At 68.8% G+C, this 57,034-nt stretch carries 54 protein-coding genes, 2 pseudogenes and 1 riboswitch (1 of these 57 cut by a window edge); of the genes and pseudogenes, 39 read left to right on the forward strand and 17 right to left on the reverse strand.

Annotated features, from left to right (window positions below; all coding sequences use genetic code 11):
• Both NVU01S_RS16305 and recG read left to right on the forward strand, forming a co-directional pair.
• Positions 1-756: pseudogene (locus tag NVU01S_RS16305) on the forward strand (DAK2 domain-containing protein); the annotation flags it as partial.
• Positions 757-3,042, forward strand: a complete 2,286-nt coding sequence (gene recG / locus NVU01S_RS16310; protein ID WP_043676493.1) for an ATP-dependent DNA helicase RecG — start codon at positions 757-759, stop codon at positions 3,040-3,042.
• 10 nt (positions 3,043-3,052) lie between these two features.
• Here the strand turns inward: recG and NVU01S_RS16315 are convergent, their stop codons facing one another.
• Together NVU01S_RS16315 and NVU01S_RS42475 are read right to left on the reverse strand one after the other, a co-directional pair.
• Positions 3,053-4,474, reverse strand: coding sequence for a short-chain fatty acyl-CoA regulator family protein (locus tag NVU01S_RS16315; protein WP_043676596.1), 1,422 nt, complete (start codon positions 4,472-4,474; stop codon positions 3,053-3,055).
• A gap of 119 nt (positions 4,475-4,593) precedes the next feature.
• Entirely contained in the window at positions 4,594-4,770 is a 177-nt protein-coding gene (locus tag NVU01S_RS42475; protein ID WP_082032240.1) for a DUF1737 domain-containing protein, read from the reverse strand.
• A gap of 159 nt (positions 4,771-4,929) precedes the next feature.
• Between NVU01S_RS42475 and NVU01S_RS16320 the strand changes: the two genes are divergently transcribed.
• A complete protein-coding gene (locus NVU01S_RS16320) occupies positions 4,930-5,301 on the forward strand; it encodes a nuclear transport factor 2 family protein (protein WP_029892999.1) in 372 nt (123 codons plus the stop codon).
• A 79-nt stretch (positions 5,302-5,380) separates the two neighbouring features.
• On the opposite strand, the gene metE is transcribed toward NVU01S_RS16320, so the two are convergent.
• Positions 5,381-7,648, reverse strand: coding sequence for a 5-methyltetrahydropteroyltriglutamate--homocysteine S-methyltransferase (gene metE / locus NVU01S_RS16325; RefSeq protein ID WP_373864205.1), 2,268 nt, complete (start codon positions 7,646-7,648; stop codon positions 5,381-5,383).
• Positions 7,649-7,797: 149 nt separating this feature from the next.
• Positions 7,798-8,005: riboswitch (cobalamin riboswitch) on the reverse strand.
• Between the two features lie 235 nt (positions 8,006-8,240).
• On the opposite strand from metE, the gene NVU01S_RS16330 reads away from it, so the two are divergent.
• The 4 genes from NVU01S_RS16330 (at position 8,241) to NVU01S_RS16345 (ending at position 13,235) form a co-directional block, all read left to right on the forward strand.
• Complete coding sequence (locus NVU01S_RS16330; protein ID WP_043676496.1) at positions 8,241-11,645, forward strand: pyruvate carboxylase; 3,405 nt, start codon at positions 8,241-8,243, stop codon at positions 11,643-11,645.
• Positions 11,642-12,193 carry a 16S rRNA (guanine(966)-N(2))-methyltransferase RsmD gene (rsmD, locus tag NVU01S_RS16335; RefSeq protein ID WP_043676498.1) on the forward strand — a complete coding sequence of 184 codons (552 nt, stop codon included), beginning with the start codon at positions 11,642-11,644 and terminating at the stop codon, positions 12,191-12,193. Before NVU01S_RS16330 ends, rsmD begins: the two co-directional genes overlap by 4 nt.
• A 62-nt stretch (positions 12,194-12,255) precedes the next feature.
• A complete protein-coding gene (coaD, locus tag NVU01S_RS16340) occupies positions 12,256-12,741 on the forward strand; it encodes a pantetheine-phosphate adenylyltransferase (RefSeq protein WP_042254122.1) in 486 nt (161 codons plus the stop codon).
• A 56-nt stretch (positions 12,742-12,797) separates the two neighbouring features.
• Positions 12,798-13,235: a hypothetical protein gene (locus NVU01S_RS16345; protein WP_156161767.1), complete on the forward strand. Its 438-nt coding sequence runs from the start codon at positions 12,798-12,800 to the stop codon at positions 13,233-13,235.
• A 55-nt stretch (positions 13,236-13,290) separates the two neighbouring features.
• Here NVU01S_RS16345 and NVU01S_RS16350 read toward each other — a convergent pair whose 3' ends face one another.
• The gene (locus NVU01S_RS16350; RefSeq protein ID WP_014987108.1) at positions 13,291-13,809 is read right to left on the reverse strand and encodes a GtrA family protein; all 519 of its coding nucleotides are present in this window, start codon (positions 13,807-13,809) and stop codon (positions 13,291-13,293) included.
• Between the two features lie 363 nt (positions 13,810-14,172).
• Between NVU01S_RS16350 and NVU01S_RS16355 the strand changes: the two genes are divergently transcribed.
• The 8 genes from NVU01S_RS16355 to NVU01S_RS16390 all read left to right on the forward strand — a co-directional run bounded on the left by NVU01S_RS16355 (position 14,173) and on the right by NVU01S_RS16390 (position 19,728).
• The gene (locus tag NVU01S_RS16355) at positions 14,173-14,919 is read left to right on the forward strand and encodes a DivIVA domain-containing protein (RefSeq protein ID WP_042254125.1); all 747 of its coding nucleotides are present in this window, start codon (positions 14,173-14,175) and stop codon (positions 14,917-14,919) included.
• 103 nt (positions 14,920-15,022) lie between these two features.
• Complete coding sequence (locus tag NVU01S_RS16360; protein WP_043676502.1) at positions 15,023-15,691, forward strand: YceD family protein; 669 nt, start codon at positions 15,023-15,025, stop codon at positions 15,689-15,691.
• 2 nt (positions 15,692-15,693) lie between these two features.
• On the forward strand, positions 15,694-15,876 hold the full coding sequence (rpmF, locus tag NVU01S_RS16365; protein ID WP_014987105.1) for a 50S ribosomal protein L32: 183 nt from the start codon (positions 15,694-15,696) through the stop codon (positions 15,874-15,876).
• Positions 15,877-15,898: 22 nt separating this feature from the next.
• Entirely contained in the window at positions 15,899-16,612 is a 714-nt protein-coding gene (rnc, locus tag NVU01S_RS16370) for a ribonuclease III (RefSeq protein ID WP_043676504.1), read from the forward strand.
• Between the two features lie 2 nt (positions 16,613-16,614).
• Positions 16,615-17,475, forward strand: coding sequence for a bifunctional DNA-formamidopyrimidine glycosylase/DNA-(apurinic or apyrimidinic site) lyase (mutM, locus tag NVU01S_RS16375; protein ID WP_043676506.1), 861 nt, complete (start codon positions 16,615-16,617; stop codon positions 17,473-17,475).
• A gap of 60 nt (positions 17,476-17,535) precedes the next feature.
• Complete coding sequence (locus NVU01S_RS16380; RefSeq protein ID WP_014987102.1) at positions 17,536-18,117, forward strand: dihydrofolate reductase family protein; 582 nt, start codon at positions 17,536-17,538, stop codon at positions 18,115-18,117.
• A gap of 5 nt (positions 18,118-18,122) precedes the next feature.
• Positions 18,123-19,184, forward strand: a complete 1,062-nt coding sequence (locus NVU01S_RS16385) for a PHP domain-containing protein (RefSeq protein ID WP_052280988.1) — start codon at positions 18,123-18,125, stop codon at positions 19,182-19,184.
• Between the two features lie 112 nt (positions 19,185-19,296).
• Positions 19,297-19,728 (forward strand): carboxymuconolactone decarboxylase family protein, encoded by a 432-nt coding sequence (locus tag NVU01S_RS16390; protein WP_014987099.1) that lies wholly within the window; start codon positions 19,297-19,299, stop codon positions 19,726-19,728.
• A gap of 40 nt (positions 19,729-19,768) precedes the next feature.
• Here NVU01S_RS16390 and NVU01S_RS16395 read toward each other — a convergent pair whose 3' ends face one another.
• Complete coding sequence (locus tag NVU01S_RS16395) at positions 19,769-20,056, reverse strand: hypothetical protein (RefSeq protein ID WP_063776014.1); 288 nt, start codon at positions 20,054-20,056, stop codon at positions 19,769-19,771.
• 74 nt (positions 20,057-20,130) lie between these two features.
• Here NVU01S_RS16395 and NVU01S_RS16400 point away from each other — a divergent pair, with 74 nt between their 5' ends.
• On the forward strand, positions 20,131-21,219 hold the full coding sequence (locus NVU01S_RS16400; protein WP_043676509.1) for a winged helix DNA-binding domain-containing protein: 1,089 nt from the start codon (positions 20,131-20,133) through the stop codon (positions 21,217-21,219).
• Between the two features lie 25 nt (positions 21,220-21,244).
• Here NVU01S_RS16400 and NVU01S_RS16405 read toward each other — a convergent pair whose 3' ends face one another.
• Positions 21,245-21,472: a helix-hairpin-helix domain-containing protein gene (locus NVU01S_RS16405; protein ID WP_043676602.1), complete on the reverse strand. Its 228-nt coding sequence runs from the start codon at positions 21,470-21,472 to the stop codon at positions 21,245-21,247.
• Between the two features lie 180 nt (positions 21,473-21,652).
• On the opposite strand from NVU01S_RS16405, the gene NVU01S_RS16410 reads away from it, so the two are divergent.
• On the forward strand, positions 21,653-22,720 hold the full coding sequence (locus NVU01S_RS16410) for an NAD-dependent epimerase/dehydratase family protein (RefSeq protein ID WP_043676604.1): 1,068 nt from the start codon (positions 21,653-21,655) through the stop codon (positions 22,718-22,720).
• A 4-nt stretch (positions 22,721-22,724) separates the two neighbouring features.
• Here the strand turns inward: NVU01S_RS16410 and NVU01S_RS16415 are convergent, their stop codons facing one another.
• The 3 genes from NVU01S_RS16415 to NVU01S_RS16425 are packed head-to-tail and all read right to left on the reverse strand — an operon-like array spanning position 22,725 to position 25,789.
• The gene (locus NVU01S_RS16415) at positions 22,725-23,750 is read right to left on the reverse strand and encodes a sensor histidine kinase (protein WP_043676511.1); all 1,026 of its coding nucleotides are present in this window, start codon (positions 23,748-23,750) and stop codon (positions 22,725-22,727) included.
• A complete protein-coding gene (locus NVU01S_RS16420) occupies positions 23,743-24,441 on the reverse strand; it encodes a response regulator transcription factor (RefSeq protein ID WP_043676513.1) in 699 nt (232 codons plus the stop codon). Before NVU01S_RS16420 ends, NVU01S_RS16415 begins: the two co-directional genes overlap by 8 nt.
• 4 nt (positions 24,442-24,445) lie before the next feature.
• Positions 24,446-25,789 (reverse strand): hypothetical protein, encoded by a 1,344-nt coding sequence (locus NVU01S_RS16425; RefSeq protein ID WP_156161768.1) that lies wholly within the window; start codon positions 25,787-25,789, stop codon positions 24,446-24,448.
• A 124-nt stretch (positions 25,790-25,913) separates the two neighbouring features.
• On the opposite strand from NVU01S_RS16425, the gene NVU01S_RS16430 reads away from it, so the two are divergent.
• From NVU01S_RS16430 to NVU01S_RS16455, 6 genes are all read left to right on the forward strand, one after another.
• Positions 25,914-26,585, forward strand: a complete 672-nt coding sequence (locus tag NVU01S_RS16430; RefSeq protein WP_043676515.1) for a glycosyltransferase family 2 protein — start codon at positions 25,914-25,916, stop codon at positions 26,583-26,585.
• Entirely contained in the window at positions 26,582-27,262 is a 681-nt protein-coding gene (locus NVU01S_RS16435) for a TIGR04282 family arsenosugar biosynthesis glycosyltransferase (protein ID WP_043676517.1), read from the forward strand. Before NVU01S_RS16430 ends, NVU01S_RS16435 begins: the two co-directional genes overlap by 4 nt.
• A gap of 166 nt (positions 27,263-27,428) precedes the next feature.
• Positions 27,429-28,127, forward strand: coding sequence for a methyltransferase domain-containing protein (locus tag NVU01S_RS16440; protein WP_043676520.1), 699 nt, complete (start codon positions 27,429-27,431; stop codon positions 28,125-28,127).
• Positions 28,128-28,293: 166 nt separating this feature from the next.
• Positions 28,294-29,472 carry a molybdopterin-dependent oxidoreductase gene (locus NVU01S_RS16445; RefSeq protein ID WP_043676522.1) on the forward strand — a complete coding sequence of 393 codons (1,179 nt, stop codon included), beginning with the start codon at positions 28,294-28,296 and terminating at the stop codon, positions 29,470-29,472.
• Positions 29,469-29,909, forward strand: coding sequence for a hypothetical protein (locus tag NVU01S_RS16450; RefSeq protein WP_043676524.1), 441 nt, complete (start codon positions 29,469-29,471; stop codon positions 29,907-29,909). Before NVU01S_RS16445 ends, NVU01S_RS16450 begins: the two co-directional genes overlap by 4 nt.
• A complete protein-coding gene (locus NVU01S_RS16455) occupies positions 29,906-30,610 on the forward strand; it encodes a flavodoxin family protein (RefSeq protein WP_043676526.1) in 705 nt (234 codons plus the stop codon). The genes NVU01S_RS16450 and NVU01S_RS16455 overlap by 4 nt, the downstream gene beginning before the upstream one ends.
• Positions 30,611-30,672: 62 nt before the next feature.
• Here the strand turns inward: NVU01S_RS16455 and NVU01S_RS16460 are convergent, their stop codons facing one another.
• The 4 genes from NVU01S_RS16460 to NVU01S_RS45460 are packed head-to-tail and all read right to left on the reverse strand — an operon-like array spanning position 30,673 to position 35,495.
• On the reverse strand, positions 30,673-31,563 hold the full coding sequence (locus NVU01S_RS16460; protein ID WP_043676528.1) for a potassium-transporting ATPase subunit C: 891 nt from the start codon (positions 31,561-31,563) through the stop codon (positions 30,673-30,675).
• 1 nt (position 31,564) lies between these two features.
• Complete coding sequence (gene kdpB, locus NVU01S_RS16465; RefSeq protein ID WP_043676530.1) at positions 31,565-33,736, reverse strand: potassium-transporting ATPase subunit KdpB; 2,172 nt, start codon at positions 33,734-33,736, stop codon at positions 31,565-31,567.
• A gap of 1 nt (position 33,737) precedes the next feature.
• A complete protein-coding gene (kdpA, locus tag NVU01S_RS16470; protein WP_043676532.1) occupies positions 33,738-35,408 on the reverse strand; it encodes a potassium-transporting ATPase subunit KdpA in 1,671 nt (556 codons plus the stop codon).
• Positions 35,409-35,495 (reverse strand): potassium-transporting ATPase subunit F, encoded by an 87-nt coding sequence (locus tag NVU01S_RS45460; protein WP_226887541.1) that lies wholly within the window; start codon positions 35,493-35,495, stop codon positions 35,409-35,411.
• 379 nt (positions 35,496-35,874) lie between these two features.
• On the opposite strand from NVU01S_RS45460, the gene NVU01S_RS43395 reads away from it, so the two are divergent.
• The 8 genes from NVU01S_RS43395 to NVU01S_RS42485 all read left to right on the forward strand — a co-directional run bounded on the left by NVU01S_RS43395 (position 35,875) and on the right by NVU01S_RS42485 (position 42,792).
• Positions 35,875-36,030, forward strand: coding sequence for a hypothetical protein (locus tag NVU01S_RS43395; protein WP_156161769.1), 156 nt, complete (start codon positions 35,875-35,877; stop codon positions 36,028-36,030).
• 72 nt (positions 36,031-36,102) lie between these two features.
• Positions 36,103-38,649: an ATP-binding protein gene (locus NVU01S_RS16475; protein ID WP_043676534.1), complete on the forward strand. Its 2,547-nt coding sequence runs from the start codon at positions 36,103-36,105 to the stop codon at positions 38,647-38,649.
• Between the two features lie 35 nt (positions 38,650-38,684).
• Positions 38,685-39,392, forward strand: a complete 708-nt coding sequence (locus NVU01S_RS16480; RefSeq protein ID WP_029893027.1) for a response regulator — start codon at positions 38,685-38,687, stop codon at positions 39,390-39,392.
• A 163-nt stretch (positions 39,393-39,555) separates the two neighbouring features.
• Positions 39,556-40,008, forward strand: coding sequence for an OsmC family protein (locus tag NVU01S_RS16485; RefSeq protein WP_014987079.1), 453 nt, complete (start codon positions 39,556-39,558; stop codon positions 40,006-40,008).
• Entirely contained in the window at positions 40,008-40,295 is a 288-nt protein-coding gene (locus NVU01S_RS16490) for an acylphosphatase (protein ID WP_043676536.1), read from the forward strand. The genes NVU01S_RS16485 and NVU01S_RS16490 overlap by 1 nt, the downstream gene beginning before the upstream one ends.
• A 31-nt stretch (positions 40,296-40,326) precedes the next feature.
• The gene (locus tag NVU01S_RS16495) at positions 40,327-41,130 is read left to right on the forward strand and encodes a hypothetical protein (RefSeq protein ID WP_052280990.1); all 804 of its coding nucleotides are present in this window, start codon (positions 40,327-40,329) and stop codon (positions 41,128-41,130) included.
• A complete protein-coding gene (locus NVU01S_RS16500; protein ID WP_014987076.1) occupies positions 41,130-42,296 on the forward strand; it encodes a glutathionylspermidine synthase family protein in 1,167 nt (388 codons plus the stop codon). Before NVU01S_RS16495 ends, NVU01S_RS16500 begins: the two co-directional genes overlap by 1 nt.
• A 40-nt stretch (positions 42,297-42,336) precedes the next feature.
• The gene (locus NVU01S_RS42485) at positions 42,337-42,792 is read left to right on the forward strand and encodes a DUF350 domain-containing protein (RefSeq protein ID WP_082032247.1); all 456 of its coding nucleotides are present in this window, start codon (positions 42,337-42,339) and stop codon (positions 42,790-42,792) included.
• Between the two features lie 81 nt (positions 42,793-42,873).
• On the opposite strand, the pseudogene NVU01S_RS16505 reads toward NVU01S_RS42485, so the two are convergent.
• Positions 42,874-43,542: pseudogene (locus NVU01S_RS16505) on the reverse strand (TetR/AcrR family transcriptional regulator); the annotation flags it as partial.
• Positions 43,543-43,755: 213 nt separating this feature from the next.
• Between NVU01S_RS16505 and NVU01S_RS16510 the strand changes: the two are divergent.
• Entirely contained in the window at positions 43,756-44,859 is a 1,104-nt protein-coding gene (locus NVU01S_RS16510; protein ID WP_043676538.1) for an FAD-dependent monooxygenase, read from the forward strand.
• 35 nt (positions 44,860-44,894) lie between these two features.
• The gene (locus NVU01S_RS16515) at positions 44,895-45,326 is read left to right on the forward strand and encodes a DUF6640 family protein (RefSeq protein WP_043676612.1); all 432 of its coding nucleotides are present in this window, start codon (positions 44,895-44,897) and stop codon (positions 45,324-45,326) included.
• Here the strand turns inward: NVU01S_RS16515 and NVU01S_RS16520 are convergent.
• A complete protein-coding gene (locus NVU01S_RS16520) occupies positions 45,274-46,536 on the reverse strand; it encodes a Cmx/CmrA family chloramphenicol efflux MFS transporter (RefSeq protein ID WP_307682327.1) in 1,263 nt (420 codons plus the stop codon). The genes NVU01S_RS16515 and NVU01S_RS16520 overlap by 53 nt on opposite strands.
• A 279-nt stretch (positions 46,537-46,815) precedes the next feature.
• Here NVU01S_RS16520 and NVU01S_RS16525 point away from each other — a divergent pair, with 279 nt between their 5' ends.
• Positions 46,816-47,193, forward strand: coding sequence for a type II toxin-antitoxin system RelE/ParE family toxin (locus tag NVU01S_RS16525; RefSeq protein WP_043676543.1), 378 nt, complete (start codon positions 46,816-46,818; stop codon positions 47,191-47,193).
• Complete coding sequence (locus NVU01S_RS16530) at positions 47,190-47,510, forward strand: helix-turn-helix domain-containing protein (protein ID WP_043676545.1); 321 nt, start codon at positions 47,190-47,192, stop codon at positions 47,508-47,510. The genes NVU01S_RS16525 and NVU01S_RS16530 overlap by 4 nt, the downstream gene beginning before the upstream one ends.
• Positions 47,511-47,513: 3 nt before the next feature.
• On the opposite strand, the gene NVU01S_RS16535 is transcribed toward NVU01S_RS16530, so the two are convergent.
• Positions 47,514-48,131 carry an MBL fold metallo-hydrolase gene (locus NVU01S_RS16535; protein ID WP_043676547.1) on the reverse strand — a complete coding sequence of 206 codons (618 nt, stop codon included), beginning with the start codon at positions 48,129-48,131 and terminating at the stop codon, positions 47,514-47,516.
• Positions 48,128-49,213 carry an S-(hydroxymethyl)mycothiol dehydrogenase gene (locus NVU01S_RS16540; RefSeq protein ID WP_043676549.1) on the reverse strand — a complete coding sequence of 362 codons (1,086 nt, stop codon included), beginning with the start codon at positions 49,211-49,213 and terminating at the stop codon, positions 48,128-48,130. Before NVU01S_RS16540 ends, NVU01S_RS16535 begins: the two co-directional genes overlap by 4 nt.
• A gap of 185 nt (positions 49,214-49,398) precedes the next feature.
• Here NVU01S_RS16540 and NVU01S_RS16545 point away from each other — a divergent pair, with 185 nt between their 5' ends.
• From NVU01S_RS16545 to NVU01S_RS16560, 4 genes are all read left to right on the forward strand, one after another.
• The gene (locus NVU01S_RS16545; RefSeq protein WP_043676551.1) at positions 49,399-49,818 is read left to right on the forward strand and encodes a DUF1707 SHOCT-like domain-containing protein; all 420 of its coding nucleotides are present in this window, start codon (positions 49,399-49,401) and stop codon (positions 49,816-49,818) included.
• A 1,622-nt stretch (positions 49,819-51,440) separates the two neighbouring features.
• Positions 51,441-52,292: a hypothetical protein gene (locus tag NVU01S_RS43400; protein WP_043676553.1), complete on the forward strand. Its 852-nt coding sequence runs from the start codon at positions 51,441-51,443 to the stop codon at positions 52,290-52,292.
• Positions 52,293-52,625: 333 nt separating this feature from the next.
• Complete coding sequence (gene smc, locus NVU01S_RS16555) at positions 52,626-56,240, forward strand: chromosome segregation protein SMC (protein ID WP_043676555.1); 3,615 nt, start codon at positions 52,626-52,628, stop codon at positions 56,238-56,240.
• 317 nt (positions 56,241-56,557) lie between these two features.
• Positions 56,558-57,034: the 5' end (the start) of a hypothetical protein gene (locus NVU01S_RS16560; protein WP_052280992.1), read on the forward strand. 1,044 nt of this gene lie beyond the right edge of the window; only the first 477 of its 1,521 coding nucleotides appear in the window; its start codon is at positions 56,558-56,560; its stop codon lies beyond the right edge, outside the window.

The raw sequence follows: 57,034 nt of genomic DNA on the forward strand, positions 1-57,034 counted from the left end.
ATCCGGATCGAGAGCTTCGCCCTGGCCCGGCACGAGCCGTTGCACGACGCCGCCGAACAGCTCGTCTCCGGTGACGAGCTGCCCGTCCCTGAAGGGCCCACCGATCGCGGCATCCTCGCGGTGGCCGCGGGCGACGGCGCGGCCGCCCTGTTCGAGGACGCGGGCGCGGTGGTGCTGGACGGCGACGGCCCGGTGACCGCGGCCGCCCTGCTCGACGCGATCCGCGCGATGCCGAATCGGGAAGTGCTGGTGCTGCCCAACGGCGCACTGCCCGCGCACGACCTGGTCGCGGTCGGTGTTGCCGCCCGCGACGCGCACCGCGACGTGCTGCTGCTGCCGAGCGCGTCGGTGGTGCAGGGGCTCGCGGCGCTGGCGGTGCACGACCGCGGCCGGATCGCCGTCGACGACGCCTTCGCCATGTCGGAGGCGGCCGCGACCACGCGCTGGGGTGCGCTGCGGGCTGCCGCGGAGCGGGCGCTCACCATGGTCGGCACCTGCGAGGCGGGCGATGGACTCGGTCTGGTCGGCCACGATGTCGTCGTGATCGACCACGACGTGCGGGCGGCCGGACTGACGCTGCTCGACCGGATGCTCGCCTTCGGCGGCGAGCTGGTCACGTTGCTCATGGGCGCGGCGGCGCCGGACGGCCTCGCCGACGCGCTGGCCGCACATATCGGCGAGGGGTTTCCCGGCGTGGAGGTCACCGTGTATTCCGGTGGGCAGCACGGGGATCTGGTGCAGATCGGAGTGGAGTAGATGGCGACCCTGAGCGATCGGCTCGACCATATCCTCGGCGTGAAGGCGGCCGGTTCCCTGGTCGACGCCTTCGACATGCACACGGTGGAGGACCTGCTCCGGCACTATCCGCTGCGCTACGCCACCCAGGGGCAACCGCTCACCGAGGAGGCGCCCGAGGAGGGCGCGCACATCACCGTGATCGGCCGGATCACCAAGGCCGAGCTGCGGCCGATGCGCAACCGGCGCGGTTCGCTGCTGAAGGTGGTGCTGGACACCGGTTCCGGCACCGGTCGCGGTGTCGACGTCACCTTCTTCAACGGTGACAAGGTTAAATACGTTGTCAAAGAAGGCCTTAGGGCGATGATGTCGGGCACCGTCACCTACTGGCGGCCCGGCCAGTGGAACCTGAGCCACCCCGGCTACCTCATCCTGCCCGAGGCCGACGACGAGGAGAAGGTCGGCTCGCTCACCACCGTGCGCGGCGGCGGCAATCTGCGTGGGCTGGCACAGAGCGCGAAAGGCGCCGAGGGCGTGGACACCTCGTTCATGGAGCGCGAGTTCATCCCGGTGTATCCGGCCACCGCGAAGGTGCAGAGCTGGGACGTGCTCGCGTGTATCCGGCAGGTGCTCGACCAGTTGGACCCGATCGACGATCCGGTGCCCGACGACATCCGGGCCGATCGTTCGCTGATGAAGATCTCCGACGCCCTGCGCCTGATCCACCTGCCGGAGCGCAAGACCGATATCGACCAGGCCAGAGAGCGTCTGCGGTTCGACGAGGCGCTGGCGCTGCAGCTGGTGCTGGCCGAGCGCAGGCACGAGGTGTCCGGCCGGTCCGCGCGCCCGTGCCCGCCGCGACCGGACGGGATCGCCGCCGAGTTCCAGACCCGGCTGCCCTTCGAGCTGACCGCCGGTCAGCAGCAGGTGATCGCGGAGATCTCCGCGGACATGTCCCGCAGCCAGCCGATGCACCGGCTGCTGCAGGGCGAGGTGGGTTCCGGTAAGACGATCGTCGCGTTGAACGCGATGTTGCAGATCGTCGACGCGGGACAGCAGTGCGCCTTGCTCGCGCCGACGGAAGTCCTTGCCGCCCAGCATTATCGGTCGATGCGCGGGATGCTCGGCGATCTCGGCAGCGGCGGCGAACTCGGCGCGGCCGAGCACGCGACCAAGGTGGTGCTGGTCACCGGCTCGATGTCGGCCTCGGCGAAGAAGGCGGCGCTGCTGGAGGCGGTGACCGGGGAGGCCGGCATCGTGATCGGCACGCACGCGCTCATCCAGGACAACGTCGAGTTCTTCGACCTGGGCATGGTGGTGGTCGACGAGCAGCACCGCTTCGGCGTCGAACAGCGGGATGCGTTGCGCGCCAAAGCGAAAGCCGGAGCCAGCCCGCACCTGCTGGTGATGACCGCGACGCCGATTCCGCGCACCATCGCGATGACCACCCTCGGTGACCTGGAGACCTCGACGCTGACCGAGCTGCCGCGCGGCCGCTCGCCGATCACGTCCAAAGTCGTACCCCGCAGGCAACATCCGAACTGGGTCGACCGCGCGTGGGAGCGGATCCTGGAGGAGGTCGACGCCGGTCGGCAGGCCTACGTGGTGTGCTCGCGGATCGGCGACGACGAAGAGGCCGGCGGTAAGTCGAAGAACGGCAAGGCCAAAGCCAAGGATGCCGAGAAGGAAGGCCCCACCACCGCGGCCGCGCTCGATGTGTTCGATCAGCTGCGGGCAGGGCCGCTGTCCCGGGTCCGGGTCGGCCTGCTGCACGGCAGGCTGCCCGCGGACGAAAAAGACCAGGTGATGCGTGCTTTCAACGACGGCTCGGTCGATGTGCTCGTCTGCACGACGGTCGTCGAGGTCGGCGTCGACGTGCCGAACGCGACCGTGATGGTGATCGTCGACGCGGACCGTTTCGGCGTCAGTCAGCTACATCAGCTGCGCGGCCGTATCGGTCGCGGTAAGCATGCCGGGTTGTGCCTGCTGATCACCGATTCCGCGCCGGGCGGCTCGGCGATGGCGCGGCTGGACGCGGTCGCGAGCACCACCGACGGCTTCGAGCTCGCGGTGCTCGACCTGCGCACCCGGCGCGAAGGCGATGTGCTCGGCGCGGCCCAGTCCGGGACGGCCCGCTCCCTGAAACTGCTCTCGCTGCTCGACGATCTCGAAGTCATCACCGCCGCACAGGAACTCGCGCGCGAGGTGGTGGAAGCCGATCCCGGGCTGCGGAAGCATCCTGGTCTGGCGGGCATGATGCACGCGGCCGTCGACTCCGAACGCCTGGAGTACCTGGCCAAGTCGTGAACCGGCCAGGTCACTGCCCGATGCGGGGGTAGGGGAGGTCGGTGCTGGTGTTCTCGTCGACGGCCAGCGGGCTGCCGATGTTCGGGAAGGCGCGCTGGGCGCAGGCGGGGCGTTCGCACACCTTGCAGCCCGCGCCGATCGGCACCGCCGTCGCCGGGTCGTCGAGTTGCAGTCCGGACGAATACACCAGGCGGTCGGCGTATTCGATATCGCAGCCCAGTCCGATCGCGAAATTCTTTGTCGCGGTACCGAATCCCTGCGGCGCGGTCATCGCGGTGCGCGCGATCCACAGATACCGCCTGCCGTCCGGCATCTCGGCGATCTGGGTCAGGATGCGGCCCGGATAGGCGAACGCCTCGTGCACCACCCACAGCGGGCAGCTACCGCCGACCCGGGAGAAGTGAAAAGCGGTGGCGGACTGTCGTTTCGAGATATTGCCGGCCCGGTCGGTGCGGACGAAGAAGAACGGCACGCCCCGCTGACCCTGCCGTTGCAGGGTGCTGAGCCGGTGGCAGATGGTCTCGAAGCCGACCTCGAAACGCAGGCCGAGCAGGTCGATGTCGTAGTGCAGCTCCTCGGCCGAGCGCAGGAAGCGGCCGTAGGGCAGCACCAGTGCGCCCGCGAAGTAGTTGGCCAGTCCGATGCGCGCGAGCGTGCGGGATTCGCCGGTGAGCGAAGGGGTTTCGGCGAGCACCCCGTCCAGTTCGGTGCCGTACAGCAGCAGGGCGAGGGTGGTCGCGATCTGGAAGGCGCGCTGGCCGGGGCGCAGGCGCCGCGCCAGGGTCAGCGTGCGGGTCTCGGGATCGTAGTGGCGCTTCGGGATGGTGGGATCGGCGCCGTCGCCGCGGACCAGCACCGTGACCCCGGCGCGTTCCTCGGCGACCCGGGCGAGCTGGCGATCGAGCGAGCCGATGGTCAGCCCGGACTGTTCGAAGAGCTGCTCGGCGGCGATGTCCAGCTGCGGGATGTGGTTGTGGTGGTCGTAGAAGAAGTCCCGCACGTCCTCGTAGGGCATGGGCACGCCGGGCGTGCCGGCGGGGGTGTCCACCCGCGCGGAGAGCAGGTCCAGCTGGTCGGTGGCGGCGCGCAGCCGCCGGTGCATCGCGACGACGATGCGCGCGACGTCGGGCTGTCTGGTCGCCAGCTCCTCCACCTCGGTGAGCGGCGCGGTGTGCCCGCCCGCGGCATCGATCAGCACCTCGTGCAGATCCGAGACGAGCCGGGCGTCGGAGTCGGCGGCGAAGAACTGCACGTCCAGGTCGAAGGTGGAGTTGAGTTTCAGCAGCACCGGGATGGTGAGCGGGCGCTGGTCGCGTTCGAGCTGGTTGAGGTAGCTGGGGGAGAGATCCAGCGATTTCGCGAGCGCCGCCTGGGTGAGCCGGCGTTCCTCGCGCAACCGCCGCAGCCGCGCACCGGCGTACATCTTCCGCACCTGCAAGATGGTAGCCCTACGCCTTCGCAAACATCGCATATCCACGCTTGTTCGTTGCGAAAATATGTCACTGCGAGGTGTTTTTGTCCGAGATGCCAGCTGCGTAGCGTGCGAAGAGGCTACTGGTCGCTACCCCAGATCAGGGCTTGGGCCGCGATCACGTCGGTGCCGTTGAAGGTCACCGCGGGTGAGCCGTGCAGGTGGTAGCCCTGATCGAGCAGGGCGCTGATCCGTTCGCAGAACGTCGCGTCGTCGACGCCGGTGATCAATCGGTAGCGCAGGGGTTGATCGGTCATCCGGTCAGCCTAGGCGGTGCCACGGACAAGTCGATATCCGTGTGCGACACCGAGACTGGTGCCCGGCCAGTGGGCCCGGGGGTTCCCAACCGAGCACTTGCTTGGTTGAATCGGGGGTGCGCGACGCGTGCCGTTCTCGAACGAAAGTGAGCAAAGTCGATGCCGAGCCCCGATGAACTCGTCCGTGCCATGTGCCGCAGCTGGTCGGACCCCGATCCGGACCGCATCGCGTCCTTCTTCGCCGAAGACGCCGTCTACCACAACATTCCGATGGAGCCGGTGGTCGGCCGGGCCGCGATCCGCGACTTCCTCGCCGGATTCCTGGCCACCTTCCAGGGCGTCGATTTCGATATCCACCACCAGGTCGCGGCGGGCAACCTGGTCATGAACGAGCGCACCGACACCCTGCGCACCGCCGACCGAGCGATTCCGCTCCCGGTGACCGGCGTCTTCGAGGTAGCCGACGGCGCGATCACCGCCTGGCGCGACTATTTCGACATGGGCGCCATCAACAAGGCCTTCGACCTCTGACCGGGCGAGCGGCCCAGGCACAGCGCCTCCTCCCCGAACCGGGAGGAGGCGCTGCGCTTTCAGCGCGTGATCGCGGTGCTCAGCGCACCGCGGCCGCGGCGGCGACCATATTGCGCAGTGACGCTGCCACCTCGGCCTGGCCGCGGGTCTTCAATCCGCAATCCGGGTTGACCCAGAGCCGCTCGGCGGGAACGGCTTTCAGGGCGGCCCGCAACGAGGTGGTGATCTCCTCGACACTGGGCACCCGCGGCGAGTGGATGTCGTAGACACCCGGGCCCACCCCGAGATCGAAGCCCGCCGCGTTGAGATCGTCGAGCACCTCCATCCGGGAGCGTGCCGCCTCGATCGAGGTCACGTCGGCGTCCAATCCGGCGATCGCGTCGATCACCTCGCCGAACTCCGAATAGCACAGGTGCGTGTGCACCTGGGTGGCGTCGGAGACGCCCGAGGTCGCCAGCCGGAACGACTGCACCGACCAGTCGAGGTAGGCCTGCTGATCCGTTTCGCGCAACGGCAGCAGTTCGCGCAGTGCGGGCTCGTCGACCTGGATGATCCGGATGCCCGCACTCTGCAGGTCCACCGTCTCGTCCCGGATGGCCAGCGCCACCTGACGCGCCGAATCCCCGAGCGGCTGGTCGTCCCGGACGAAGGACCAGGCCAGGATGGTCACCGGACCGGTGAGCATGCCCTTGACCGGCTTGTCGGTGAGCGATTGCGCGTAGCTGATCCAGTCGACGGTCATCGGCGTGCGGCGCGCCACATCGCCGAACAGGATCGGCGGCCGCACGCAGCGGGTGCCGTAGGACTGCACCCAGCCCAGCTCGGTGGCCGCGAAGCCGTCGAGCTGTTCGGCGAAGTACTGCACCATGTCGTTGCGCTCCGGCTCGCCGTGCACCAGCACGTCCAAGCCCAGCTGTTCTTGCAGCGCAATGACATCGGCGACTTCGGCCCGCATCCGGCGCACGTACTCGTCCTGATCGATCTCGCCCTTGCGCAGCTCGGCCCGGGCCACCCGGATCGCCGAGGTCTGCGGGTAGGAGCCGATCGTGGTGGTCGGCAGCGGCGGCAACTGCAGCCGATCCTGTTGCAGCACACGGCGTTCCTCGGCGGGCGCGCGGGTGACGGCGTCCGGGCCGAGCGCGGCCAGCCGGGCCCGGACCTGTGCGTCGTTCAGCCGCGGGTCGGCGTGCCGCGAGGCCAGTGCCGCGCGGGTGTCGGCCAGTTCGGCGCTGATCGCCTCCGGGCCCTGGGTCAAGGCGGTCGCGAGCAGCCGCACCTCGGCGACCTTCTCGGTGCCGAACGCCAGCCACGACCGCAGCGCGTCGTCCAGCCCGGTCTCGACGGCCAGGGTGTAGGGCACGTGCAGCAGCGAGCTCGACGTCGAAACCGCCACCGACCCGGCCGAACCCAGCAGGGTGCCCAGGGTGGCCAGCGACTTGTCGAGGTCTGCGCGCCACACGTTGCGCCCGTCGACCACGCCCGCGACCAGCAGCTTGCTCGCCAGCGCGGGCACCGCCGCGACGTCGGAAACGTCGGTGCCGGAGGTGAAGTCGAGCGCGATGCCCTCGACGTCGGTGCTCGCGAGCGCGGTCAGCGCGGCGTCGGGATGACCGAAGTAGGTCGCCACCAGGATCGCGGGACGCTCCGCCGCGGCGGTGAGTTCGGCGTAAGTGCTACGCACCAGCTCGATTTCGGCCGCGCTGAGATCGGTGACCAGGATCGGCTCATCGAGCTGCACCCAGCCGAGGCCGGCCGCGGCGAGCTGTGCGAGCAGGTCGCGATAGAGCGGCACGAGTTCGGCGAGCCGGTCCAGCGCCGCGCCGCCGGTGGCCTTGGCCAGCTTCAGGAAGGTGACCGGACCGATCACCACCGGCCGGGCCGCGACGCCCAGGTCCAGTGCCTCGCGCACCTCGGCCAGCAGCTTCTCCGGGTGCAGCGAGAACACGGTGTCCGCGCCGATTTCCGGCACCAGGTAGTGGTAGTTGGTGTCGAACCACTTGGTCATCTCCAGGGGTTCGATGGTTTCGTTGCCGCGCGCGGCCGCGAAGTACCGATCCAGCGGGTCGGCGATGCCGGCGACCCGCGGCGGCAGCGCGCCGAGCAGGACGGCCGTGTCGAGCACCTGGTCGTAATACGAGAAGGTGCCGACGGGGATCGAATCCAGGCCTGCCGCTTGAAGTTCGGCGAGCTGGGCGTGCCGCAGCTCGCGCGCGACGGCGTGCAGCTGCTCGGCGTCGATCTTGCCTGCCCAGTAGGATTCGGTGGCCCGCTTGAGTTCACGTCGCGGCCCCACCCGTGGTAGCCCGAGAACCGTTGCGGTGAACGGTGTCTGATGTACAACAGTCACGATGTCTCTCCAGTGCTGAGTCGTGGACCATCGCCATACGGGCGGAGCGGCCACCGGCTGACGAGCCGGCGAACCACGATGGGAGCCCGACACTTCAGCACTGGTGCAACCGCACGCCCAAATCCACGAGGCGGTGGTCGCCGGATACGGCGTATCCGGCACGGCTGGCAGGTCTTCGGACTCACAGGCACCGGCCGTTGTCGGCCGACCTACTAACCGTCGCTTCCCGGGTTGGTGTACCCAGTGCTTGTGACGGCATTCGTTCCTGTTTACCGCTGCGGGACAGTCCCGGATTCCCACCGGGTTCCCTCTCGCCCGGCCGCCCGTCTCCGGGTGGCCGAACTCGGCTCCGTGCGCGTCGGCGGGGCTCCATCTCGCGCGCATCGGTGAACCAGCTGCACGTACCAGCATAGGCGGGGCGTCCGCGGTGGTGTGCGGCACCGGACCCCTTGCTGGGCACAGCTCGGCGTGCGCCGAGTCTGTGACGGTGCGATGAACGCAACTTCGCAGCGTTGCCGGGTGCCGTTGTGAAGATCCCTGCGAAGGCCGCATCAGTGTCTGTGAGATGCGCGCAGCCGGGTACCTTAGGCCAATGTTCACCAAAGTCTTGGTCGCCAACCGCGGCGAGATCGCCATCAGGGCCTTTCGTGCGGCCTACGAGCTCGGCGTGGGGACGGTAGCCGTCTTCCCGTACGAGGACCGCAACTCGGTCCATCGGATGAAGGCGGCCGAGTCCTACCAGATCGGTGAGCAAGGGCACCCGGTCCGGGCCTATCTCTCGATCGACGCGATCATCGACGCGGCGAAGTCGGCGGGCGCCGACGCGGTGTACCCCGGCTACGGCTTCCTGTCCGAGAACCCGGACCTCGCGGCGGCCTGCGCCCGCGAGGGCATCACCTTCATCGGCCCCTCCGCGGAGGTGCTCGAGCTCGCGGGTAACAAGGCGCGCGCCATCGCCGCCGCCAAGGCCGCGGGCCTGCCGGTGCTGCGCTCCAGCGCGCCGAGTGCGGACGTGGACGAACTGCTCGCCGCCGCGCAGGAGCTGGAGTACCCGATCTTCGTCAAGGCGGTCGCCGGTGGTGGCGGGCGCGGCATGCGCCGGGTCGCCGAGCCCGCGCTGCTGCGTGAGTCGATCGAGGCCGCCTCGCGCGAGGCCGAATCGGCCTTCGGCGACCCGACGGTGTTCCTCGAGCAGGCGGTGGTGAACCCCCGCCACATCGAGGTGCAGATCCTGGCCGACCAGCACGGCAACGTGATGCACCTGTTCGAACGCGACTGTTCGGTGCAGCGCAGGCACCAGAAGGTGATCGAGCTCGCACCGGCCCCGAACCTGGATCCCGCGCTGCGCGACCGCATCTGCGCCGACGCGGTGGCTTTCGCGAAGGAGATCGGCTACAGCTGCGCGGGCACGGTGGAGTTCCTGCTCGACGAGCGAGGCAACCACGTCTTCATCGAGATGAACCCGCGCATCCAGGTCGAGCACACGGTGACCGAGGAGATCACCGACGTCGACCTGGTGCAGTCGCAGCTGCGCATCGCGGCGGGCGAGACACTCGCGGATCTCGGCCTGAGTCAGGACAAGGTCACCATCCGCGGCGCGGCGCTGCAGTGCCGGATCACCACCGAGGACCCGGCCAACGGCTTCCGCCCGGACACCGGGCGCATCACCGCGTACCGCACGCCGGGCGGCGCGGGCATCCGGCTCGACGGCGGCGCGAACCTCGGCGCGGAGATCGGTGCCTACTTCGACTCGATGCTGGTGAAGCTCACCTGCCGCGGTCGCGATTTCCCGGCCGCGGTCGCGCGGGCCGGGCGGGCGCTGGCCGAGTTCCGCATCCGCGGCGTCACCACCAACATTCCGTTCCTGCAGGCGGTGCTCGACGATCCGGACTTCAAGGCGGGCCGGGTCACCACCTCGTTCATCGATGAGCGGCCGCAACTGCTGACGCTGCGCGGCTCGGCCGACCGCGGCACCAAGATCCTGAACTATCTGGCCGACATCACCGTGAACAAGCCGCACGGTGAACGGCCGACGACGGTCTACCCGCACGACAAGCTGCCCGCCATCGATCTGTCCGTGCCGCCGCCGGACGGCTCGCGGCAGCGGCTGTTGCGTTTGGGCCCTGAGGGTTTCGCGCGGGATCTGCGCGCGCAGGCGGCGGTCGGCGTCACCGACACGACCTTCCGGGACGCGCATCAGTCCCTGCTCGCCACCCGGGTACGCACCAACGGCTTGCTCGGCGTCGCCGGGCATGTCGCGCGGTTGACGCCGGAGCTGCTGTCCATCGAGGCGTGGGGCGGCGCGACTTACGATGTGGCGCTGCGGTTCCTGTACGAGGACCCGTGGGAGCGCCTGGCCCTGCTGCGCGAAGCGGTGCCCAATATCTGCCTGCAGATGCTGCTGCGCGGGCGCAACACGGTCGGCTACACGCCCTACCCGGAGCAGGTGACCCGCTCGTTCGTCGCCGAGGCGACCGCGACCGGCATCGACATCTTCCGCATCTTCGACGCGCTCAACAACGTCGACCAGATGCGCCCGGCCATCGACGCGGTGCGCGAAACCGGTACGGCCGTCGCCGAAGTCGCGCTCAGCTACACCGGTGATCTGTCCAACCCGGACGAAACCCTGTACACCCTGGACTATTACCTGAAGCTGGCCGAGCAGATCGTGGACGCGGGCGCGCACGTACTCGCGATCAAGGACATGGCCGGACTGCTGCGCGCTCCTGCCGCGGCGACCTTGGTCAAGGCGCTGCGGAGCAACTTCGATCTGCCGGTGCACGTGCACACGCACGACACCCCCGGCGGTCAGCTGGCCACCTACCTCGCCGCCTGGCAGGCCGGCGCCGACGCGGTCGACGGCGCCAGCGCCGCGATGGCCGGAACCACCAGTCAGCCCGCGCTTTCCGCGATCGTCGCGGCCGCGGCGCACAGCGCGCACGACACCGGGCTGAACCTGCAGAACGTGTGCGACCTCGAGCCGTACTGGGAGGCGCTGCGAAAGGTGTACGCGCCGTTCGAATCCGGGCTGCCGGCCCCGACCGGCCGGGTGTACACCCACGAGATCCCCGGCGGTCAGCTGTCGAACCTGCGTCAGCAGGCCATCGCGCTCGGCCTCGGCGACCGGTTCGAAGAAGTGGAAGCCAAATACGCTGCGGCCGACCGGCTGCTGGGCCGTTTGGTGAAGGTGACGCCGTCGTCGAAGGTGGTCGGCGACCTGGCCCTGTCCCTGGTCGGCACCGGCGTGGACATCGAGGATTTCGCCGCCGACCCCGGTCGCTTCGATATCCCCGATTCCGTGATCGGTTTCCTGCGTGGCGAACTCGGCACCCCGGCGGGTGGCTGGCCGGAACCGTTCCGTAGCCGCGCGCTGGAGGGCCGCGGCCCGGCCAAGCCCGAAACCCCACTCACCGCGGCGGACGAGGCCGGACTGGCGGGCACCTCCGAGGAGCGCCGGGCCACCCTCAACCGGCTGCTGTTCCCCGCGCCCACCGCGGAATTCCTCGCGCACCGGGAGAAGTACGGCGACACCATGGGGCTGTCGGCGAACCAGTTCTTCTACGGTCTGCGCCACGGTGAGGAACACCGCGTGCAGTTGGAGAAGGGCGTCACGCTGCTGATCGGCCTCGAAGCCATCTCCGAACCCGACGAGCGCGGCATGCGCACGGTCATGTGCATCCTCAACGGGCAGCTGCGCCCGGTCGCGGTCCGGGACCGGGCCATCGCCAGCGAGATCCCGGCCGCGGAGAAGGCGGACAAGGGCAATGCGAGCCACATCGCCGCCCCGTTCGCCGGTGTCGTGACATTGGCTGTGTCCGAAGGCGATTCGATCGCGGCCGGCGACACCATCGGCACCATCGAGGCGATGAAGATGGAGGCGGCGATCACCGCGCCGCGCGCGGGCACCGTCGGCCGGGTCGCGATCGGGCAGGTGCAGCAGGTCGAGGGTGGTGATCTGTTGATCGAGTTGGCGTTGCGCGAGTCTGCGGCCGAATGACGCGGATCGTCGCCGGGACGGCTGGCGGGCGGCGCTTGCGGGTGCCGCCCGCTGGTACCCGCCCGACCTCGGACCGGGTGCGCGAGGCGCTGTTCAGCGCGCTCGACGCCCGGATCGACTTCGACGGCATCCGAGTGCTCGACCTGTACGCGGGGTCGGGCGCGCTCGGGTTGGAGGCGCTCTCGCGCGGTGCCGCGCACGCGCTGCTGGTCGAATCCGATCGCAAGGCCGCGGCGATCGTGCGCGGCAACATCGCCGACCTCGGGCTGCCCGGGGCGGAACTGCGACTCGGCACGGTTTCGTCGGTGCTGGCGCTGGGCGGTGCGGGCGAATTCGACCTGGTGCTCTCCGATCCGCCGTACGCGGTCGAGACCGACGCGGTGCTCGCGGATCTGCGCGCGCTGACCCGCGGCTGGCTGCGCCCGGGCGCCTTGGTGGTGGTGGAGCGATCCATCCGGTCACCGGAGATCGTCTGGCCCGCAGGGTATTCCGCGCTGAAGCCGCGCAAATACGGGGAAACGCGGATCGAGCTGGCGACGTTCGAATAGTCCCGGTGTGGCCTGGCGCACCCACTGTGGTGTGGGGCGGGTCGACACGATAGCGTCTGACCATGGCTGGAGCACTGTGCCCCGGGTCCTTCGACCCCGTGACCAACGGACACATCGACGTCTTCACCCGGGCCGCGGCCCAGTTCGACGAGGTCGTTGTCACCGTCATGATCAACAAGAACAAGCAGGGCATGTTCAGCGTCGACGAGCGCATGGAGATGCTGCGCGAGTCGACCGCGCACCTGCCCAACGTCCGGGTGGAGTCCTGGTACGGGCTGCTGGTCGATTTCGCCAAGGAGCAGAACGTCACCGCGATCGTGAAGGGCCTGCGCGACGCGACCGACTTCGGTTACGAACTGCAAATGGCGCAGATGAACAAAAAACTCTCCGGCGTAGAAACCTTCTTCATCGCCACCAACCCCGCCTTCGGCTACCTCTCCAGCTCCCTCGTCAAAGAAGTAGCAGCCTTCGGCGGCGACGTAGTAGACATGCTCCCCCCCTCGGTCCACAAACGCCTCCTGGCCCGCCTCGCCGACCGCAAGAGCTGACCGAACCCGCCGCCTCCGTCGCACAAAGTCACCGCGCTGATACGGACGGAGACCGAATGGGCCCGAATCCTGCTGGAGCCGAGTTCGTCATGGTGGGGACGGATTTCGAGATCATCGGGCAGCTGACACGTCAGATGGGGGACGTGAACCGGGCGGCGATGGTCGGACAAGGGTGGACTCGGGAAATCGATGCGCTCTTGTATGAGCTTGTGAAGTCGATTCCACGAGAGGTGGCTCGGTTCAGGATCGTTGCGGGGGATCGAACAGTCGACGAGGCCGAAGCGCTGGCGCGGGCGCTCAGGTTGGACGGCGAAGTTGTGCGGCATGTTCCTCGGCCTGTGTTCGAGCTGTGGCCGGTTCTTCTTGCCGCTACCTGGGAACTGTTGGGGCCCAAGGAGGCGCGCTATCGCACCGGATACGACGCGGACGAGATCACGGCTGCCCTGGCGTCGATAACGGAGGCGGTTCGCGAGGCCCTTCGTGACTCTGGATAGGAATCAGCCCCGGGCCGAGTTCGGCGCCGGGGCTGATTCGCGGGCTGCGGTGGGTTCAGAAGACCAGGCCGCGTAGGGCCAGGAAGCGCATGCCGCCTACTGCCGCGGTGATGGCGAGGATGGCGGTGGCCTCGGCGGGGCCGCCGATGCTGGGGGCCCAGACGTCGAGGGCGGCGAGGCCCGCGGTGGTGATGGCGAGGCCGACGAGAGCCAAGCCGCCGCCTTCCCACTGAGCGGTGAACCAGCCGACGCGGCCGCGGGCGTGGAAGGTGAGCTGGCGATGCAGTTCGTTGGCGATAACGGTGCTGACGATCGAGCCGACCACGTTGGCGATCAGCGGACCGATGCCGTGCATCGCGAAGAACAGCAGGACGTAGGCGATATTGCTGGAGCCACCGACCAGGGCGAAGCGGATGAGCTGGGCGAACGCGCGGTCGCCGCGCAGGTAGGTGATCAGCTGCTCGAATCGCGCCGCGACGGGTGCTGCGGGTAGCACCGGGTACGGGCCGACCCACGGCAGGAACAAGCTGGTCGCGTTTGCTCCCGCCGGTCGCTCCAGATCCAGAACTGTCATGGTCTTTCCGATCGAACAGGGCCTTCGAGTGGGACAACAGCGACGGTGATCGCTTCCTTCCCGCCGGGCTCTCGGCAGGTTTCGCACAAAACCTGTCGACAACGGGCGGACCGGTGCGGCCCTTACTCTCTGGCTTCCTCAATCCCGCAGGTCCCGGTGGGGACTGCGCGCTAAGCCGAAGACCTTGTCGATCTTCCTATCGAAGGTACCACGAAGTGGAGGCTTATCCTCCACTTGATTTGTGTGGCGTACGAGACACTGGCACGACACACCGGAGGGTGACTCGGCACAAGCCGTGACGAGGGGCACACTGGGGCTCGGCGGAGAGTTCGCCGTGAGTCGTAGGAGAGTGGGGTAGTCAGCATGTACCGCGTATTCGAAGCACTCGACGAGCTGGTCGCCATCGTCGAGGAGGCGCGTGGCATCCCGCCGACCCGCAGCTGCATCGTGCCGCGCGGCGACGTGCTCGAACTGCTCGACGACGTGCGCGACGCGTTGCCGGGCGAGCTGGACGACGCCCAGGATGTGCTCGACATCCGAGACAAGATCGTGTCCGACGCCCGCTCGGCCGCCGACGTGACGGTGACCAGTGCCAACGAGCAGGCCGCGCACACGATCGGCTCGGCTCGGGAAGAGGCCGACCGCATCCTCGCCGACGCCAAGGCGCACGCCGACCGGATGGTGGCCGAGGCCAGCGCGCACGCCGACCATCTGGTCAACACCGCGCAGGCCGAGGCCGATCGCGTGATCGCCGACGGCAACGCCGAATTCGAGGCCGTCACCAACCGGGCCCGGGTGGAGTCCGAGCGAATGATCGAGGCGGGCAAGGCTTCCTACGACCGCTCGGTGGCCGACGGCGAAGCGGAGCGGGACCGGCTCGTCTCGCAGACCGAGGTGGTGCGGGCCGCGCACGCCGAATCCGCGCGGGTGATCGACGCGGCGCACGCCGACGCGGACGCGATGCGCGAGGAATGCGACCACTACGTCGACTCGAAACTCGCCGACTTCGAGGAAACGCTGTCCAATACCTTGCGCACGGTCGGCCGCGGCCGGCATCAGCTGCGCTCCGGCGCGGGCGCCCCCGACTACGCCGGCGAATATCGCCGCTAGCGCAGGCAGCGCCGGAGTCGACCTGCGCCGATTTGGGCGGACGCCACTGCTCGCGTACCGTTGAGTGGTTGCCCATTCCCCCCGATTGTGAAGTGAGTTCGTGATGCCCGCCGGTTCCGGTTCTGCCTCGCGTCCGCGCTCGGCCTCGCGCCGGGAGCCGGACGCGGCTTTCGTGCTGGACGTGCGCAGCCTCGGCCGCCGGCCGGGGACGATGCGTGAACTGCAGCGCACTTTCGATACCACCGCGCGGATCGGCCTCGACCTGGTCGGCGTCCCGGTGGGCGCGCAGGTCGAGTTCGACCTGCAGTTGCAGGCGGTGTCCGAGGGTGTGCTGGTCACCGGAACCGTGCACGCGCCCATCGAAGGCGAGTGCTCGCGCTGCCTCGAACCGTTCACCGATGGGATCGATCTGCACCTCACCGAGCTGTTCGCCTACCCGGACAGCACCACCGAGCAGACCACCGACGACGACGAGGTCTACCGCATGGTGGACGACACCATCGACCTCGAACCGGTGGTCATCGACGCGATCGGACTGGAACTGCCGCTGCAGCCGCTGTGCACCCCGGACTGTGCCGGACTGTGCGCGGAATGTGGCGTACGGATGGCGATTGCGGGTTCTGCGCACTCGCATGAGATACTTGACCCTCGCTGGGCCGGGCTGGCGAAGTTCGCCACCGAATCGCCCGGCAACGGCAGCCCCGAACCGGGTGCGGCCACAGCAACAGACCACTCAGCCGATATGGCAAGCAATAGGACAGAGGAGAAGTAGTCGTGGCCGTTCCCAAGCGCCGGATGTCCCGTTCCAACACCAGGTCGCGGCGCAGCCAGTGGAAGGCCACCGCGCCGACCCTGATCACCTGCCCGAACCGCGCCTGCGGTGAGAAGACCCTGCCGCACATCGCGTGCCCGTCCTGCGGCACCTACAAGGGTCGCCAGGTCACCGCTGCTGTCTGACAGTTCGACCTGTCGTATCGACGTGACTGTTGAACCAGACTCGTCCGGTGCACACGCGAGCCTGCTCGCGGCGCTCGGCGTCGAGGTGCAGCCGGAGTTGCTGCGCCTGGCGCTGACGCACCGGTCCTACGCATACGAGAACGGCGGGCTGCCGACCAACGAGCGCCTGGAGTTCCTCGGCGATTCCGTCCTCGGACTGAGTATCACCGAGCGGCTGTATCGCGAGCACCCGGACAAGTCCGAAGGTGAGCTGGCGAAGCTGCGCGCGAGCGTGGTGAACATGCACGCGCTCGCCGAGGTGGCTCGTCAGCTCGGCGCGGGCGGTCTCGGCGCGCACCTGCTGCTCGGCAAGGGCGAAGAGCTCACCGGCGGCCGGGACAAGCCGAGCATCCTCGCCGACGGTATGGAGTCGCTGCTCGGTGCGGTGCACCTGGAGCACGGCATCGACGTCGCGCGCGCGGTGGTGTTGCGCCTGTTCGCCGACCTGCTCGAGCGCGGTCCCCGCATGGGAGCCGGGCTGGACTGGAAGACGAGCCTGCAGGAGCTCACCGCGGAGCGCGGCCTCGGCGTGCCCAGCTACGAGATCACCTCGACCGGTCCCGATCACGACAAGGAATTCACCGCGACCACGATGATCGGCGGCCAGGCCTACGGCCAGGGCGTCGGCCGATCGAAGAAGGAAGCCGAGCAGAAGGCCGCGGGCACCGCCTACCAGGCGCTGACCGCCGAAGCCTGATCGTGCCCGAACTTCCCGAGGTCGAGGTCGTCCGGCGCGGTATCGCCGAACACGTGGTCGGCCGGGTCATCGACTCGGTCGCGATCACCCATCCCCGCTCGGTGCGCCGTCATCTCGAAGGCGCCGCCGATCTCGCCGCACGGCTGGCCGGACTGAAGGTCCAGTCCGCCGAGCGGCGGGGCAAATTCCTGTGGCTCACCTTCGACGAGCCGGACACGTCCCTGGTCGTGCACCTGGGGATGAGCGGGCAGATGCTGGTGCAACCCGCCGACGCGCCGCTGGAGAAGCACGCGCACATCCGGGCCACCCTGAGCGACGGCACCCAATTGCGTTTCGTCGATCAGCGCACCTTCGGCGGCTGGGCACTCGCGCCGCTGGTCGAGGTGGACGGCACCCTGGTGCCGGAACCGGTCGCGCACATCGCCCGTGACCCGCTGGACCCGCGCTTCGACGTCGAGTCCGTGGTGCGCGCGATCCGCGCCAAACAGACCGAGATCAAACGCGTGCTGCTCGATCAGAGCGTGATCTCCGGCATCGGCAACATCTACGCCGACGAATCCCTGTGGCGCGCAAAGCTGCACGGCACCCGCCTCGCTTCCGGCCTGTCCCGCCCCGTGCTGCGTGGCCTGCTCGCCGATGTCGGCGCGGTGATGGGGGAGGCGCTCGCCGCGGGCGGTACCTCGTTCGACGCGCTGTATGTGAACGTCAACGGCCAGTCCGGTTATTTCGAGCGTTCCCTCGCCGTGTACGGCCGCGAGGACGAGCCGTGCCGCCGCTGCGGAGCCGCGATCCAGCGGGAGAAATTCATGAATCGTTCCTCCTATTCTTGCCCGCGGTGCCAGACGAAGCCTCGCCCTCGTTAGGGAGCACGAGCTACCTTTCTTGTAGGCGGTCCGGGTGTCGGGGCCGTGGAGGAAGGACATATGCGCAAGCTCACGTACTACGTAGCGTCGACCATCGACGGATTCATCGCCACCGATGACGGGTCGGTCGATTTCTTCCCGGTCGGCGGCGACCACGGCCCTGCGATCACCGCGCAGTACCCCGAGACGCTGCCGACCAAGGTGCGCGAGTCGCTCGGCATCGATAAGCGCAACCGCTATTTCGACACCGTGCTGATGGGCCGCAAGACGCACGATTTCGGCGTGCGCACGGGTACGTCGAGCCCGTATTCGCATCTGAAGCAGTACGTGGTGTCGACGACGCTGCCGGAGGATCCCGACCCGGACGTCGAGTTGATCGCCGCGGATCCGCTGGCGAAGGTGCGTGAACTCAAGCGCGAACCCGGACTGGGCATCTGGTTGTGTGGCGGCGGTGAACTCGCCCAGGTGTTGCTGCCGGAGATCGATCAGATCTTCCTCAAGCTGTACCCGGTATTGCTCGGGCACGGCCGGTCGCTGTTCGGCACCGGTCCACGGCTGCCCGACGCGGCCCGGTTCCGGGTGATCACCAGCCGCGTCTTCGAGGACGGAGTGGCGTTCATGAAGTACAGCAGGATTCGTTAACCGCGGTGGCGGAAGACGATTCGAGCGCGACCGGCCCGGCGGCGACGCCGGGCCCGGTCGAGGTGCTGCGCGAGATCGGCTTCTGGCTGGAACGTGCGCGAGCCGAGACCTATCGGGTGAAGGCCTACCGCAAGGCCGCCGATATCGTGGCGGGACTGTCCGCGGCCGAACGCGCGGCACACAAGGCAGCGCGCAGCTGGCGGGAGATCCCGGGGATCGGCCCGAAAACCGCCGCGGTGATCGAGCAGGCATCGGCCGGCGTACTGCCGCAGTACCTGATCGATCAGCGCAACGCCGCGAAGCCGATCGGCGCGCCCGGTAAGGCGCTGCGCACCCGCCTGCGCGGCGATCTGCACACCCATTCGGAGTGGTCCGACGGTGGCAGCCCGATCGCGGAGATGATGGGCGTCGCCGCGGCGCTCGGGCACGAATACTGCGCGCTGACCGATCATTCGCCCCGGCTCACCGTGGCGAACGGCTTGTCCGCGAGCCGGTTGCGCAAGCAGTTGGACGTCGTCGCCGAATTGAACGAGCGGATGGCGCCGTTCCGGATCCTGACCGGCATCGAGGTGGACATCCTCGACGACGGCACCCTGGATCAGCAGGCCGATCTGCTCGCCGAACTCGATATCGTGGTGGCCAGCGTGCATTCGCACCTGCGCGCGGACAGCGCGACGATGACCAAGCGGATGGTCTACGCGGTCGCCAACCCTAACGTGGACGTGCTCGGGCACTGCACGGGCAGGCTGGTCACGGGTGGTCGCGGCACCCGGCCGGAGTCGAGCTTCGACGCCGAGGTGGTGTTCGAGGCATGCCGCACGTTCGGCACCGCCGTCGAGATCAACAGCAGGCCCGAACGACGGGATCCCCCTTCGCGTTTGATGCGGCTGGCGCTCGAGATGGACTGCCTGTTCGCCATCGATACCGACGCGCACGCGCCCGGTCAGCTGGATTGGCAGGGCTACGGCTGCGAACGCGCGGTAGCCAATGATGTTCCGGCCGACCGCGTGATCAACACCTGGCCGCTGGCCGACCTGCTCGCCTGGACGCAGACCGCCGAAGCTTGATGGCCAGTGCTTGGCCGAATCGTGAATTGTGCGCGGGCGCGTCACACTTGCGGCCGCTGTCTCGTCCCTCTGTTGTACGAGGACATCGAGGAAAGGACTCACCGTGGCACGGATGAAGCTCGCAGAGGTCGCCCCCGAGTACTACAAGGCGTGGTTCGAGGCGGAGAAGGCGATCCGGCGCGGTCCGCTGAATCCGGTGGTGCGCGAGCTGGTGAAGATTCGCGCGTCCCAGATCAACGGCTGCGTGTACTGCATCGACCTGCACACCACCGACGCGCGCCTGGCGGGGGAGACCGAGAAGCGGATCTACCAGCTCGACGCCTGGCGCGAGTCCGCGCTCTACGACGACACCGAGCGGGCCGCCCTCGCCTACGCGGAGGCGGTCACGAAACTCGGCGAACACGGTGTGAGCGACGAGATCTGGGCCGAGGTCGAGAAGCATTTCGACGAGGGCGCGCGGGCCGGGCTGGTCGCGGTCACCGCGATGATCAACCTGTGGAACCGGATCGGGGTCCCGCTGCGGATGCAGCCCGAGGTCGGCTGAGGCGCCGCGCGTGGGCACCGGACCGGTGCCCACGCACGCCTCACTCTTTCGGCGGCAGAAACGGCCGGGAGAAGTAGTCCTCGACCGGCAGCGGGCCGGTGTAGCGGCGGCACGGGCACTGCACCCACTCCCACACCGAAGGCGCGACGGAACGGCGTAACTCCGTGTGGCATTCACCGTTCGGATCGTGCACGGCGAGATCGTGGCCGCAGCCGCACTGCGCGGCGCTCTTCGTCTTGCCGAACGCCGCGCGGTGGCCGTAGCGCCCGATCGCCCAGCCGAGGCCGGCGATCCCGGCGCCGACGGCCAGGGTGATGGGATCGAACATGAACACATTGTACGTATACGTATGCCCCGCGGAATCGGCCCGATGTGTCGGTGCCATCGGCGAAGATGGCAGGCATGACGGAACTATCGCTGCGTGAGCTGAACCGAACCCTGCTGGTGCGTCAGATGCTGGCACAGCGGGTCGCGATGACACCGTTGGAGCTCGTCCGGCATCTGGTCGCGGTCCAAGGGCAAGAACCCAATTGGCCCTATGTGGGCCTGTGGTCCCGGCTCGCCGAATTCCGGCACGACGATCTGGCCGCCTTACTGCGAGAACGAAAACTGGTGCGGTCCACCATGATCCGCCGCACCGTGCACCTGGCCGACGTGGACGACTTCCGCTGGCTGCGCCCCACGGTGCGCCCGATCGTGCACGCCGCGTTGCAGGCGCCGTACTACCGCGACGAGATCGAGGGCATCGATCTCGCCGAACTAGCCGTCGCGGGAAGGGAATTGCTGTCCGGCCAGATCCTGTCGCGCACCGAGTTGGGTCGCCTGCTCGCCGAACGCTTCCCGGATCGGCACGCGCGCAGGCTCGCCGAGGCGGCGGAACTGCTGGTGCCGATGGCGCACAGCCCGGTGACCGGGGCCTGGGGCAAATGGCGCAACCGGTCGGTGACGGTCGCGCTCGCCGACGAGTGGATCGGTGTGCCGATGGCGACCGAGCCGCACGCGCAGACCTTGATCCTGCGGTACCTGGCGGCGTTCGGTCCCGCCACGGTGGCCGATATGCAGGCGTGGGCGGGGGTGACCAAGCTTGCCGAGGTGGTGGACGAGATGCGTTCGAGCCTGCGGGTTTTCACCGACGACCAGCACCGGGTGCTCTTCGACCTGCCCGACGCACCGCTGGCCGATCCGGGCCTGCCGATGCCAGTGCGCTTCCTGCCCGCTTTCGACAACGCGCTGCTCGGGCACAAGGACCGGCGCCGGATCATCAGCGAGGAGGATCGGCAACGGATCGCCAAGGAGGCCTCGGGCGGGGTACCGATGTACCTGGTCGACGGGTTCGTGCACGGCCGATGGGCGTTGGAGGACAGCACCATTCGGGTCACGCCCTGGCATCCCCTGTCCGCGGCCGACGAGTCCGCCCTGCGCGCCGAGGCCGAGCGCCTGCTCGGATTCGTCGCCTCCGGTCAGGACGGAAAGATCATCATCGAGGGTTGACCCGGGGTGCGGGAGCCGGGTGGGACTACTCGGGCAAAGGCGCGGCCCGGTCGGCGAAGTGCAGGCCGCGCAAGGCGAGTTCCTCCTCGAGGATCCGGATCGCCTTCGGGCCGACGCCGTGGATGCGCAGCAGTTCCTTCGCCGTCACCACGGTGAGCTGGTCGTAGCGGGTGTATCCGTGTGCGGCCAGCTCGCGGTTGGCGACCTTGCCCATCCGGTGCGGAAACTCTGCCGCCGACGCTTGCTCCGTCATCACGACCTCCCGTGCGTTGGGCATTCCTCGGATAGGCGCACGGTAGCAACACCCGCCGACACGGTGCCGGGCGATCGACGCGTGACGAAAGTCTGACGGTGCGGCGTGGAGCGCCCGCCGCGGCGCGTCCACCAGGCACGATCGGTGCATGACACGAATTGCACGGCCAGGAAATCCGGCGTGATCGGCATGCGGGTGTTGCTGACCGGCGCGGCCGGGTTCATCGGTTCGCATATCCGTCGCGCGCTGGCCGCCGCCGGGCACGAGGTGCTCGCGGTCGACCTGATGATTCCGGCGGCGCACGGACCGGCCGCCGCGGTGCCCGACGGCGTCCGGCAGGTGGACGTCCGGGACGGGGACGCCCTCGATGCGCTGCTGTACGGCGTCGACGTCGTCTGCCATCAGGCCGCGGTGGTCGGCGCCGGTGTGAGCGCGCAGGATGCGCCCGCCTACGCGAGTCACAACGACTTCGGCACGGCGGTCCTGCTGGCGGCGATGGATCGGGCCGGATGCCGCCGGCTGGTACTCGCGTCGTCGATGGTGGTGTACGGCGAGGGGCACTACCGCGGCGCGCGGTGCGGGCCGGTGCAGGTCGGCGTCCGCCGCCCGGTGGATCTCGCGGCGGGGATGTTCGAGCATCGCTGTCCGGCGACCGGCGAGGTCCTCGGCTGGGAAACGGTCCGCGAGGACGCGCCGCTGCGGCCGCGCAGCCTGTACGCGGCAAGCAAACTCGCGCAGGAGAACTACGCCGCCGCGTGGGCGGCGGTGACCGGGTCCACCGTGACCGCACTGCGCTATCACAATGTGTACGGCGCCGATATGCCCAGGGACACACCGTATTCCGGGGTCGCCGCGATCTTCCGGTCGTCGCTGGAGGCGGGGCAGTCGCCGCAGGTCTTCGAGGATGGCCGGCAGGCAAGGGATTTCGTGCACGTCACCGATATCGCCGCGGCGAACCTCGCGGCCGTCGAACAGCCGCTGTCCGGCTTCGTCGCGCTCAACGTCTCTTCCGGCCGCCCGATCACCATCGGCGAGGTGGCGGCGACGTTGGCCGCGGCGCGCGGTGGCCCGGACCCGGTGGTGACGGGCCGCTATCGGGCCGGCGACGTGCGGCATATCGTCGCCGATCCCGAACAGGCCAGGCGCGTCCTGGGTTTCGCGGCACAGGTGGATCCGGTGGCCGGTCTCACCGAGTTCGCGTTCGCCCCGCTGCGCGACAGCGCGGGGATGTGCGCACCGACCCTGTGAGCGGTCAGTTCCCCGACAGCGGCAGCCGTACCTCGAAACGGCTGCCGCCGGGCCGGTTCTCGGCCGTGATGCGGCCCTGGTGCGCCTCGACCAGACCGGCCGCGATCGCCAAACCCATGCCGCTGCCGGTGGGTACGCCGTCGGCGGCGACCGGGGAGCGCGCGGCGGTGCCGCGATAGGCGACCTCGAAGATGCGTGGCAGGTCCGTCTCGGCGATCCCCGGCCCGGTGTCGTCGACCCGCGCCCACGCCTGACCGTCGGCGGTACCCGCCGAGAGGGCGACCTCGCCACCGGGCGGCGTATGCGCGATGGCGTTGGACACCAGGTTGGTCAGCACCCGGCCGAGCGCCTGATCGTTCGCGGTGACGACGATGCGCGAATCCGGTTGCTCCGCACGGAGTTCGACCTGGGCGCGGGCCGCGGTCGGCCGGTTCGCGGCGAGCACCTCGTCGATCAGTTCCCGCAGATCCACCGGTTCCAGCTCGAGGCGCAGCGCGCCCGCGTTGATCTTCGACATCTCGAACAGGTCGTCGACCATGCGAGAGAGCCGATTCGTCTCGACGCCGATCTGCTCGGCGTAGGTCGCCACGTCGGCCTGTCCGCTGACGACCCCGTCGGAGAGCGCTTCGGCCATCGCGCGAATGCCCGCCAGCGGAGTCCGCAGGTCATGGCTCACCCAGGCGACCAGCTCGCGCCGGGACTGCTCCGCCGCGCGCTCCTGTTCGAGGATCTGCTTCTCCCAGACCATCTTTCGGGCCTGTTCGCGCCCGAGCAGGATCGCGGCGGGGACGGTGACCGCCGCGACGATGCCGAGCACCACCGCGGTGCGCTGCAGCTCCTGGGTGAACATCAGCCCGCTGACCCCGATCACGCCCGCGAGGGTGGCCAGCGTCGGAATCAGCACCAGCACCGCCATGCTCGTGGTCACCGACCGATTCCTGGTGGTGCGCAGGATGATCGCGCCGATCAGGACCACCGGCAGCGAGCAGGCCAGCGAATAGATGATGAGCTGGGTGGTGTCCTCAGGCATCGACGGCTCCGTTCCCGGTGCGCGCCCACGCGTAACCGCGGCCCCACACGGTTTCGATGCGATGGCTGTCGCCGAGCTTGGCGCGCAACCGCTTGATGTGCACGGTGACCGTGGACAGGTCGCCGAAATCCCAGCCCCACACCTTGGCGAGCAAGGCTTCCCGGCTGAACACCTGCTGCGGATGCTGGAGTAGGAAGACGAGCAGGTCGAACTCGCGCGGCGTCAGATCCACGGGCGCCCCCGCGACGAGGACGAGCCGGACCGCCGGACGGATCTCCACGGCGCCGTCGCGCAGCACCGGATGGTCGCTGTCGCGCACCACCTGCGAGCGCCGCAGCACCGAGGCGACGCGCAGCGCGAGTTCCCGTGGGCTGAACGGCTTGGTGACGTAGTCGTCGGCGCCCGCCTCCAGGCCGAGCACCCGGTCGTCCTCGTCGCCGAGGGCGGTGAGCAGGATGACCGGCATGTCCGGTCGCGGGCCCGAGCGGATGCTGCGGCAGATCTCGATGCCGTCCGGCGCGGGCATCATCACGTCGAGCACGGCCAGCTCGATCACCTCGTCCGGATTCGCCAGCGCCGCCAAAGTGGTTGTGCCGTCTGCGGTTTCCCGCACGGTATGGCCGTCGCGCTCGAGATAGCGGCGGACCACATCCCGGACGACGGGATCGTCGTCGGCGATCAGAATCGTCATGCTCTCACCAGTTCGTCAGGATCGTATGGACCAGTAGCAGGGTCGCGGCGGCTTGCAGCGCGAGCCAGGGCCGGGCGGCGGCGCGCGGCAGAAAAGCGGTCGCGGCGAGCAACCAGATATCGAACGGTAGCCAGATTCGCTCTGTCTCCGCTTTGCTCAGCCCGCTGAGGTCTGCCGCGAGTATCGCGCACAGGGCCGCGGCGACCAGCAGCGCCGTCGGGTCGAGGGCACGTAGCGGGCGCGGCGACAGCGCGCGGGACAGGCCCGCAGCCGTCGCGAGGCCCACCGCGCACACCGTCGCGGCCAGGTTGCCCCACCACCAGTACGCGTAGGACCGCTCACTGGCGATGCCCTGGTAGTAGCGCTGCACCACCAGGTGATAGCCGTCCAGCCACCAGAAACCGGACAGCGTGAACGCGGCCACGACCACCAGCGCACCGGCCAGTGCGGGCAGCAGCGGGCGCGCGGTCCGGGCCGCGATCAGCACGGCCACGGCCGGAAACGCCATCAGTACCAAGCCGTAGCTGAGATAGCTGCCGAGCGCGAACAGAACGCCCGCGGCGATCGCGGCGCTGGTCTTGCCGCCTGGTCGCGCGGCGATCGCCAGTAGCGCGACGGCCCAGGCCGTGACACCGGCGAACATCGCGTCCGCGGAGACCGCGATCCACAACGCGGCGGGCGCGAGCACCAGGAACGGCAGCGCCGCCCGCGCTCGATCCTCGGCGCCGAGCGCCCGCAGCGCGACCGCGACGGCGAGCACCGCACTGGTGCCGATCAGTAGGCAGGCCACGCCCGCCCACGCGCCGCCGCCGAGGCCGATACGGTCGAGCAGCACGAAGAAGAGCAACGCGCCCGGTGGATGCCCCGACACGTGCGTGGTCCACGAGTCCGGCTCGAAATCGAGGATGCGGTCGGCGAATCCGCGCAGCATCGCGCCGATGTCGGTGACGCCGCCGACCTCGTGCAGGTACTCGTTGGGATCGGTGAGCCGACCGGCGAATCCGCGCTCCCAGCCGTCGACCATGGCGAGCGCGAACGCCCAGCCCAGCGCGGCCGCCCAGGAGACGGCCAGCAAGGGACGCCAAGACAACCGGCGCGCGAGCGTCGGGCCCTGTGCGACAACGACAATCGCGAGCGCGATCGCCGGCCCGGTACCCCAGCCCACGTGCGGCAACCAATTGCCGAAAAGCGGTGCGGCACCGGCATACAGCTTGCTACGCCACGATTCGCTGGCAATTCGCGGGACGACGAAGGCCGCCGTGACGAGCACGGCGGCGCCGCCCGCGCCCACCAGGTCGCCACGGAGCCGGGCCCGCCGCGGGGGATCGAGGACAGAGGTGTCGGGCACGGCTATCACGATAGGGCGGCAATCGAGCCGTCTCTGCAGATCCCGGCGGTTTTTCTGATGATGTCACTGTTTCGTCACAGGTTTTCGAGCCGTTTCGCAGCCGCGACGGCTTAGCGTCGGCAGCGTGACTCGAACCCAGGTTGATCCTGCCGGAGTGACCGTCGTGATTCCGTGCCGGGACGAAGCTGATGCGTTGCCCGACGTACTCGCCGCGCTACCCGCCGGATACCACGCCCTCGTGGTCGACAACGGCTCCACCGACGGCACCGGCGCCGTCGCGCGCAGCCGCGGCGCCACGGTGGTGCACGAGGCCAGACCGGGCTATGGCGCGGCCGTGCAGGCGGGTATCGCGGCGGCCCGCACCGAGCTGGTCGCGGTACTCGACGGCGACGGATCGATGGATCCGGCCGAACTGCCCGGCCTCGTCGAATTGGTGCGTGGCGGAGCCGATCTCGCGGTCGGGCGGCGGCGGCCGACGCACGCCGGGGTCTGGCCCTGGCACGCCCGGCTCGGCAATCTGCTGGTCGCGCGCCGGTTGCGGCGCAAATACGGTCTGCCCGTGCACGATATCGCCGCGATGCGGGTGGCGCGGCGGGCCGGAATGCTGGCGCTCGGACCCTTGCACCAGCGGTCCGGCTATCCCCTCGAACTGCTGGTCGGCGCGGCGAGCGCGGGTTGGCGGGTGGAGGAGCGGGACATTGCCTACCGGCCGCGCGCGGGCGGGGTGTCGAAGGTGTCGGGCTCGTGGCTCGGAACCCTGCGTGCCACCAAAGATTTCCTGGCGGTGCTGCGATGAGCTGCTGTCCGGCGACGCTGCTGGTGATCGCGAAGGCGCCGATCGCGGGCTTCGCCAAAACCCGGCTCGCTCCGCCGCTGACCCCGCGCGAAGCGGCCACGGTGGCCGCCGCCGCACTGCTGGACACCCTCGACGCGGTGCTGCGCAGCGAGGTCGCGCATCGGGTCGTCGCGTTCACCGGCGATCTGTCGGCGGCCGAATGCGGTGGCGAATTGGCAAGGGCACTCGAGCTGTTCGAGGTCGTCCCGCAACGTGGCACGGGGTTCGGTGCGCGCCTGGCGAACGCGCACGCCGATGCCGCACGTTTCGGTGCGCCGGTATTCCAGATCGGGATGGACACGCCGCAGATCGGCCCCGACACACTGACCGCGGCGGCGCGTGCGCTCGCCGCGGGTGACGGTGCGTTGCTCGGCCCGGCCGAGGACGGCGGCTGGTGGGGACTCGGACTGCCGTCGCCGCAACCCGCTCGACTGCTCGAGCACGTGCCGATGTCCACCGATCGCACCGGTGAGTTGACACGGAAGGCGTTGCAGCAGTGTGGGTATACGGTGACCTCGCTGCCGCGATTCAGCGATGTCGATACCTTCGCCGACGCACAACGGGTCGCCGAGGTTTCGCACGGCCGATTCGCCGGGGAGATCCACCGGCTGCGTGAGCGCGGGTTGGTGCGATCGTGAGTGGCGTCTGCGGTGCGGTGCGCCGGGCCGGCACGATCCGCGTTCCCGCTGGCAGTGTCGCCACGGCCGGCGGCCGGCGGCACCGCGATGCGCGTCGCGTGCGACCGGCCGGGGCGATCGGAGCATTCCACGACACAGTCGACTGTCCGGCACGGGAGGCGACGCCGTGAGCGGATTCGAGCTGGACGTGTTCGACCGCGCGTTGGCGGGTGAGAAGTGTTGGGTCCGTGATGCGGACGGCGTGCGGCATCGCCTGCCGATGGCGCGGTGGCTGGGGCTGTCCGGCACAGATCGTCGTGCGGACCTCGCGCTGACGAGCCGCTGTGATGGGCCGACGGTCGATCTCGGCTGTGGGCCTGGCCGCTTGGTGGCGGCGCTACTTCAGCGCGGTGTGCTCGCGCTGGGAGTGGACATCTCCCCGACGGCGGTGGCCATCACCAGGTTTCGCGGTGCGCCCGCGCTGCGGCGGGATCTCTTCGGCCCGTTGCCCGGCGCGGGGCGCTGGGCCTACGCGCTGCTCGCCGACGGCAATATCGGGATCGGCGGCGACCCGGAGCGCATTCTCACGCGTACCGCGTCGCTGCTCAGGCCGGGCGGTATCGCCGTGGTCGAGTTCGGCCGTCCCGGTACAGGTTCGGCCATCCGGCAGCTCCGCGTCGAGTCGCGGACACACGTGGGCTGCTGGTTCCCCTGGGCCACGGTGAGCATCGACCATGCGGCGGATCTCGCGCGCGGCAGCGGGTTCCGGGTGATCGACACAGCGGAGGTGGGTGGCAGGCACATCGCGTGGTTGCGCAGCCGCCGGGCTTCCCGCACCGCGATGCCCGCACGATCGGTTCGCGCCGGGGCATCGGAGGTTGCGTGATGGGCCGGGTTCAGATCGCGTCGGCCTGCCGCATTCGAGCGGGCGGAGACGGCGGATCGTTCGATCGCCGCTGGGGCACACCGCTGGTTCGCCGTGGCGGCGTCGGCGCGGTGGGGATGCTCCGCCGTCCTGTTCATGACTGTTCGAGCAGCCGAGGCGGTGTCCGATGACTGTGCACGAATCCGTCGAGCGCACGGGCGGATCGGACGATCGGTGGTACCGGGTGTCCGGCGCCCGGGGCCCGGAGGTGGCCAGCCGGGTGGGCATCGCGCTCGGTGCGGCGATCCTGATCTGCTTCGTGACCGGTCTGCTGAGCCACTGGATTCAGCATCCGCCGAGCTGGTTCTGGTGGCCCGCGCATCCGGTGTGGTTGTACCGGTTGACCCAAGGGCTGCACGTCGTTTCGGGTGTCGCCGCGATTCCGCTGCTGCTGGTGAAACTGTGGGCCGTGTACCCGAAACTCTTCGAGCGCCCGGTGCTCGGATCGCCGCTGCGAATGCTGGAGCGCGGATCGATCGCACTGCTGGTCGGCGCGATGGTGTTCGAGCTGTCGACCGGACTGTTGAACATCGCGCAGTACTACCCGTGGAAGTTCTTCTTTCCCACCGCGCATTACGCGATGGCCTTTGTCGCGACAGGTGCGCTGGCGGTGCACCTCGCGGTGAAGCTGCCCGTGATCCGGGCGGCGTTGAGCCGTCCGATCGATGCGGAGCCCGCGGACCGCGAGGCTGCGGAAGGGGCGGGCGCGCGCCATGTTTCACGACGGACGGTGCTGACCGCCGCTTGGGTTTCCGCGGGCGCGGCGACCTTGGCGATGGCCGGTCAGACTGTTCCGTTCCTGCGCTGGGCCGCTGTGCTCGCACCGCGTAGCGGCGAAGGGCCGCAGGGACTTCCGGTCAACAGGACCGCCGCGGCCGCCGGTGTCGGCGCGCCGGCGCGGGCAGCGGACTATCGGCTGATCGTGCGGGTCGGTGACCGGCAGCGCGGCTTCACCAGAGACGAACTGCTGGCCATGCCGCAGACACGGGCCAGGTTGCCGATCGCCTGTGTCGAAGGCTGGAGTGCCACCGCCGACTGGTCCGGTGTGCGCCTGCGTGATCTGCTCGCCGCGGTGGGCCCGTATCCCGGTGGTGACGTACATTTCCGATCGCTGGAGACCAACGGCATCTATGCGAGTTCGACACTGCCGCAACGACATGTCGTCGACGCGGACACGCTGGTGGCGCTCGCGTTGAACGGCGCGACGCTCGACCTCGACCACGGCTACCCGTGCCGCCTCATCGCGCCCAGCAGGCCCGGCGTGCTGCAGACCAAATGGCTTTCGACGATCGAGGCCCGATCATGACCGCGATTCGGCTGTTGTTGCTGCTGGCGGGTGGCTGGCTCGGGTGGTACGGGATCACGTTGCTGCTCGACTTCCCCCGGGCGGACCTGATCTCGATCGTCCTGTGGGTCGCGGGTGGAATCCTGCTGCACGACGCGGTTTTCGCGCCGCTGTGCGCCGCGGTCGGCGTCTCTGCCCGCCGATTCCTGCCGGGCATCTGGTGGGGACCTGCCGCGTGCGGTGCGGTCGGCACGGTGGCGCTGCTGGCGCTCGCCGCGCCCGTGCTCGACCGCGGTCACGCCATGCCGGACAACCCCACGGTGCTGGACCGGAACTATCCCCTCGGCCTGGTGGCCGCGGTGGTACTGGTCTGGGTGCTGGTGGGTGCCGCCGGGGCGGCGAAATTCGTAGATCGGCGCCGTCGGCGCGACATCACCACCCAGAGGAGCACCCCATGACCACCTACGACGACCTGCGCGCCCTGTTCATCAACTGCACTTTGAAACGCTCGCCCGAGGTGAGCAACACCCAGGGCCTGATCGATATCAGTGCCCGCATCATGGCGAAGAACGGCGTGCAGGTCGCCCAGATCCGGGCGGTCGATCACGATATCGCCTTCGGCGTCTGGCCCGATATGACCGAGCACGGCTGGCCCACCGACGAATGGCCCGCACTGCAGCGGCAGGTGATGGATGCCGACATCCTGGTGCTGGCGGGCCCGATCTGGTTGGGCGACAACAGTTCCGTCACCAAACAGGTCATCGAGCGCCTCTACGCCAACTCATCGATCCTCAACGAGCACGGCCAGTACGCGTACTACGGCCGCGTGGGCGGCTGCCTCATCACCGGCAACGAGGACGGCGTCAAGCACTGCGCGATGAACATCCTCTACAGCCTGCAGCATCTCGGCTACACCATCCCGCCGCAGGCCGACGCGGGCTGGATCGGCGAAGCGGGTCCCGGCCCGTCCTATCTCGATCCCGGTTCCGGCGGCCCCGACAACGATTTCACCAACCGCAACACCACCTTCATGACCTGGAACCTGCTGCACCTGGCCCGAATGCTCAAAGACGCCAACGGCATCCCCGCCCACGGCAACCAGCGCTCGGAGTGGGACGCCGGCTGCCGCTTCGACTTCGAGAACCCCGAATACCGCTGATCGCCGTCGGACACGCAAGGGCCGGTGACGTAGACGCCACCGGCCCTTGCACTTTCGTACCGTCAGCCGCGGAACGGGTACCGCTGGTCGAGATCGAGGTTCAACTCGACCACGTTGACCCGTGGCTCGCCGAGGAAGCCCAGCGTGCGACCGTCGGTGTGCGCGTCCACCACCTGACGGACCTGATCCTCGGAGATGTTGCGCGCCTTGGCGACTCGGGCGATCTGCAGGTCCGCGTACCGCGGCGAGATATGCGGGTCCAGGCCACTGCCGCTGGCGGTCACCGCGTCGGAGGGCACCGGAGTGTCGACCGAAGCGTCGCCGAAGATCGGCACGATCCGGCCCGCCGCGTAGTCCTCGCCGGGCTGGGCGCACTCGACCTGGACGCCCTTGTAGGCGGACAGGAACGGCGTCGCCGGGCACGCCTCGTTGACGCTCACGACCCGGGTGGGATGGGCCACCTCGCCCCGGCCGTCGCGTGGCCCGATCACCGAGAGCACCGCGCCCACACCGGTCTTCGTGCAGAACGGCCGGGCGCCGTCGACCCCCTCACGGTCGGCGATCGCCTTGCTGCGGGCGCAGACGGTGGACAGCAGGCTCAGTTTGGTCTCGGCCGGATCGGCGGCGAGCGTGTCCACGATGCTTTCCGGACCCAGGTTGGACGCGGCGGTGGCCATCGGGTCGTACCCGGTGGTCCCGGCCGCGGACGGCCTGCTCTGGAAGTACTGCACCAGCGCGTTGCCGTCGGTGTCGGTGAACGACTGGCCGATCAGGCTGGAGCCGACGACGGTGCCGCCGGATTTCACCAGCGACCCGTCCGCCTTGTCGTGCAGGCCGGGTAGCTGAGCCACGGCGAAAACCACCAGGGGATAGGCGATTCCGGTGATCGCGGTGAGCACCAGCAGCGCGCGCAGTGCCGCCACGTGCTGCCGGATCCAAGTCGAAGTACGCATGTCAGGACATCCCGGGGAGGAGTTGGACGACGAGGTCGATGAGTTTGATGCCGATGAACGGCGCGATGATGCCGCCGAGGCCGTAGATCGTCAGGTTGCGGCTCAACAACTTCGACGCGTTGCTCGGCGTGTAGTTCACGCCGCGCAGCGAGAGCGGGATCAGCGCGACGATGACGATCGCGTTGAAGATCACCGCGGACAGGATCGCCGACTGCGGGCTGGCCAGCCGCATGATGTTGAGCTTGTCCAGGCCGGGAAACAGCGCGATGAACAGCGCGGGCAGGATCGCGAAGTACTTGGCGATGTCGTTGGCGATCGAGAAGGTGGTCAGCGCCCCGCGGGTGATGAGCAGCTGCTTGCCGATCTCGACGATCTCGATGAGCTTGGTCGGGTCCGAGTCCAGATCGACCATGTTGCCCGCTTCTTTGGCGGCCGAGGTGCCGGTGTTCATCGCGACGCCGACGTCGGCCTGGGCGAGCGCGGGCGCGTCGTTGGTGCCGTCGCCGGTCATCGCGACCAGCCGGCCGCCGTCCTGCTCCTTCTTGATCAACGCCAGCTTGTCCTCCGGCGTCGCCTCGGCGAGGAAGTCGTCGACCCCCGCTTCGTCGGCGATCGCCTTGGCGGTCAACGGATTGTCGCCGGTGATCATGACGGTGCGAATGCCCATCCGGCGCATCTCGTCGAACCGCTCGCGCATGCCCTGCTTGACGACGTCCTTGAGATGGATCACGCCGAGCAGCCGGGCGGTGCCGTCCTTCAGCTCGCCGACCACCAGCGGGGTGCCGCCGGAGGCGGAGACACCGTCCACGGTCACGCCGACGTCGGTGGGCACGACGCCGCCCTGGGCGCGCACCCATTCGATCACCGCGCTCGCGGCGCCCTTGCGCAGCTGGTGCCCGCCGGTGAGGTCGACACCCGACATCCGGGTCTGCGCGGTGAATTCCACCCAGGTGGCGCCTTTCAGCTCACCCGGCGTGCGCTCGCGCTTGCCGAACGCCTGCTTCGCGTACACGACGATGGAACGGCCCTCGGGGGTTTCGTCGGCGAGGCTGGACAGTTGCGCCGCGTCGGCCAGTTCGTCGGCCGAAATACCAGGCATCGGAACGAAATCCGAGGCTTGCCGATTGCCGAGGGTGATGGTGCCGGTCTTGTCCAGCAGCAGCGTGTTCACATCGCCTGCGGCCTCGACCGCGCGGCCGGACATGGCGAGCACGTTGCGCTGGACGAGCCGGTCCATGCCCGCGATGCCGATGGCGGACAGCAGCGCGCCGATGGTGGTCGGAATGAGGCATACCAGCAACGAGACCAGCACGATGCCGGTGATGCCGTTGACGTCCAGCGCCGCCGTGTCCGGCACGCCGGGATTGTTCGCCTTCGAGAAGATCGCCAGCGGCTGCAAGGTCACCACCGCGAACACGAAGATGACGGTGAGCGAGGCGAGCAGGATGTTCAGCGCGATCTCGTTCGGCGTCTTCTGCCTGCTCGCGCCCTCGACCAGGGCGATCATCTTGTCGATGAAGCTCTTGCCGGGCTCCTGGGTGATCTTGACGACGATCCGGTCGGACAGCACCGTGGTGCCGCCGGTGACCGCCGAACGGTCGCCACCGGATTCCCGGATGACCGGCGCGGATTCGCCGGTGATCGCCGATTCGTCCACCGAGGCGATGCCTTCCACGACATCACCGTCGCCGGGGACGACCTGACCGGCCTCGACCACCACGTGGTCGCCGCGCTGCAACTCCGGCGCCGCGACGCCTTCCTCGACGATCGGGCCACCCGGTGTCCAGTCGACCAGTCGCCGGGCCACGGTGTCGGTCTTGGCCTTTCGCAACGTGTCGGCCTGGGCCTTGCCGCGCCCTTCGGCGACCGCTTCGGCCAGATTCGCGAAAATCACGGTGAGCCAGAGCCATACGACGATCGTCCAGGCGAAGAAACTGGGGTCGGTGATCGCCAGCACGGTGGACCAGACGGCGCCGAGCTCGACGATGAACATCACCGGATTGCGCCACATGGTGCGCGGATCGAGCTTGCGCACCGCGTCCGGCAGAGAGGTCAGCAGCATCTTCGGGTCGAGCGCGCCGCGCGGCACCCGGCCGGCGTTGTGCTCGAGTTGCTTCTTCGACTCGTTGAACTCGTCCGGAACTTCGGCGACTGCAGTAGTGGGCGTTGTCATTTCAGTGAATTCCTTCAGCGAGCGGCCCGAGCGCGAGTGCGGGCAGGAAGGTGAGCGCGACCAGGATCACGGTCACGCCGACGACCATGCCGACGAACTGCGGCCGGTGCGTCGGCAGCGTGCCGATCGACTCGGGTGTGCTGCCCTGCTGGGCCAGCGAACCGGCCAGCGCGAGCACGAAGATGATGGGCAGGAACCGGCCGAAGACCATCGCCAGGCCGAGCGCGGTGTTGTACCACTCGGTGTTGCCGGACAGACCGGCGAAGGCCGAACCGTTGTTGTTGGCCGCGGACGTGAAGGCGTACAGCACTTCCGAGAGCCCGTGCGGTCCGGAGTTCAGCATGCTCGCGCGTTGTCCGGGCATGGCCATCGCAAGGGCGGTGCCCACCAGCACGATCAACGGGCTCACCAGGAAATACGAAGCGGCGAGCTTGATCTCGCGCGGCGTGATCTTCTTGCCGAGGTACTCCGGTGTCCGCCCGACCATCAGGCCCGCGACGAAAACGGTGATCACCGCGAGGATCAGCATGCCGTAGAGCCCGGAACCCGTTCCGCCCGGTGCTACTTCGCCGAGCTGCATGTTGAACATCGTCATCATGCCGCCGAGGCTGGTGTAGGAGTCGTGGAACGAGTCGACCGCGCCGGTCGAGGTGAGCGTCGTCGCGGAGGCGAAGGTCGCGGAATCGGCTACGCCGAAACGGGTTTCGACGCCCTCCAGGGACGCGCCGATCGCGGTGGGCACGGTGCCGTGGTGCGCGAGCTGGAAGACGTTCTGCAACACCGTGCTGACCAGCGCGATGGTGCCCATCACAGCGACGATGGCGTAGCCCTGCTTCTTGCTGCCGACCATCCGGCCGAAGGTGCGCGGCAGCGAGAAGCTGATCATCAGGATCAGGAAGATCTCCACCCAGTTGGTCCAGGTGGTCGGGTTCTCGAACGGATGCGAGGAGTTGGCGTTGTAGAAGCCGCCGCCGTTGGTGCCGAGTTCCTTGATCACCTCCTGGCTGGCCACCGGGCCGCCGGGAATGGTCTGCGCGGTGCCGTTCAGCGTCTGCGCGACCTGATCGTGCAGGTGGAAGTTCTGGATCGCGCCGCCGGCGACCAGCACGACGGCGAACACGAACGCGATCGGCAGCAGGATGCGCAGGGTGCCACGGACCAGATCGACCCAGAAGTTGCCCAGGTCGCCGGTGTGCCTGCGGGCGAAGCCGCGCACCAGCGCGACCGCGACGGCCATGCCGACGGCGGCGGAGACGAAGTTCTGCACCGCGAGCCCGGCCATCTGCACCAGGTGACCCTGGGTCGACTCACCGGAGTAGTTCTGCCAGTTCGTGTTCGTCACGAAGCTGACCGCGGTGTTCCAGGCCAGCGCCGGCGTCATCTCGGTGGCCGGGTCGTTCAGGTGCAGCGGCAGCTTGCCCTGCAGCAACTGGAAGAAGAAAAGGAAGAGGATGCCCACCGCGGAGAAGGCCAGCACGCTACGGGCGTAGACGCCCCAGGTCTGCTCCACCTCGGGTTGCACCCCGATGGCCTTGTAGACGACCCGTTCCGCACGGGAGTGTTTGCGCCCGTTGTAGACCCGGAACATGTAGTCGCCGAGCGGCACATGCACCAGGGCGAGCGCGATGATCAGGGAGGCGACGAACGCGATCCCCGCTGTTGTCGTGTTCACCTAGAACCTCTCGGGGAAAAGCAGTGCGGCGATCATGTAGATCGCCACCGCGATGGCGAGAACCAAACCGATCAGGTTCGCGATCACAGCTTTTCCACCCCCCGCTGGATCAGGCCCAGCAGCGCGAAGATCGCCACGGTCAGCACCGTGAACACCACGACAGACATGTCTAACCAACCTCCATCAGCGCTCGTGTGGTCGAGCGCACCAGGGCGAGTCAAGTCTTCGTTCCGGGTCCTGCCGAGGTTCCTTACGACTCCTTTGCGGGTGGAACCATTGCCTTTGCGCTTCGTTTACACCTCGGCCCGGGATCAGTGAAAGGATGCCGTCAAAAGCCGCCGCGATACCGTCAACACACCGTAAAGATCCAGCTCAACCGCGCGGGTGCGGGTAGTAATGGAAGGCCCGGCCAGGCGGATCTCTCCAGCGCAACCGGTTGTTTCGATCGGTCGGAGAAAGGATCGTCATGTCGGCTGTCACCGTGGCCCTGCTCGTCGGGTTCGTGTGCTGCGCGCTGCTCATTCGCGCGCTCCGGAGCCAGGGCGACGAAATGGACGTCGCCGGGGACGGCGAGCGGGTCAAGAGCCTGCACGGCGCGGAGCCGGGGCCGCTGGATGCGTGAGAATCGGGCGCAGCACGCCGACCCGTCCGAGGGGTACTCGGTTCCGGGATCGCGGCACGCGATGATGGACAGGTGAAACGCGGCCAACTGCGCATCTACCTCGGCGCCGCGCCGGGAGTCGGTAAGACCTACGCCATGCTCGGCGAGGCCCACCGGCGGCTCGAGCGCGGCCGCGACGTGGTGGCGGCGGTGGTCGAGACGCACGGCCGGGCCAAGACCGCGGCCTTGCTCGAGGGCATCGAACGGATCCCGGCGCGGACGGTGCGCTATCGCGGCGCCGAACTGCCGGAACTCGATGTCGAGGCGGTGCTGCGGCGGCGTCCCACGGTGGCGCTGGTCGACGAGCTCGCGCACACCAACGCGCCGGGCAGCAAGCACGAAAAGCGTTGGCAGGACGTCGAAGAACTGCTGGACGCGGGCATCGACGTGATCTCGACGGTCAATGTGCAGCACCTGGAGAGTCTCAACGACGTGGTCGAGCAGATCACCGGGATCCAGCAGAAGGAAACCGTGCCGGACGCGGTGGTGCGCGGCGCCGATCAGGTCGAACTGGTCGATCTCACGCCGGAAGCGTTGCGGCGCAGGCTCTCCCACGGCAACGTGTACGCCGCCGACAAAGTGGACGCCGCGCTGCGCAACTACTTCCGCCCCGGAAACCTCACCGCGCTGCGGGAATTGGCGCTGCTGTGGCTGGCCGATCAGGTCGACGCCGCTTTGGCCAAGTATCGGGCGGACCACAAGATCACCGAACTCTGGGAGGCGCGCGAGCGCGTGGTCGTCGCGGTGACCGGCGGCCCCGAATCCGAGACCGTGGTGCGCCGGGCGAGCCGCATCGCGAGCAAGGCCAGCGCGGAACTCGTTCTGGTGCACGTGGTTCGGGGCGACGGACTGGCGGGGGTGTCCACCGCGCGGCTGGCGCGGCTGCGGGAACTGGCCGCGAGTCTGGACGCCTCGCTGCACACGGTCACCGGTGACGACGTGCCGACCGCACTGCTGGAGTTCGCGCGCGAGGTGAACGCGACACAGCTGGTGCTCGGCACCTCGCGCCGGTCCCGGTGGGCGCGGATGCTCGACGAGGGCATCGGCTCCACGGTGGTGCAGCAGTCGGGCAAGATCGACGTGCACATGGTCACCCACGAGGAGGCGCACCGCGGTCTGCGCCGGTCCTCGTTCATGCCGCGCCAGCCGATCCGGGCCTGGCTGGCGGCGGTGCTCGTGCCGATGGCGGTATGCGGGATCGGCATCGTGTTCCTGGACGGTTTCCTGCAACTCGGCGGGCTCAGCGCGGTGTTCTTCATCGGCGTCGTCGCGGTCGCGCTGCTGGGTGGCGTTGTGCCCGCGGCCTTTTCGGCGCTGCTGTCCGGCCTGCTGCTGAACTGGTTCTTCGCCGACCCGCGCTACAGCCTGACCATCTCCGAGCCGGACAACTTCGTCACCGTGGTGGTGCTGCTGTTCGTCGCGGTGGCGGTGGCGGCGCTGGTCGACGTGGCCGCCAAACAGACGTTGCAGGCGCGGCGCGCCTCGCAGGAAGCCGAGCTGCTGACGATGTTCGCCGGTGCCGTGCTGCACGGCGCGGACCTGCCCAACCTGCTGGAGCAGGTGCGCGAGACCTACGGGCAGCGGGCGGTGAGCATGCTGTGCGGCGAACAGGTGGTCGCCGAGGTGGGGGCGGACCCGCCGCAGCGTGCGACGGATGCCGACACCGCCATCCAGGCGGGCGACGCGACGAGCCTGCTCTTGCTCGCCGGACGGCCGCTGGCCGCGGGTGACCGCCCGGTGCTCAACGCCGTGGCCAATCAGGCGGCCGGGCTGGTGCGCCAGTCCCGGCTCGCGGAGGAGGCGAGCGCCGCGGCGGCCCTGCTCGAGGCGGACCGTCTGCGCCGCGCGCTGCTGTCCGCGGTGAGCCACGATCTGCGCACGCCGCTGGCCGGGGCTAAAGCGGCCGTCTCCAGCCTGCGCAGCGACGATATCGAGTTCTCCGCGGAAGACACCGGCGAACTGCTGGAGACCATCGAGGAATCGGTGGACCAGCTGACCGCGCTGGTCGGCAATCTGCTGGATTCCTCCCGGCTCGCCGTGGGCGTGGTGAAACCGCAACTGCGGCAGGTGTACATGGACGAGGTGGTGCACCGGGCGCTGGTGAGCGTCGGGATGGGTGCGCGTGGCTTGCGACGCGCCGCGATGGATCGGGTGAAGGTGGAGGTCTGCGACGTGTCCGTGCGCGCCGACAGCGGGTTGCTCGAGCGCGTGGTGGCCAACCTGATCGACAACGCGCTGCGCCACGCCACCCGCGACATGGCCTTCACCCAACCCGGCGGTGCCGGCGACTACCATCCCCCGCCGGTACGCGTCACCGCGGAACGCGAGGGTGATCGGGTGTCCATCGCGGTGGTGGACACCGGCCCCGGCGTCCCGCCGGGTGCCGAAGAGCAACTGTTCGAACCGTTCCAGCGGCTCGGCGACCGGGACAACACCACCGGGGTCGGCCTCGGCCTGTCGGTGGTGCGCGGTTTCGTCGAAGCGATGGGCGGCACCGTGCACGCCGAACCGACCCCGGGCGGAGGATTGACCATGATCGTCGATCTGCCCGCCGCAGCGAACGAAGCGAGCAGCTCATGACGACAGTGGAGTCCACGACCACACAGGAAGTCGCGATGACCGAGAAGAAGCAGGACGCCCCGGCGGTCAAGGTGCTGGTGGTCGACGACGAACCACAGATCGTGCGCGCGTTGCGGATCAACCTGTCGGTGCGCGGCTACGAGGTGATCACCGCGGGCACCGGCGGCGCCGCGTTGCGCGCGGCCGCCGACAAACATCCCGATGTGGTGATCCTCGACCTCGGGCTGCCCGATATCGACGGCATCGAGGTACTCGCCGGGTTGCGCGGCTGGACCTCGGCGCCGGTGATCGTGCTCTCGGCGCGCACCGATTCGGCGGACAAGGTCGAGGCGCTCGACGCGGGCGCCGACGACTACGTCACCAAGCCGTTCGGGATGGACGAGCTGCTCGCCCGGTTGCGCGCCGCGGTCCGGCGCGGCGCCACCGATACCGACGCGTCCGATCCGGTGGTGGTGACCTCGTCGTTCACCGTCGACCTCGCGGCCAAGAAGGTCACCAAGAACGACGAGACGGTGCACCTGACCCCGACCGAGTGGGGCATGCTCGAGATGCTGGTCCGCAACCGCGGCAAGCTGGTCGGGCGCAAAGAGCTGCTGCGCGAGGTGTGGGGTCCGTCGTATGCGACGGAGACGCACTATCTGCGGGTGTACCTGGCCCAGCTGCGGCGCAAGCTCGAGGACGACCCCTCGCACCCCAAACATCTGCTCACCGAAGCGGGCATGGGCTACCGCTTCCAGGAGTGACGGTGCCGCGCGCGTCCTGATCCGCCGCGCGGGGCTTCGCCGGCGGTGCGACGCGCGAATTCGGGTGCGGCGGAGAGCTTGCGCACGATGCGGAATGGGCGACCGACCAGTCGGCGTTGGCAGGCGTGAGTTGATTCCGACAAAGAATGGCAGGATCGGACCCATGGCTGAACCAACCGCTACCTCCGCGAGCACCGCAGCACAACCGACCGAACTCTGGGTCGAACGCACGGGGACGCGGGCGTACACCGGCCGTAGCTCGCGCGGCGCCGAAGTGCTGATCGCCTCGCAGGGCGTGCCCGGCGCCTTCACCCCCGGCGAGCTGCTGAAGATCGCGCTGGCCGGCTGCTCCGGGCTGAGCGCCGACTTCTCCCTGGCGCGCAAACTCGGCGATTCCTTCGACGCGACCATTCGCGTCTCGGGCGACGCGGACCGGGAGAACGAGGTGTACCCGCAGCTGGACGAGTCCTTCGAACTCGATCTCAGCGAACTGGACGAGCAGGCGCGCGAGCGGTTGCTGGTGACGGTGCAGCGCGCCATCGACAAGGCCTGCACGGTGGGCCGCACCCTGCAGGCCGGGACGAAGGTGACCCTGTCCTTCGACATCGAGGCCTGATGGGGGAGGCACTCGAATCCGTCCGGCTGAGCGCGTGGGTGCACGGCCGCGTCCAGGGCGTGGGATTTCGCTGGTGGACGCGGTCGCGGGCGCTGGAGCTCGGGCTGAGCGGGCACGCGACCAACGCGCGCGACGGGCGGGTGCACGTGGTCGCGGAGGGCCCGCGCCCGGACTGTGCGCGGTTGCTCGAACTGTTACGGTCCGGCGATACTCCTGGTCGGGTGACGTTGGTTGTGGAAAGCTGGGAGCCCGCGCGGGGTGATTTGACCGGATTCGAGGAGCGTTAGTGGTGGCTCGGGCTAGGACGGGGACTCGACAGTGAGCACACAGAATCCGGGTGAGGACCGTTCCGGCGCCGGGCCGAACGAGGCCGGGGGTACACCGCCGCAACCGTCGAATCCCGTTCAGCCGCCGTCGAATCCCGGCCAGTCGTGGCACTCCGAGCCGCCGTCGAATGCCGGCCCGCCGAGTGCCGGGCAGCAGTGGAGCGCCGAGCCGCCCGCGGGCGCGATCCCCGGGCAGTTCGGTGCATCGCCGCCGGCCGAACCCGGCGCCGGAGATCCAGCGCAACCCGCACGGCAAGGCAGTGTGCAGCGGCAAGAAGCCGGCGTCACGCAGCCCCGACCGCCCACCGTCGCCGAGGCGCGCGCCAGTGACAAGGCGCGCAAGCGGGCCGAAGCGGCGCAGCGCGCCGCGGCCGCCGCCGAAGATGCCAAGAAGCGCGGCCGCAAACGGGTGATGATCGGCGGCGCCGCGATCGTCGGCGTCGCCGCGCTGGTCGGCGGTGGCTACCTCGCCTACCGCGCGATCACCGCGCCGGACAAGGTCACGGCGTCCTGCGTGAAGACCGAGAACGGCCAGGAAATCGTGGTCGAGGACAGCTACTGCGGCGACGGACGTCCCGGCTTCGTCGGCGACGGTGGACCGCACGTCAGCCCCGGCCTGATCATCCTCGGCGGCGGTCCGCAGTACCGCTACTACTACGGCGGCACCCCGACGATCGGCAAGCCGCCGACCGGCGGCACCACGGTCAAGCCCAAGAGCGCCGAGATAAAGACCAAGAGCGGCACCACCGTGCAGCGCGGCGGGCTCGGCAGCAAGAGCACAGGCAGCGGGTCCTGATGCGGCGCGTACGCAGTACACCCCGCCCGGGGTGGCAGCAGATCACCGAAAGCCAAGGGCTGGTTTATGGTTCGCCGGGCCGCGACGCCAGCGGTCAGCCGCGGCCGTACTGGGACGAATCGGTGCACTACGAGTTCGAGATGCCGGAGATCCTCGCGCTGGAAGCCGATGTCGAACTGCTGCACTCGATGTGCCTGAACGCGGTGGAGCACATCGTGCTCACCGAACGGTTCAAGGATTTCGGCCTGCCCGAATGGACCTGGGGACCGATCGCCGAATCCTGGCGGCGCAGTGACCCGCACGTGTACGGCCGCTTCGATCTGCGCTACGACGCGCGCCGCCCCGCGAAACTGCTCGAATACAACGCCGATACGCCGACCTCGCTGCTGGAGGCGGCGATCGTGCAGTGGCACTGGCTGACCGCGCTGTACCCCGACGGTGATCAGTGGAATTCGTTGCACGAGAAGCTGGTCGAACGCTGGACCGAGCTGCGGGACACGCTGCCGACCGCGCAGCTGCACTTCAGCTGGTCGGGTGCCGACGCCACCGGCGAGGACAACGTCACCACCGCCTACATGCAGGAGACGGCGGCCGAGGCCGGGTTCGACACCATCGCGCTGCCCATCGAAGAGGTCGGATTCGACACGGAGCTGGAACGTTTCGTCGATCTGGCCGAGGCGCCGATCGAAGCGATCTTCAAGCTGTACCCGTGGGAGTGGGCGCTCGACGACGATTTCGGCAAGCGCGTGGTCACGAGCCTGCCACAGACGATGTGGATCGAGCCGCTCTGGAAGACGTTGCTGAGCAACAAAGCGATCCTCGCGGTGCTGTGGGAGATGTACCCCGGTCACCCGAACCTGTTGCCCGCCTACCTCGATCAGCCCAACGAGCTCACCGAGTACATCCGCAAGCCGAAGCTCGGCCGCGAGGGCGCCAACATGACGATCGTCGGCGCCGGGCTGGAGACCGCCACCGGCGGTGTCTACGGCGAAGAAGGCTACGTCTACCAATTACTCGATCCGCTACCGGAATTCGACGACATGCGCCCCGTGCTCGGCGCCTGGATCGTCGGCGACACCGCGGCGGGCCTGGGCATCCGGGAGACCGCCGGATTGATCACCGACGACGGCTCCGCCTTCGTCCCGCACCGCATCGTCAGCTCGTAGCCAATTCACCTGGTAGTCAATACACCTCGGAAGGATCATGATGACCGCAGTCGCCCTCGAATCGGGGTACTGGAGCTCGCTCGGCGAGGGTGTCGGAGCGATCATCCTCTACGCCCTCATCGGTCTGGTACTGATGCTCGTCGGCTTCTACGCCATCGACCTGACCACGCCGGGCAAGCTGCGCGCGCTGGTCGTCGAGGGCAAGCCCAACGCGATCATCGTCACCGCCGCGGGCATGATCAGCATGGCGTTCATCGTGGTGCTCGCCATCCTGGCCGTGGGCGGCGGCGGCAAGCTGTCCGAGGGGCTCATCGCCGCCCTGGTGTTCGGCCTCGTCGGCATTGTCGCGCAGGTCATCTCGGTGCGGGTGATCGAGAAGGCGCTGGGCATCGACATCGGCGCCGCTCTGCACTCCGAGACCTACACCACCGAGGTCCTCGTCGTGGCCGCCGCGCACTTCGCGCTCGGCCTGGTCGTCGCCTTCGCCATCCTCTGATTCGGCCGCGCGGTCCTTACCCGGTCGGCCGGTCGGCCGGTCGGCGGGTGCCAGGCCGAGGGTGTGGCTGAGGTCGCGCAGGCATTCCTCGTAGACCGGCTCGAGGTCCGAGTACGCGAAGTCGAGCTGGTGCAGGACCTCCATGCACAGCAGGCCGTAGAGGCGAATCCAACAGGACAAGAAGACGTGTGCGGCGGCGGGCGGTAGCTGTTCGCCGATGCTCGCCGAGTAGTCGATCAGCTGCTCGCGTAAGGACGCGGGCAGCTCGGCCAGGTCCGGAACCGGGAACGGGCGGGTCTGCCAGAGTTCGATCGTCAGGTCACGCAGCACGCGTTCGAAGCGCTGCCCGGCCCGATGGCGTGCGGAATCGGGTTGCCGGTTCGGTGGCGCGATCGGCGCGGTGAAGATCCAGCCGAACTCGGCCGGGTGCGTGATCGCCCAGGCGCGCATGGCGCGGCAGACCGCGAGGATGCGCTCGCCGACCGGCGCGTGCGCACGAGCGTCGCGCACCGCTTCCATCGCGGCGGCCAATTCGTCGAAGAAATCCGCGGTCACCGCGCCGACCAGGGCGTCGTGGCCGGCGTAGTAGTGGTAGAGCGCCGGTCCGCTCATGCCGACCTGCCGTGCCACCGCGTTGACGGTGACCGCGGCCGATCCCTGCTCGACCAGCAGTGTGCGCACCGCCTCGTGGACTTCCCGCAAGGTGGCCTCGCGTTGCCGTTCGCGCCTGCCGCCGCTCTGTGTCGACATCCTCACCCTTCTGCTGATCTGCCGTGCCCGTTGACAGCTTAGAGCATCTATGGTGTCTTAATGGCTCTAAATAATTTAGAACCTCTAGGGAGTGGGCATGGAACGTTGGCGTTGGGTGCCGGTGGTCGCACTGATCGTGACGGCGGTGTGGTGGCGGCAGTCAAGAGCGGCGCGGTTGCGCGACGGGTCGGTTCCGCTGCGTCAGGCGCGGCGATGAAGGCGCTCGTGGTGGGCGGCGGGATCGGCGGGCTGGCCGCCGCGGTGGCGTTCCATCGACGCGGCTGGCAGGTGGAGGTGCTCGAACGTGCGCCGGAAATCACCGAAATCGGTGCGGGACTGTCGATTCAGCCGAACGGGTTGCGTGCCCTGGACGCGCTCGGCCTCGGGGATCTGTTGCGTACCGGCGGTCCGGCCGGTCCGCCGCAGGGTATTCGAAACATCCATGGCGACTGGCTGATTCGCAATGACACCGAAGAACTCGAACGACGCTTCGGAGCGTGGGCGATCGTGCACCGCGCCGCGCTGGTGGACATCCTGCGTGCGGCCATCCCCGCGGCGGCGCTGCGCCCCGGCAGCACCGTGCGGCAAGTGATCCCCGACGGCACAGTCCATTACGACGGAGGCACCACCACCGCTGATCTCGTGATCGGCGGCGATGGCGTGCACAGCGTGACCCGAAGATCGGTCTGGCCGCGTGCCGCGGGACCGCGCTACGTCGGCTACACCACCTGGCGGCTGCTCACGGCAGGAGGCTCCGTTGAGGGCAGCGTCGAAATATGGGGCAAGGGTGAGCGATTCGGTTACCTGCCGATGCCTGACGGCCGGGTCTACTGCTATCTGATGGGGAATGCCCCCGCCGGCTCCCGCGCGGGGCTCGATGAACTGCGTGCGCGGTTCGCGGACTGGCCGGACCCGGTGCCGGGCCTGCTCGCGGCGGCACACCCGGACGCCGTTCTGCAACACGACACCTACGAGCTGCCGAAGCTGCGCAGCTACGTCAGCGGGAAAGTCGCGGTGCTCGGGGACGCCGCGCATGCCATGGCGCCCAACCTCGGGCAGGGTGCCTGTCAGGCGCTGGAGGACGCTGTCACCCTCGCAGCAGCGGTGGACGCCCACGGGGTCGAGGCGGGGCTGGCGGAATACGACCGCCGCCGCAGGCCCCGCACCCAGATGATCGCTCAGCTCTCGCGCCGGGTCGGGGCGCCCGCGCACTGGAACTCTTCGCTGGCGACCGCGTTGCGGGACACCGCGCTTCCCCTCCTGCCCAGCTCGCTGCTGGGCCGATCGATCACGCCCACCTATTCATGGACGCCCTGATCCGCTGGAACAGTTTCACTCGAAAGGCTGGCGCGATGCCACTTCCTCGAATCGTCATCGCCGTGGTGGCGGTGATCACGATGCTCAGTGCCGTACTCGCCGATCTGATCATACCGGACTTGGCCGCACAGCACGCGTTCAACCCGAACTGGCCGCCGCACGCGAAGTTTCACGACGCCCAGTACATGGTGATGACGGTGCTGCTCGGCCTCGCCGGGTTGGTCCTGGCCCTGCGACCGGGTCGGGATGCGCGACGCGGGACCCTGTGTGCCGCAGCGGTGGTGGCCATCCCGTGGCTCGGGATGGCCGGTGCGCTGCTGTTTCCCGGTACCGCCACCTATGATCCCGAGTTCGCCGGGCGAACGGTTTTCGTGCTCGGCATGCACGGACAGATCTTCATGGCGCTGATCCTGCTCACCGCTCTGTTCGGCGCGACCGCGGCGGTGTGGCGGACGGCGGGTCGCTGACCTCGCGTAGGGTTCCGGGGCGCGGGCGTGTCCCGATCAGCGCGACAGCCGTTGCGGCACAGGAGATCACCACGCTGGTCCAGACCGCTGCGTTCGGTGTGCCGGTCCAGGTGATCGCGATGCCCGCGACCGCGGGTCCGGCGGCCGCACCGATGTTGAAGGTGGCGGTGGCGAACGCGCCGCTCAACCGGGGAGCCGTCGGCGTCGCCGCGCTGACGATCAAGCCGATCAAGGTGGACCCGACCGCGAAAGATACCGCGCCGCAGACGGTGGCCATGAGCAACAGGGCCGGTAGATACGTTGCCGTCAAAGCGGTTGTCGCCCAAGCGAATATCAGGGCAGCAGAGCCGATCGTGACGAGGGGAGTGGCGTAGCGATCGGCGTAGCGTCCGCCGAGGCTGACGCCGAGGAAGGAACCGAGGCCGAACAGTGCCAAAATCACCGGCACCCAACCTTTTCCGGCACCACCGACCTCGGTGGTCAGTACAGCCAGATAGGTGAAGGAGGCGAACGTCGCGGCGTTGACCAGTGCTCCCGCGACCAGCACCACCCGTACCGGCCGTTCGGTGATCGCTTGCCATTCCCGCCGGATCACCCCGCCTTCGGCGGTCGTGACTCGGTCGATCGGCACGCGCACGAGTCCCCAAAGCGCCACCAGCGCAGGAACACCGGCCGCCACGACCGCCCAGAACGCGGCGCGCCAGCCCCACGTCTGGCCGAGGAACGCGCCCGCCGGGACGCCCACGATGCACGCCAGCGTCACCCCGGACAGGATGATCGCCGTCGCTCGGCCCACCCGCGCCGCGCCCACCAGGGCCGGCAACGACGCCAGCGCCACGGACAGGAACCCCGCGTAAGCCATCGCCGCCACCCATCGAGTAGCAAGCAGCACAACGAAATTCGAGGTCAGCGCGCCGACCGCGTGAGCGCCGATGAACAACGCCAGGAACCCGGTCAGCGCGGAGCGCACCGGCCACCGACCCGCGGTCATCGCCATCAGCGGCGCCCCCACGATCATCCCGACCGCGAACAGCGACGTCAGCGCCCCCGCCGCCCCGAGCGACACCCCGACATCCTGCGCTATGGGCTCCAACAAGCCCGACAACATGAACTCCGATGTCCCCTGCGCGAACACAGCGACACCCATAACCCACACCAGAATTGGCACTACAAGACTCCCGGACTCGTTCGACACCGAGCCGCCCACCACTGAAAACTAAGGCGGCAGAGCAGATTCCACCCACAAACGGGCAGCACTCAACGCCGCACAACCAGGTCCCGATCAACGCCACCTGATCACACGACAGGCGGCTAACGTCTAGAAGCCTCCGGAGAAGTCACACGCGCACCCTAACAACCCCGCCCGCCGCCTCTCCACCGATTTTGTGGCGCCGTTGGTTGTCGGACCTGTGGCCTAATCTTCAGGCGCGTTTGCTCGATCTGCCTGTTAAGGAAATCCTTGAATTCTGTCCCTGGGGGAGGTACCGTCGTGGACGAGTGGGAGATCTTCATCACCGATGAGGTAGAGCAGTTCCTCGACGATTTGTGGAAGAACGACCGCCAAACGCACCGATTGGTGAACCAGGCGATCCTGCTGCTGGAGAGAGCCGGGCCCGCGCAGGGGCGTCCGCTTGTCGACTGCATCGCAGGGTCACGGATCGCCAACATGAAGGAGCTGCGACCTGGCTCTGCAGGGAGTAGTGAGATCCGAATATTGTTCGTCTTCGATCCGTGGCGGTCGGCCATTCTGCTGGTCGCCGGGGACAAGGCGGGAGCGTGGCAGCGGTGGTATCGGGACGCGATACCGCGCGCCGAAAAGCTTTACGACGCTTACTTGATCGAGCGACGCGAGGAGTTGCACCGATGACCACTCATCGACGCTGGCGCGACACCGGCCATCTCGACCGTGCGGTCGAGACGGCCGGCGGGCCCGAGGAATTCGAGGCCGGTGTCGAGCAGCTGCAGGACCAGGCGCGCGGCTGGCGACTGGCCGAACTGCGCAAGCACCGAGGGCTCAGCCAAAAGCGAGTGGCGGAGCAGATGGGTGTGTCCGTGGCACGCGTCTCGCAGATCGAAAAGGGTGAGGTCGCCACGCGGGAGGTGTTGGACCGCTACGTATCCGCGTTGGGCGGCGTGCTGAAGCTCGTCGCCGACTTCGGCGACGAGCAGCTGCGGGTGGGTTGAGATTCAGTGGCCGCGGGCTATCCAGTCGGCGAGGGCGGGTTTTTCGGTGCCGATGGTGGTGGCGTCGCCGTGGCCGGTGTGCACGGTGGTTTCGTCGGGGAGGGTGAGTAGGCGGTCGCGGATGGAATCGATGATGGTGTCGAAGTCGGAGTAGGAGCGGCCGGTGGCGCCGGGGCCGCCGGAGAAGAGGGTGTCGCCGGTGAAGAGGGCGGCCGCCGCCGGAACGTGCAGGGAGACCGAGCCGGGGGAGTGGCCGGGGGTGTGCAGGATGTCGATGTCGATGTCGGCCACCGTGATTCGCGGGGTATCGGCCAGCGAACGGTAGTCGACGTCGGGGTGGGTCATCCGCCACAGCGGCTCGTCGCCGGGATGCAGCAGGATCGGCGCGTCCAGGCGGGCGCTCAATTCCGGTGCGACAGTGACGTGGTCGTTGTGGCCGTGGGTGCAGAGAATGGCGACGACGTTGCGTCCGCCGACAGCCGCGGCGATCGCGTCCGCGTCGTGCGCGGCATCGACGACCAGCACGTCCCGGTCGTCGCCGATGAGCCAGACATTGTTGTCGACGTCCCAGGTGCCGCCGTCGAGGGAGAAGGTGCCGGAGGTGACCACGCGCTCGATCACCGGACCACCACCGAACGCAGCACGTCGCCCGCATGCATCGCGGTGAACGCCTGCTCCACCTGATCGAGCGAGATCCGTTCGCTGACAAAGCGTTCCAGCGGCAGCCGGCCCTGCAGGTGCAGGTCGATCAGGGTCGGGAAGTCGCGCTCGGGCAGGCAGTCGCCGTACCAGGAGGATTTCAGCGCGCCGCCGCGGGAGAACAGATCGATCAGCGGCATCTCGATGGTCATCTCGGGGGTGGGGACGCCGACGAGGACGACGGTGCCCGCCAGGTCGCGCGCGTAGAACGCCTGTTTCCAGGTTTCCGGCCGTCCCACCGCCTCGATGACGACGTCGGCACCGAACTCGTCGGTGTACTCCTGGATCTTCGCGACCACGTCCTCGCTGCTCGCATCGATGGTGTGGGTGGCGCCGAAGTCCTTGGCCCAGGTGAGCTTTCGTGGATCGCGATCGACCGCGATGATGGTCTTCGCGCCGGCCAGCCGGGCGCCCGCGATGGCCGCGTCGCCGACACCGCCGCAGCCGAGCACCGCGACGGTATCGCCGCGCGAGACGTTGCCGGTGTTCATCGCCGCGCCGATGCCTGCCATCACGCCGCAGCCGAGCAGTCCGGCCACCGCCGGATCGGCGGCGGGATCGACCCTGGTGCACTGTCCTTCGTGCACGAGCGTCTTGTCGATGAACGCGCCGATGCCCAGGGCCGGGCTCAACTCGGTGCCGTCGGTGAGCGTCATCTTCTTGCCGGCGTTGTTGCTGGCGAAGCAGTACCAGGGACGGCCGCGGCGACAAGCCCGGCATTCGCCGCAGACGGCGCGCCAGTTGAGGACCACGAAATCGCCGGGCTGCACGTGGGTGACCGCGTCGCCGACCGTCTCCACGATGCCCGCGGCCTCGTGGCCGAGCAGGAACGGGAACTCGTCGTTGATGCCGCCCTCGCGATAGTGCAGGTCGGTGTGGCAGACGCCGCAGGCCTGCACGCGCACGACCACATCGTGCGGTCCGGGATCCGGAATCACCACGTCCACGACCTCGACCGGCGCGCCTTTGCTACGGGCGATGACACCGCGCACGGTTTCCGACACCTATGCCTCCTGGGAGTTTTCGTGGACGCGGACCGTCCGGCCGCGAGTTGACCTTTCGTCCATACTGCCGCGCCCGCGATTCGGACACCAGCGGCGGACCGGCCGGGGTTGACATTCCACTATGGAAGGCGCATGATCGAGTCATATTCCACTATGGAGGGTGGAATCGCCGACAAGGACTGCTCATGGACATCTCGACCGGAACGCGCGCCTCGAACGCCGAACGCGACAAGGTGGTCCGGCTGCTCGCCAGGCACCTCGAAGACGGGCGGATCGACCTCGCCGAATACGACCAGCGCACCGCCCAGGTGTACGCGACGACCACCACCGACGACCTGCAACTCGTGCTGTCCGACCTGCCTGAGCTCGCGAAAGAGACTGCCGGGCAAGCAGGCTCACGCATTCCGATCTGGCAGAAGATCGAGGGCACCAGCTGGCTCGGGGTGAGCGTGCTCGTCCTGTTCATCTGGGCCGCGATCTCGCTCAGCGTCGGCGAATTCACCTACCCCTGGCCGATCTGGGTGATCGTCCCGTGGGGCGCGGTCCTCGTCTTCCGCATGCTCACCGGATTCGAATCCGGGAAATACCCCCGCCGCACCCACTAGCTGATCGAAGTCGGCCGACCCCGGCGCTGCCCTTGACGGGTGCCTGGCTCGGTCAGGCGTACAGGGCGCTGGATCGTGCTCCTGCTCCGCGGATGGTCGGCACCGAAAAGGAGTTCGTGCCGTGGACTGTCACGCAGGGGCGACACCACTGTCTGGCCGGCGCGGCTCGGTCCCGGCGATGCAGCACGGCGATGTGCATGCGATGGTGCGGTTCGGCAGAACGCGGGTGAAAGGGCTTAGGGCTGAGGGGGTCTCGTGCCGTATGAGGTGGTCCGGCGCGGGGCTTCGGTGGAATTCGGTGGCGCGACATACCGGCGTCGACGGGAAGGGGCCCGGTACTCGTCCGCTTGCTGCTCGGGCCACGGTTCGGACGCCTCGTTGCGCTGCCTGCCGGGGCGTTCGCTCCACACCGGCGCTGGGCCCCGCCCCAGCGCTTCCGCGCCCGGGGGTGGTCGTCGCGTCGAAAGGGGTTCACGCCGTGGCACTTCGGGGCGGTACGGTGCGTGCCGCGGTTCCTCGTACCGATCAGCGGCGTCCTGCTGATAGTCCGGCTCCGCATACGAAGGCCAAGCACCGGCGGCCTGCCCGTGCCCCTGCGCATCCTCGTACGGCTCACCGACATCCTGCCCATACCCCTGCGCTTGCCGAGCCCAATCGCGACCGGACTCCTGCGGCCGACCACGCGCCCGCCACCGCGGCTCCTCGTACACCACGCTTTCCGGCTCCACCTCCCACACCGACCGCGCCGCAGCAGGCTCGCCCCCACGACCACGCGACCGACGCGCTGAAACCTCGCTCTCCCATGCCGATTGGGCCGTCCCAGGCTCATGGCCTCGGTCGCGCGCTGTCCACGCGGCCGGCTCGCCCTCCCACTCTGCGCGACTCGGAAGTGGCTCCGCCCCGTGGCCATGTGACCGTCCCACGCTATGTTCGGCTTCCCAGGCCGATGCCGCCGCGGCCGCTTGCTCGGCGGGATTGCGCGACCGACGCGCCGATGCCTCTGGCTCCCACGCTGATTGAGTCGACGTGGGTTGATAGCCTCGGTCGCGCGCTGTCCACGCGGCCGGTTCGCCGTCCCCGGCCGGTGCCGGTTCGTCGGAGTGGCGGTGTGAGCGTCGGGCCGAAACCTCGCTCTCCCATGCCGATTGGGCCGACCTGGGCGCATAGCCTCGGTCGCGTGCGGTCAACCCTGCCGATTCGGCCTCCCGCGCTGCGCGACTCGGAGGCGACTCCGCCACGTGGCCATGTGACCGCCGCGCACGGGGTTCGGCTTCCCAGCCAGACTGGGAGGCTTCGTCAGACCGGTTGTACCACTGCCGCCCGGCTGGTTCGCTTTCCCGCGCTGCCCGGGTGGAGGCGGGTTCCGTGCTTGTGCGGGACCGCCGCGCCGGTGGTTCCGATGGCTCCTCGACCTCGTCGGTGCGATTGCGGGACTTGCGGGGTGGGGGTTCGGGGGTGCGTTGGGGCCAGTGGGGGGCGGGGTCGGGTCGGCGTTCGGGTGGGACGAGGCGGGGGAGGCCGGGGACGAGCAGGGGGATCTCCCTGGTGTCCTGGGTGGCGCTGACGCCCTTCTCCCGGTAGGTCGCCGGGATGTCGTGGGCGCGTAGCCAGGCGCCGGGGTCGTGCCGACCGTGCCGATCCAGCTGGGGCACAACATCTTCGAGCAGGTCGAGGATTTCTCCTGCGGGATCGCCGAGGGCGTCGCGGATCGCTGGGAAGGTGTCGGGGTGGAAGATCCACATCCACTCGTACGCGGGATAGGTGCCACCGCGGTCGTGCCCGTGGAAGATGAGATCGCCGGAGCGCCCGAGCTTGGCGCGCATCGACCATCCCTCGGATTCGACCAGGAACTCGGGGGTTTCGCTGCGCTCGTCCCGCACCTCGTCTCGGTCGGCACCGGATCTACCCGGTTTCCACCAACTCTCGGACCCGAGGCCGGACGCTTTGCGCCCGGCGGCGCGAATCCGGGCGGCGACCGATTCGCCGGTGGGCACTCGATCCTCGCGCCGAGTTTCCCGGTGCCCCATACGAGTTGCCGCCCGCTCCGCCCGGTCCTCCGCATACTCCGAGCGAATCCCGCTGGCGCCCCGGCGAACCGAAGCGTGCGCGCTCCGCGCCGCGACCGGTTCCGCCGGAATGTCCGCCTCGTCACCGAGGTACTCGCGGAAATCCGTCAGCTTGATCTCGAACCACGCCAGCCCGATCCCGACGGCCAAGAACAGCCCCGCGCCCGCGACCTCGAGCCACCGATCGGCGAGCACCGCGCTCTTGCTGTACTCGCACGCGTAGAGAAACAGCAGGCTGCCGAGCACCAGAGCCGCGATTCGGGCAAGCCGGAACGCCGTTCTGGTCCCGGTTCGAGCTGGCATCGGCGTGGCGCTCCAAATATTCCCGCTGGCGGATCGACTGGATCGTATGCGGCGTCGTCGCCGCGCGGCAGAGCGTCCGGCAAGTCGGTCCGTCTTTTGGTGTAAAGGTCGCGTCGAGGTCGATCAACAGCCCCGTATTCGTCACCTACCGTCGATACCTGGTGTCGCGGCCGACGGCTCGTGCCGTGAACGCACCGGCCGGGCGCGACGGCCGCCGAAACGCGACATCCGGCTAACTCCGAGCGCATCGAAATACGGGATATCGTGGGCCGACTCGATAACCTACGGGTACCGCCGAACCGTCATGCGGCGACGCGGCCTGTCCCGCGTCGGGACCACTCGGTCCTCGACGGATACCATGACTGGTCGCCTGCATCGATGAGCAGGCGGAATATGGCGGCGTGCACACCGGCAACGAATAACGAAAGGTCGTCGGACTTGCATCTGAAGAGCCTGACGCTGAAGGGCTTCAAGTCCTTCGCGTCCGCGACGACGCTGCGCCTGGAACCCGGCATCACGTGTGTGGTCGGTCCGAACGGATCCGGCAAGTCCAACGTGGTCGACGCACTCACCTGGGTGATGGGTGAGCAGGGTGCCAAGGCGCTGCGCGGCGGCAAGATGCAGGACGTGATCTTCGCGGGCACCGCGGGCCGGGCCCCGCTGGGGCGCGCCGAGGTGACCCTCACCATCGACAACTCCGACGGCGCGCTGCCGATCGACTACGCCGAGGTGTCCATCACCCGGCGTATGTTCCGGGACGGCGCGGGCGAATACGAGATCAACGGCAGCACCTGCCGGCTGATGGACGTGCAGGAACTGCTCAGTGACTCCGGCATCGGCCGCGAAATGCACGTCATCGTCGGACAGGGGCAGCTCTCCGCGATTCTGGAATCGCGCCCGGAGGATCGCCGCGCGTTCATCGAAGAGGCCGCGGGCGTGCTCAAGCACCGCAAGCGGAAAGAGAAGGCGGTCCGCAAGCTCGAGGCGATGCAGGCCAACCTGGCCCGGCTCACCGACCTCACCACCGAGTTGCGCCGTCAGCTCAAACCGCTCGGCCGGCAGGCCGAGGTGGCGCGCCGCGCGCAGACCGTGCAGGCCGACCTGCGCGACGCCCGGATGCGCCTGGCCGCGGACGATCTGGTGACCCGCCGCGGCGAGCTGGAGAGCCAGCAGAGCAAGGAAGCCTACGCCCGCGAGCAGCACATCACCGTGCAGAGCGAACTCGACGCCGCCAATGCCGCGCTCGCCCAGCAGGAATTCCAGCTCTCCCGGCTGACGCCGAGCGCCGAAGCCGCCGCGCAGATCTGGTTCCAATTGTCGGCGCTGGCCGAGCGGGTCAACGCGACCATCCGGATCGCGCAGGACCGGGCCCGCCATCTCGACACCGAAGCCCCGGTCGGCACGGGACGCGACCCGGAACAGCTGGAAGCCGAAGCCGAACGGGTGGAAGCCGAGGAAGCCGAACTGCGCGAGGCCGTCGAGATCGCGACCGAGACGCTCGAGGCGGCCCGGGACGCACTGGCCGAACGCGAACACTCCGCCAAAGCCGCCGAGCAGGCGCACCTCGCCGCCGTGCGCGCGATCGCGGACCGGCGCGAAGGCGTGGCGCGGCTCGCGGGCAAGGTCGACACGCTGCGCACCAGGGCGCAGTCGGTGGACGCCGAGATCTCCCGGCTCACCACCGCGATCGCCGACGCCCGGCAGCGCGGCGAGGCCGCGCAGACCGAATTCGACACGGTGCAGGCCGAACTCACCGAGTTGGACGCCGGCGAGGCCGGCCTGGACGCCCAGCACGAGCACGCGGTGCAGGCGCTCGCCCTGGCCGACCAGCGGGTGACCGAACTGCGCGAACAGGATCGCGAGGCGAGCAAGCGGGTCGCGTCGCTCTCGGCGCGGATCGAGGCGCTCGGCATGAACCTGGCCCGTCGCGACGGTGCGGCCTGGCTGGTCGAGCACCGGTCCCAGGGGCTGCTCGGCCCGCTGTCCGGTCTGCTGCGGGTGCACGGCGGTTTCGAAGCCGCGGTCGCCACCGCGCTCGGCCCGCTCGCCGACGCGGTCGCCGCCGACACCGGGGAATCCGCGCATGCCGCCATCCGCGCGCTGAAGGAAGCCGACGGCGGCCGTGCCGCACTGGTATTCGGCGCCGACGGCGGCCATCGCCCGCATCCCGGACCGCTGCCGGGCGCGGCCCGCTGGCTGTCCGATGTGGTCGAGTGCCCGGACAGCGTGCGCGCGGCGATCATGGCACTCACCGCCGGTATCGCCGTAGCCGATGATCTGGCCGCGGCCCGTGCGGTGATCGCGGCTCGCCCGGACGTGCGGGTGGTCACCCGCGACGGCGACCTCACCGGAACCGGCTGGCTGCTCGGCGGCTCCGATCGCGCGCCCAGCCAACTGGAGATCCAGGCCGATATCGACACCGCCAAGGCCGATCTGGTCGCGGCGCAACGCCGGGCCGAAGAACTGGAAGCCGCGTTGTCCGGCGCGCTGGCCGAACAGGCCGACCGCAAGGACGCCGTCGATCAGGCGCTGCTCGCGTTGCACGAATCCGATCAGTCCCTGGTCGCCATCTATGACCGGCTCGGCCGGCTCGGGCACGCGGCCCGCACCGCCCAGGCCGACAACGACCGGCTGCTCGCCCAGCGCGCGGAAACCGAAGCGAGCCGGGAAGAATCGCTGACCTCGCTCGCCGAACTCGAAGACCGGCTGCGCAACGCCGAACTGGAACAGACCGAGATCGACTCCGACGGCACCGCGGCGGGCACCGAGACCGCGGGCCGGGAACGCGAAGAAGCCGCCGCCGCACTGGCCGAGGCCAGGTCGATGGAGGTCGAGGCGCGCCTGTCGGTGCGCACCGCCGAGGAACGCGCGGAATCGGTACGCGGCAAAGCGGATTCGCTGCGCCGCGCCGCCCGCGCCGAACGGGAGACACGGGCCAGGGCCGAACGGGCCCAGGCCTCGCGTAAGAAGGCCGCCGAAGTCGCCGCCGCGGTCGCCGAATCCGGGGCCAAGGTCGCCGCCGAACTGGAAAAGGTGGTGGCGGAGGCGGGTGCCCGCCGCGACGATCTGGTCCGCCGCCGCGGCGAAGCCGCCGCCCAGGTCGAACAGGTCAAGGAGCGGGTGCGGGCCCTGTCCACCCAGCTCGCCCAGCTCACCGACGCGGTGCACCGCGACGAAGTCGCGAAAGCCCAAGCGGCCCTGCGCATCGAGCAGCTCGAGGCGACGATCTCCGAACAGTTCGGTATCGCGCTCAGCGATCTGATCGCCGAGTACGGTCCCGACGTGCCGTTGCCGCCGACCGACCTGGAATGGCAGGAGTACGAGCAGGCCAAGGAACGCGGCGAACAGGTCACCGCGCCCGCGCCGATGCCCTACGACCGCCAGACCCAGGAGCGGCGCGCCAAACGCGCGGAGAAGGACCTCACCACCCTCGGCAAGGTGAATCCCCTTGCGCTGGAAGAGTTCGCCGCGCTCGAGGAGCGCTACAACTTCCTCGCGACCCAGCTCGAGGATGTGAAGAGCGCGCGCAAGGACCTGCTCGACGTGGTCGCCGAGGTGGACGCGCGCATCCTGCAGGTGTTCACCGAGGCGTGGGAGGACGTGGAACGCGAATTCGTCGGTGTGTTCGCGAAACTGTTCCCCGGCGGTGAGGGCAGGCTGCTGCTCACCGACCCGTCCGACATGCTCACCACCGGTATCGAGGTGGAGGCGCGCCCGCCCGGCAAGAAGGTGAAGCGGCTCTCGCTGCTGTCCGGTGGCGAGAAGTCCCTCACCGCCGTCGCCCTGCTGGTCGCCATCTTCCGTGCCCGCCCCTCACCGTTCTATGTGATGGACGAGGTCGAGGCCGCCCTGGACGACACCAACCTGCGCCGCCTCATCGGCCTCTTCGAGCAGCTGCGCGAAAAGAGCCAGCTCATCGTCATCACCCACCAGAAACCCACCATGGAAATCGCCGACGCCCTCTACGGCGTCAGCATGCGCGGCGACGGCATCACTCAGGTCATCTCGCAACGCCTCCGCGGCGAAAACCTCACGCCCGCGGGCGCGGCGTAAACCGACAGAGTCGGTGATCGACAGTTGCTCGGGGCGTAGTTAAGCTGCCATGCATGGCCGAAGGTGGGGGAGCACCGCGCACCCAGAATTTCGCCGTGGCTCCAGCAGCCTGGAGCCGCTTGTATGAGCCTGTGGGGGAGCTACGGTCCGGGCTGGACTCAGCCGGCATCGGCGTGGACTGGGTGCTGAGCGACGGTTGGCCCGGTAGCCGCGCAGGCATACGACACCGCGCACACCGAATGGGTGAAGCGATGCCCGCAGTCGCTACACCCACGCGATAGACCTGAACTACTAGATGGTGGTCCGGGGGTGAGGCAGTGGGCGACGACCTGAAGTTGGATTGGCAGGTCTACTACTACGACGCCGCCGCGAAATGCCATGAGATCGCGACCAATCTACGTGCTGCGGACAAGCCACTGCACGATGCCGTCAAGAACGACTGTGCGGGCATGGCTGGGGACGCCAACGGCTGCAAACAGTGGGGCACCAAATACGACCAGCTAGCTCAGCAGACCATGCAAACCTGCACCAACCTTGCCGACGCGCTTACCAATTACGGTTACGTCCTCTCCGCGATGGGCTACAACTACGCAGTCGCGAACAACAGCAATCCGTTGCCGCAGCGTCCGGTCGTCGCTCCGCTACCGGAGTACAAGGTCACCATCGCGTCGTCGGTCGGTGACAACGGTCCCGGCGTGCACGAAAAAGACGGCGCCGGCATAAAGGAGTTCTACGACAAGCTGGTCGACAAGATCGGGGAGGAGTTCGGCAAACTTCCCAACGGTGACGTCGAC

Source organism: Nocardia vulneris (genome assembly GCF_001613425.1).
In the GTDB taxonomy this organism is placed as follows: Bacteria; Actinomycetota; Actinomycetes; order Mycobacteriales; family Mycobacteriaceae; genus Nocardia; species Nocardia vulneris.

Coding starts and splice junctions, on each gene's coding strand:
- recG (WP_043676493.1), top strand. CDS start 757: ATGGCGACCCTGAGCGATCGGCTCGACCATATCCTCGGCGTGAAGGCG.
- NVU01S_RS42475 (WP_082032240.1), bottom strand. CDS start 4,770: ATGACCGATCAACCCCTGCGCTACCGATTGATCACCGGCGTCGACGAC.
- NVU01S_RS16320 (WP_029892999.1), top strand. CDS start 4,930: ATGCCGAGCCCCGATGAACTCGTCCGTGCCATGTGCCGCAGCTGGTCG.
- NVU01S_RS16330 (WP_043676496.1), top strand. CDS start 8,241: ATGTTCACCAAAGTCTTGGTCGCCAACCGCGGCGAGATCGCCATCAGG.
- rsmD (WP_043676498.1), top strand. CDS start 11,642: ATGACGCGGATCGTCGCCGGGACGGCTGGCGGGCGGCGCTTGCGGGTG.
- coaD (WP_042254122.1), top strand. CDS start 12,256: ATGGCTGGAGCACTGTGCCCCGGGTCCTTCGACCCCGTGACCAACGGA.
- NVU01S_RS16345 (WP_156161767.1), top strand. CDS start 12,798: ATGGGCCCGAATCCTGCTGGAGCCGAGTTCGTCATGGTGGGGACGGAT.
- NVU01S_RS16350 (WP_014987108.1), bottom strand. CDS start 13,809: ATGACAGTTCTGGATCTGGAGCGACCGGCGGGAGCAAACGCGACCAGC.
- NVU01S_RS16355 (WP_042254125.1), top strand. CDS start 14,173: ATGTACCGCGTATTCGAAGCACTCGACGAGCTGGTCGCCATCGTCGAG.
- NVU01S_RS16360 (WP_043676502.1), top strand. CDS start 15,023: ATGCCCGCCGGTTCCGGTTCTGCCTCGCGTCCGCGCTCGGCCTCGCGC.
- NVU01S_RS16380 (WP_014987102.1), top strand. CDS start 17,536: ATGCGCAAGCTCACGTACTACGTAGCGTCGACCATCGACGGATTCATC.
- NVU01S_RS16390 (WP_014987099.1), top strand. CDS start 19,297: ATGAAGCTCGCAGAGGTCGCCCCCGAGTACTACAAGGCGTGGTTCGAG.
- NVU01S_RS16395 (WP_063776014.1), bottom strand. CDS start 20,056: ATGTTCGATCCCATCACCCTGGCCGTCGGCGCCGGGATCGCCGGCCTC.
- NVU01S_RS16400 (WP_043676509.1), top strand. CDS start 20,131: ATGACGGAACTATCGCTGCGTGAGCTGAACCGAACCCTGCTGGTGCGT.
- NVU01S_RS16405 (WP_043676602.1), bottom strand. CDS start 21,472: ATGACGGAGCAAGCGTCGGCGGCAGAGTTTCCGCACCGGATGGGCAAG.
- NVU01S_RS16415 (WP_043676511.1), bottom strand. CDS start 23,750: ATGCCTGAGGACACCACCCAGCTCATCATCTATTCGCTGGCCTGCTCG.
- NVU01S_RS16420 (WP_043676513.1), bottom strand. CDS start 24,441: ATGACGATTCTGATCGCCGACGACGATCCCGTCGTCCGGGATGTGGTC.
- NVU01S_RS16435 (WP_043676517.1), top strand. CDS start 26,582: ATGAGCTGCTGTCCGGCGACGCTGCTGGTGATCGCGAAGGCGCCGATC.
- NVU01S_RS16445 (WP_043676522.1), top strand. CDS start 28,294: ATGACTGTGCACGAATCCGTCGAGCGCACGGGCGGATCGGACGATCGG.
- NVU01S_RS16450 (WP_043676524.1), top strand. CDS start 29,469: ATGACCGCGATTCGGCTGTTGTTGCTGCTGGCGGGTGGCTGGCTCGGG.
- NVU01S_RS16455 (WP_043676526.1), top strand. CDS start 29,906: ATGACCACCTACGACGACCTGCGCGCCCTGTTCATCAACTGCACTTTG.
- NVU01S_RS16460 (WP_043676528.1), bottom strand. CDS start 31,563: ATGCGTACTTCGACTTGGATCCGGCAGCACGTGGCGGCACTGCGCGCG.
- kdpB (WP_043676530.1), bottom strand. CDS start 33,736: ATGACAACGCCCACTACTGCAGTCGCCGAAGTTCCGGACGAGTTCAAC.
- NVU01S_RS43395 (WP_156161769.1), top strand. CDS start 35,875: ATGTCGGCTGTCACCGTGGCCCTGCTCGTCGGGTTCGTGTGCTGCGCG.
- NVU01S_RS16480 (WP_029893027.1), top strand. CDS start 38,685: ATGACCGAGAAGAAGCAGGACGCCCCGGCGGTCAAGGTGCTGGTGGTC.
- NVU01S_RS16485 (WP_014987079.1), top strand. CDS start 39,556: ATGGCTGAACCAACCGCTACCTCCGCGAGCACCGCAGCACAACCGACC.
- NVU01S_RS16490 (WP_043676536.1), top strand. CDS start 40,008: ATGGGGGAGGCACTCGAATCCGTCCGGCTGAGCGCGTGGGTGCACGGC.
- NVU01S_RS16500 (WP_014987076.1), top strand. CDS start 41,130: ATGCGGCGCGTACGCAGTACACCCCGCCCGGGGTGGCAGCAGATCACC.
- NVU01S_RS42485 (WP_082032247.1), top strand. CDS start 42,337: ATGACCGCAGTCGCCCTCGAATCGGGGTACTGGAGCTCGCTCGGCGAG.
- NVU01S_RS16510 (WP_043676538.1), top strand. CDS start 43,756: ATGAAGGCGCTCGTGGTGGGCGGCGGGATCGGCGGGCTGGCCGCCGCG.
- NVU01S_RS16515 (WP_043676612.1), top strand. CDS start 44,895: ATGCCACTTCCTCGAATCGTCATCGCCGTGGTGGCGGTGATCACGATG.
- NVU01S_RS16530 (WP_043676545.1), top strand. CDS start 47,190: ATGACCACTCATCGACGCTGGCGCGACACCGGCCATCTCGACCGTGCG.
- NVU01S_RS16545 (WP_043676551.1), top strand. CDS start 49,399: ATGGACATCTCGACCGGAACGCGCGCCTCGAACGCCGAACGCGACAAG.